The sequence below is a fragment of the Pseudonocardia hydrocarbonoxydans genome, assembly GCF_006539565.1.
In the GTDB taxonomy this organism is placed as follows: domain Bacteria; phylum Actinomycetota; class Actinomycetes; order Mycobacteriales; family Pseudonocardiaceae; genus Pseudonocardia; species Pseudonocardia hydrocarbonoxydans.
Map to the genome: position 1 here is coordinate 55,292 of NZ_BJNG01000039.1, position 45,694 is coordinate 100,985.

A 45,694-nucleotide genomic window follows, 5' to 3' on the forward strand; every position below is an offset into this window, starting at 1 on the left:
GGTGGAGTAGGTGCGCAGGGGCATGTCGAGGTAGTCGCCGAGCTCGGTGAACGCCGCGATGTCGTCGACGCGGGCGTCCATCTCCTTGCGCGTCATGCCCAGGAACAGGCCGCGGATCAGGATGTTCTCCAGCCCGGAGATCTCCGGGTCCATGCCGACGGCGAGGTCGAACACCGGCGCCACCTTGCCGATGATCCTCGCCCGGCCGCGGGTGGGCTCGTAGATGCCCGACATGAGCCGCAGCAGCGTCGACTTGCCCGCGCCGTTGTGCCCGACCAGCGCCACGCGGTCGCCCTTGCGCAGCGACAGCGAGATGTCCCGCAGGGCCTCGATGATCGGGACCTTGCTGTCGGTGCCGATCCGCCCGCCGGCCTTGCCGAGCACGGCCTTCTTCAGCGAGCGCGTCTTGGCGTCGAAGATCGGGAAGTCGACCGAGGCGCCCTGGATGTCGATGCTGACCACGAAGTGCTCCTCAGACCCAGTACGCGACGCGGGAGCGGTAGTTGCGCAGGCAGACCAGCGCCGCGCCGATCCCCACCACGGTGATCGCGCCCGCGATGTACCAGTGCCGCCAGGCGATCTCCTGGCCCAGCATCGGCTGGCGCAGGATCTCCACGAAGTGCATGACGGGGTTGAGCTCGGCGATCCGTGCGCGCTCGGCGACCGCGGGGTTGCGCAGCAGCGTCTCGTACTGCCACACGATCGGCGTCATGAAGAACAGCAGCTGCGACAGGCTCGCGATGATCGGGGGGATGTCGCGGAAGCGGGTGGCGATGATGCCGGTGAGCACCGAGATCCACGCGCCGTTGAGCACGAGCAGCGCGAACGCCGGGATCGCGAGCAGCAACGACCAGCCCAGCGGCTGCGGGAAGATCAGGATCAGGACGGCCCACACCACGAGGTTGTGGACGAAGAACAGCGACTGGCGCCAGACGAGCCGGTAGATGTGCAGGCTCAGCGGGGCCGGCAGGAACCGGATCAGCCCCTCGTTGGCGATGAAGACCTCGCTGCCCTCGAGGATGCAGCCGTTGATGAAGTACCAGATCAACAGGCCGGTGGCGACGTAGGGCAGGAACGTCGCGATGTCCTCGCCGAACAGCGCGCCGTAGAGGATGCCCATGGCGGTGGCGACCACGGCCATCGTCACGCTGATCCAGAGCGGGCCGAGCACCGAGCGGCGGTAGCGCTGCTTGATGTCCTGCCAGCCCAGGTAGCCCCACAGCGGGCGCTGCTTCCAGCCCTGGCGCAGGTCGCCGAACGCCCGCGACCAGCTGCGCGGGCCGGGCTCGTCCGGGAGCGGGGGCGGCATGGCGCCCTCCGTCCGGTCGTCGCCGGCAGTCACCGTCTGTGCCACGGATCGAGACTACCGGCGCGCCCGTGTGCCGCCCCGGTGCGGGGCGGGCCCGGCTACAGGTACTGGCCCGTCCCGCGCCCCAGGCCGCCCTCACCGGGCTGACCGGGGACGGCGCCGGGGGGCAGGCCGCGGCGCATCTGCTCCAGCTGCGCGCGGGCGGCCATCTGCTGGGCGAACAGCGCGGTCTGGATGCCGTGGAACAGCCCCTCCAGCCAGCCGACGAGCTGGGCCTGGGCGATCCGCAGCTCCGCGTCGGAGGGGGTGGCCTCCTCGGTGAAGGGCAGCGAGAGCCGGCTCAGCTCCTCGCGCAGCTCGGGTGCGAGGCCGTCCTCCAGCTCCTTGATCGAGTTCTCGTGGATCTCACGGAGCCGGGCGCGCGACGCGTCGTCCAGCGGCGCCGCGCGGACCTCCTCCAGCAGCTGCTTGATCATCGTGCCGATCCGCATGACCTTGGCGGGCTGCTCGACCATCCCGCCGATGCCGCCGCCCTCGCCGTCGGACTGCGGCATCTGGGCCATGCCGACGGGCTGCCCGTCCGGCCCGATGACCATCACCTGCTGCTCGGCTCCGTTCTCGGGCTGGGTCATGTGTCCACGCTCCGTGCTCGCTGGGTGACTGATCGATTAGGTGCCCCCGCTACCGTATCCGGATGGGGTTCGACGTCGCTCGGGTGCGGGGGCTGATCCCCGCCCTCGGCGACGGTTGGGTGCGCCTGGACGCCACGGCCGGGATGCAGCCGCCGGAGGGTGTCGTGTCCGCGGTGACGGGGGCGTTCCGCCGCTCGCGGTCCGCGGCCGGCGCGCCGTTCCCGGCCTCCAGGCTCTCCGCGGACATCGACGCCGACGCCCGTGCGGCCGTCGCCGACCTGGTCGGAGCCGACCCCCGCGGCGTGGTGCTCGGCCCCGGCGGCCCGGCAGAGCTGCTGCGCCGGCTCGCCGACGCCGTCGGCGACACCTGGGCACCCGGCGACGAGATCGTGGTCTCCCGCCTCGACGACGCCCCGAACGTCGCGCCGTGGCTGTGGGCGGCCGGGCGGCGCGAGGTCGGGGTGCGCTGGGCGGAGATCGACATCGAGACGTGCGAGCTGCCCACCTGGCAGTTCGACGAACTGCTCTCCGACGCGACGCGGGTCGTCGCCGTCACCGCGGCGTCGGGTCAGGTGGGCACCCGCGTCGACGTCGCCGCGATCGCCGAGCGCACCCGCGAGACCGGCGCGCTGCTCGTCGTCGACGCCTGCGCGGCCGCGGCCTACGGGCCGGTGCGGCTCGACGCGCTGGGCGCCGACGTGGTCGTCCTCGACGCCGCGGCCTGGGGCGGGCCGCACGTCGGCGCGCTGGCCTTCTGCACCCCGGCCCTGCTCGACCGGCTCACCGCCTGCTCGCTCGACCCCGCCGCCCGGGGTCCGCACCGCCTGGAGCTCGGCCCGCAGTCCTACCCGCAGCTCGCGGGGCTCGTCGCGTCGGTCGACCACCTCGCCGCGCTCGACGACACCGCCACCGGCCCCCGCGGCGATCGGCTGCTCACCTCGCTCGACGCCCTGGCCCGCCACCAGGAACGCCTGCTCGACGACCTGCTGTTCGACCTCGTCGGGGCCGGCGCCGACGTGCTCGGCTCGGTGGGGGACCGGATCCCCGCCCTGTCGTTCACCCACGCGCTGCCCGCCACCGACGTGGCCGAGCACCTCGCCCGCCACGGCGTCTGCGTCCTGCCCGACACCGGGGAGCGCGGCGTGCTCGCCCACCTGGGCACCGCGGAGATCGGCGGGGTCGTCCGGGTTGGGCTTGGCCACTACACCACCCGCTCGGAGACCCGCGCCCTCACCGAGGCCCTGAACACCCTGCCCGCCCTCCGCTGACCCGCGAGTCCCCCGTTTCCCGCGCGCGAGTCCCCGTTCCCCCGCGCGCGAGTCCCCGATTCTCCGCCCGCGAGTCCCGCTCCCGCGTCAGGGCGTCGTCAGCAGGATCTTCCCGACGACCCCGCCCGCCTCCAGCGTGCGGTGCGCCTCGGCCGCGTCCGTCATCGGCATGCTGCCGTGCACGATCGGCCGCACCCGCCCGTCGGCGATCATCGGCCAGACGTTGGCGGCCACCGCGGCGACGACGGCGCCCTTGCCGTGCGGCCCGTCGACCGGTCGCCCGCGCAGCCCCATCGCGGTGACCGAGCCGCGCTTGCGCAGCAGCGCGCCGATGTCGAGCTCGGCCTTCGTCCCGCCCTGCAGCCCGATGATCACCAGCCGGCCGTCGGGGGCGAGGGCGTCGAGGTTGCCGGCGAGGCCCTTCGCGCCCATGTTGTCCAGGATGACGTCGGCGCCGTGGTCGTCGGTGGCCTTCTTCAGCTCGGCGGCGATGTCGTCGTGGTAGTCGATGACGATGTCGGCGCCCAGCTCGCGGCAGCGCTCCAGCCGGTCGGGGGCACCCGCGGTGGCGGCCACCCGGGCTCCCAGCGCCGCGGCCACCTGGATGGCGTGCGTGCCGATGCCGCTGCTGCCGCCCTGCACGAGGAACGTCTCGCCGGAGGCCAGGCGCCCGGCCATCACGATGTTCGACCACACCGTGCACGCCACCTCCGGCAGCCCGGCCGCCGTCACCAGGTCGACGCCCGGCGGGACCGGCAGCAGCTGGGCCGCCGGCACCGCGACCTTCTCCGCGTACCCGCCGCCGGCGAGCAGCGCGCACACCTCGTCGCCGACCTCCCACCCGTCGACACCCTCGCCGAGCTCCGCGATCCGCCCCGAGCACTCCAGCCCGATGATCTCCGAGGCCCCGGGCGGCGGCGGGTAGTTGCCCTGGCGCTGCATGAGGTCGGCGCGGTTGACCGCGCTCGCGACGACGTCGAGGACGACCTCCCCGGGCCCGGCGACGGGGTCGGGCACCTCCGTCCACTGCATCGACTCGGGCCCACCCGGCTCGCTGACGGTGATCGCATACATGGCGCCGACGCTATGCCCTCGCGCCGCGCCGGTCGATCGGGGACCGTGGCTCGTCGTGGACCACTGGCCGTTGCGCGACCTCGTCCTGCACACCCCGCGCCTGGAACTGCGCCCCGACGACGACGCGGGCCTCGCCGAGCTGGTCGAGGTCGCCTACTCCGGGGTTCACCCGCCCGGGGAGATGCCGTTCCTGGTGCCGTGGACCGAGGCCGACCCGCGCTACCTGGGTCGCGGGATGCTGCAGTACTTCTGGTCGCAGCGCGCCGCGCTGGCCCCGGAGCGCTGGACGGTCAACTTCCTGGTGCGCCGGGAGGGCGCGGTGATCGGCACCCAGAGCGTCGAGGGCGTCGACTTCGCGGTCACCCGCGAGGTGCGCACCGGCTCGTGGCTCGGCACGGCCCACCAGGGCGACGGGCTGGGCACCGAGATGCGGGCCGCGGTGCTGCTGTTCGCCTTCGAGCACCTCGGTGCGGTCCGGGCGCGCTCGGACGCCTTCGCCGACAACCACGCCTCGCACCGGGTGTCGGCGAAGCTGGGCTACCGGCGTGACGGCACGCGGACGGTCGTGCGCCGCGGGGTCGCCGCGGAGGACGTCCGGCTGGTCCTGGACGCGGACGGGTTCCGGCGGCCGTCCTGGGAGCTGCGGGCGGCGGGCGTCGAGGGGTGCGTGGGGCTGCTCGGCGCCGCGTGAACCTCAGCCGAGGTCGACGCCCCGGGCGAAGGTGTCGCACCGCGACGGGTCACCGGTCTCGTACCCGGTGGTGTACCAGAGCTCGCGCTGCGCGGAGCTGCCGTGGCTGAACTGGCTCTCGTCGACCTGCCCGCCGCCGAGCTGGGTCTGGATGAAGTCGTCACCGATGCGGGCGGCGGTGTCCAGCGCGGCGGCGACGTCCTCCCGGGTGACGTCGACGATCAGCGGCTCGCCCGACGACGTCGGCACCGTCGTGGCGTGGTTGGCCCACACCCCGGCGTAGCAGTCGGCCTGCAGCTCCAGGCGCACCGAACCCGAAGTCGGTCCGACGTCACCGGACCGCACGCGGGAGGTGGTGCCCAGCAGGGCCTGGATGTGGTGGCCGTACTCGTGCGCCATCACGTAGGCCCGGGCGAACGTGCCGCCCTGCGCGCCGAAGGTCGTCTCCAGCTCCTGGAAGAAGGAGAGGTCGATGTAGACCTCGTTGTCGCCGGGGCAGTAGAACGGCCCGACGGCGGAGCTGGCGCTGCCGCAGGCGGTGTTGACGCCGCCGGAGAAGAAGTTGGTGCGCGGGGGCTGGTAGGTCTGGCCGGAGCGGGCGAAGGCGTCGGTCCAGTAGCCGTCGAGGGAGTTGACGACCGCGACGACCTCGCAGTCGAGCTGGGTGTTGGCGTCGGCGCCGGTGCGGCAGCTCTGCGCGACCTGCGAGGTGTCGGCGGTCTGGCCGGACGACAGGCCGGACAGCCCGCCGGGCAGCTCGAAGCCGCCGCCACCGCCGGTGTCGAAGCTGCCCCCGCCGAGCTGGGAGATCAGGAAGTAGAGGATCAGGCCGAGGATGCCGAGCCCGCCGCCGCCGGCCGCGACCCGCCCACCGAGCGCACCCCCGCCGCCGCCACGGCCGCCGCCGCGCAGGTCGTCGATGTTCGAGGTGTCGAGATTCGCGTTCTCGTTGAACCGCATCGGCTGTCTCCTCCGGTGATCGGCCGAATCCCACCACACCCGCCCGGGCGGGCGACACCGGACGCTCGCCGCCCCTTGATCGGTGACCCGGTGGTGGGCAGGCGGGGTCAGCGGGCGCGGCTCCGCAGGACCGGGACGCCGTCGCCGGTCAGCTCGTCGCAGAACGCCGAGCGCCCGGCCATCGCCATCGTCAGCGCGAGGGTGGTGCCGCGCACCTCGGGGCCGGTGCCCGCGGCGAACGGGCCGTCGGTGGCCTCGAGGCGCAACCCGCGGGCGAGGGTCCGGCTCGGCACCGTGAAGTCGGCCCCGACGTAGAACCGCGCGACGCGCGTGACGGCGTCATCGGGGTAGTCGTGGCGGATGCCGAGCGGGCGCCGGATGTCCTCGGCGTGCACGATCACCTCACCCAGCCAGGCGGCCTTCGGCCCGAACGTCGAGGTGCGGCTGTCGACGATCCGCTCGAAGCGGGCCAGTGTCTCCGCGGGGGAGGAGCCCAGCTGCTCGGCCAGGCGGTCGGCCACGTGCCGGTCGAAGTCGAACCGGCTGCGCAGCACGCTCCACATCCAGGGCAGCGGGCCGAGCGTGGCCGAGGACGTCAGGTGCGCCAGCACCTCGCGGACGCTGAGCCCCGCGCACAGAGACGGCGTGGTCCACCGCTCGTCGGGCAGGTCGGCGAGGTCGGCGGCCAGCGCGGCGCGTTCGGCGTGGGCGGCGGGCCAGATGTCGGTGGTGGCGGTGGCCATGGTTCCTCCCGGGTCGGTTGCCACAGTGACCCGCGCCGCGCCGCCGGATCATCGCCGGAGGTTAGGCTGCCACCAGGGAAGCGTGGCAGAGCGGCCGAATGCACTCGCCTTGAAAGCGAGAGACGGGCAACCGTCCGGGGGTTCAAATCCCTCCGCTTCCGCCAGGTCAGAGCCATGATCACGAATCCCCGTCGATCGTGACGGGTGCCGTGACATCGGCCGGTGACAGCACACAGCCCGGAGCCGCAGCGACCCCGGAGCGCGGCGACTCCGGCCGGGTGTCACGTCCGGATCAGCACGAGGATCAGCAGACCCACGAGGACGATCAGGTTCACCACCACGCCGACGAGGATCGGGCGCAACAGGTCGAGCCGCGGGTCCCTCTGGGCGGGAGGCGTGGCCTCGGGAATCCTCCCGTAGGGATGGCTCCGCGGTAGCTCGCCGTAGCTCGGCGGCTCCGACGCACCTCCCCCGGCGTACGGCACTTGCGGGTATCCCTGCTGGTGGTTCAGCCCGTGGCGGATCCACTCGGTCTGGGCGGCGGCGTCGGGGGGACCGTCGTCCCCACCGTCATCGCCGCCTCGTGCGGTCGTCATACAGCTACACCTCCCGGATGAGCAGGGCTGCGACCAACAGCAGGATGTCGATCATCAGGACGCCGACCGTGATGCGGTAGGTCGTCATGCGCCGGGTCAACAGGCGGTCGTTGGACGCCATCGCGACGATCATGGCCTCGGTGGCCCGCCGGAGTGTGTCGTCCGCGTCGTGGCTCGCGTGCCGGAGCAGAGCCGCAGGATGCGGTCCGAAGCTCCATCGCGTCACCGGCCACAGGACGATCGACACGCCGATCCCGATCGAGGTGATGAGGCCGAACATCGTCCAGCCGGCCCACAGCGGGAAGGTGGCTCCGCGGGCGGGGTCGGTGTTGAGCAGGCCGACGCCGGCAGCGAACGAGGTGCCCACCGCGGCGGCGGCGAGAAGTCCGGTCGCACGGTTGCGGACGTTGGCCAGTGTCGCGTCCTGTTCCCGCAGCGCCGCGCGGGCCTCGTCGTAGGCCAGGCGGGTGATCTCCTCAGCCATCGACACCTCCGATCGCCTCGGCGCCGCGGACGACCTCGTCCTCGGCCGGGACCCGACGCGGCGTCCGCCGGCGGCCTACCGCTTGCTCAGGTGCATGAGGAACCAGTCGCGCTGGGCCGGTGCCGAGACCCGGAAGGCGTCGCCGACGTAGGCCTCGAAGTGTCCGACCGGCAGCACCAGCAGCCGCTTGGGCTCGTTCGCCCGGCCGTAGGCGGCGAGGCTGAGGTCGGAGACGGTGAGGTGGTCGCCCGCGGCCACGACCATCATCAGCGGGGTCGGGCTGATGCGCGGCAGGTAGTCGCCGGGCTCGTACTCGGTGAACATCTCGACCGACCGCAGCGTCACCTCGTTGCGCCAGGTCGTGGCCCGCTCCAGGATTGGGCCGAGGAAGAAGTCGTGGGTGTCGGCCGTCGGCAGGGCGCACGGCTCGGCCGGGTCGTCGGTGTAGCAGACGGGGATCATCGCGGGTGGCTGCCCGGCGTAGCGGGCGGCGCGGTCGGCGTCGAACGCCGCGCGCAGGCCGGCCAGGTGGTCGGCGCGCACCAGCCGCCGGGAGTTGTCGTACCCGCTGATCAGGGGCACCTGGGAGACGACGCAGCCCACGCGCCGGTCCTGCGCGGCGACGACCAGCACGTGCCCGCCGCTGTAGCTCGACCCCCACACCCCCACCCGCGACGCGTCGATCCCGGGCCGGGCCGACACCCACGTGATCGCCGTGCGGTAGTCGCGGACCTGCTGCCAGGGGTCGATCTCGCCGCGCGGCTCGCCGTCGCTCGCGCCGAGGTTGCGGTTGTCGTAGGCGAGCACGGCGAACCCGGCCGCGGAGAAGAACTCGGCGAAGTCGTCGAGGTACATCTCCTTCGTCGCCGAGAACCCGTGCGCCATGACGATCACCGGGAACGGCCCGCCGCTCTCGTCCGGTCGGTAGAGCCATCCGCGCAACGCGACCCCGTCCTCGGTCGCGAACTCCACGTCCTCGCGCATGTCGCACCTCCTCGTGTCGGGGGGAACGCTGCCGCGGGACCGGACGCGCCGTCTTGACCGTCGCTGCACGGCACCCGGCCACGCGTGCACGGTGTGGACAGCCGCCGGGGCGCGGCCGGATACTCGGGGGTCCCGACGGCGGGGGAGCGCAGCGGTGACCGGAACCTGGACGCTGGAGCAGTGGCCCGTGGCCGAGCGCCCGGACGCGTGGCGGCACCTGGTCTCCCGCACGCACCTGCCGTGGCGCCTCGACGCCGAGCGCGACGCCGACCCGGCGGCCGTCGCCTCGATCACCGCCCGGCCGCTCGACGGGCTCACGCTCGTCGACTGCTCCGCGGGCCGCTGCTCGGGCCGTCGCGGGCGCAGCGAGATCGGGAGCACCGACGGGGAGTACCTGGCCGTCCTCACCGTCCTCGACGGCTGCGAGCACATCGCGCAGGGCGAGCGCCGGATCGTGCTGCGCCGCGGCGAGGCGCTGGCCTGGAGCAGCTCGCAGCCGCTGCGGTTCGCGATCCCGCAGCGCCTGCGCAAGCGCACGCTGCTCGTCCCGCGGGCGCGGCTGGCCGGCGGGCGTCCGGTCGACGTCGAGCGTGCCACCGTCCTGTCCGGGCCGGCGGGTCGCCTGCTCGTCGACCATCTGGCGGCCGTCGCGGCGGTGGGTGAGCTGCCCGGCCCGGCGGCGGCCGCGGCGGCGACCGCGGCGCTGGAACTGCTCGCGGCGGCCCTGCCCGGTGACGCGCCGGAGGTCGACGCGGAGCCGCGGTGGGAACGCGTGCGCGACCACATCGAGGAGCACCTGGCCGACCCCCTGCTGCGCCCGCACACCATCGCCGCGGCGCACGCCATCTCCGTCCGCGCGCTGTACCTGTTGTTCGAGCGGCGCGGCGAGACCGTCAGCGGCTACGTCCGGGACCGGCGGCTGGCGCGGGCCCGTGCCGACCTGGCCCGGCTCGGCCCCGCGACGACCGTGGCCCGCACCGCCCACCGGTGGGGCTTCGCCGACCAGGCCGGGTTCAGCCGCGCGTTCCGCCGTCGCTACGGCTGCCCGCCCAACGCCGTCCGCCTGGGCCGGGCCTGACGCCTTTGCCGTTCCGGCAACGACGCTTGCGCGGACGGCCGGGGCGGGGCACCGTCGGCTACATGACGGACATGTTCACCCAGGAGGCCTGGGAGGAGCGCTACGGCGCCCGCGAGGAGCGCCACGGGCAGCACGGGCACCACGGGATCTGGAGCGGGCAGCCCAACGCGCAGCTCGTGGCCGAGGCCGCCGACCTGCCCGCGGGCCGGGCGCTGGACGCGGGCTGCGGCGAGGGCGCCGACGCGGTGTGGCTGGCCGGGCGCGGCTGGGACGTCACGGCCGTCGACTTCTCCCGCACGGCGCTCGCCCGGGCACAGGCCCGCAGCGCCGACGTGCGCTGGCGCCACGAGGACCTCACCACCTGGACGCCCGACGCGGGCGCCTACGACCTGGTCTCCGCCCAGTTCGTGCACCTGCCGGGGCTGCTGGAGCTCTACGGGCGGCTGGCGACGGGGGTCGCGCCCGGCGGGTCGCTGCTCGTCGTCGGCCACGACCCCACCGACGAGGCCGGGCCGCACCGCCCGCAGGTCCCCGGCATGTTCTTCACCGCCGACGAGGTGGCCGGCTCGCTGGACCCCCGGGAGTGGGAGGTGCTCGTGGCCGGTACGCGTGAGCGGGCCGGGCTCACGCACGAGGGCACGGAGCTGACGGTGCGCGACATCGTGGTGCACGCGCGGCGCCGCCCCTGAGACGGCAGTGGAGCGTCAGAGCGGCGGGCGGCGTCGCCCCACCTGCGTCGCCTGCTCGTAGGCGTGCCCGACCTGCAGCACGAGCAGGTCACCGCGCGGCGGGCCGACGACCTGCAGCCCGACCGGCAGCCCGTCCGGGGTGAAACCGGCCGGCACCGACAGCGCGGGCAGCCCGGCCGCGGAGACCAGGTACGCCGAGGCCATCCAGTCCAGGTAGTGCGGGTGCGGCACGCCGTCGATCTCGGTGGGGTGCTCCAGCGCGGCGTCGAACGGGGGGACCTGCGAAACCGGGGCGAGCAGGACGTCGTAGCGGGTGAAGAACTCCCGGACCCGGTGGAACAGGGCCGCGCGGGCGAGCTCGGCGCGGGCCAGGTCGTCGCCGGTGAGGCGGCGGCCGTCGTCGATGTTGGCGGCCAGCGCGGCCTTCACCCGGTCGCGCTGGGGGCCCATCGTCGCCGCGAACTGCCAGGCGCGCAGGGTGCGGAAGACGTCGTCGGCGCCGGTGAGGTCGGGGCAGGCCGGTTCCACGATCGCCCCGAGGCCGGCGAAGACCGCCGCGGCGGGCTCCAGTGCAGCGCTCACCGCGGGGTCGACGGTGACCGCGCCGCCGAGCGTCGGGGCCCAGGCGACGCGCAGGCCGGTGAGGTCGCGGTCGAGCGGGGCGGCGAACGTCGACCCGGGGTCGTCCAGGGCGACCGGGGAGCGCGGGTCCGGCCCGGCGAGCACCGAGAGCAGCAGCGCGGCGTCGGCGACGGTGCGGGCCATCGGCCCCTGCACCGCCATCGTCGCCCACGGCAGCGCCGACGGGTGCGTCGGCACGCGACCCGGCGACGGGCGCAGGCCCACGACGTTGCAGAACGAGGCCGGGTTGCGCAGCGAGCCGCCCATGTCGGAGCCGTCGGCCAGCGCGTGCATGCCCGAGGCCAGCGCGGCGGCCGCACCGCCGCTGCTGCCCCCCGCGCTGCGGTCGAGGGCGTAGGGGTTGGCGGTGGTGCCGAACACCGGGTTGAACGTGTGCGAGCCCGCCGCGAACTCCGGCACGTTGGTCTTGCCGATCGTGATCGCCCCGGCCCGGCGCATCCGCTCGACCACCAGCTCGTCGGCGTCGGGGACGTGGTCGGCGAGCAGCGGTGAGCCGAACGTCGTGCGGATCCCGGCCGTCAGGTGGGTGTCCTTGTGCGCGATCGGCAGGCCGTGCAGCGGGCCCACCGGCTCCCCGGCGGCCAGCCGCGCGTCGGCGTCGGCGGCCTGGGCCAGCGCCTGCTCCGGGACGCGCGTGACGACGGCGTTGACGCGGCCGTCGACCTCGTCGATCCGCTCCAGGTGGGCGGCGACGAGCTCCCGCGCGGAGATCTCCCGGGCCCGCAGCGCCCGCGCCATCTCCCGCGCGGTGTCGTGGACGGGCACTCAGTCGAAGTGCGGGTGGGGATCGCGGCCCGCCGTGCGCAGGAAGCGGTCGCGCCACGACACGTGCGGGGGCATGGGCAGCAGCGGCTCGCCGAACACGCGCTGCTCGCGCCACCACTCGGCGTCGGGGTCGGTGATCTCCCACAGCGGCCGGGCCAGCTCCTCGGGCAGCGGGCAGGCCGTGGAGCCGAGGTGGAAGGCGACGTCGTGGGCGAGGAAGCAGCGCGTGATCGTGGCGAGCAGCAGGTCGTCGGCGCTGATGCGACCGGCCCGCGCGGCCTCCATCGCCTCGTCGGCCAGCCGGGCGATCACCGGGTGCGGATCGGTGCCCAGCTCCACCTCGGGGAGCCCGGCGAGGCGGGCCTCGTCGCGGACGTGGCGGGCGACGGACTCCCGGATCGTGGCCGGCTCGTCCCCGACCCGCATCGGCGGCAGGACGATCCTCCCGTCACCGTGCCGGATGCGGCCCAGGACCTCCACGAGCATCCGCTCGGCCATCACGAACAGGTCCGTCACCAGGGAGAGGTCCGGACTGCGGGTCGTCGTCGGGGGCACGCCGGACATCATCGCCTTCCGATCACTCGCGTGGCAACGTCGGCGTGCCCGTTGCGCCGGCACCAGCTCAGGACGTACCGGGCGTGCTCGCCGCACCAGCGGTAGACCACCGACACGGGAACCGCAGGCTCGGGGTGCTCGCCGCGCCGCCAGATCAGCTCACCGAGGTACTCGCGGCCGACCTTCGCCGCGGTGTCGTAGCGGACGTTGGCGGCCTCGGCGAGCGTCGCGTGGCTGACGGCCCGGCCGGACGCGATGGCGCCCGCCATCCGGGCCGCGGTCCGTCCGCGGCCGCGGGAGAACCAGTCGTGCAGGTGCGGGACGGCGGGCAGGTCGACGGGTGGCCGCGCGACGGGCGAGCCGCCCGTGCCGGCCCCGCCCGCCACCTCCCGGACGATGTCGAACAGCGCCTGCGGCCCGGCCGACTTCCGGTGGATGCCGCGGACCTCCTCGTGCGCGAGCACCTCCTCCAGGTGGTCGTGCTCGGCGCCGTGACCCTGCATCGCCATGACTACCGGCGCGGGGCGGTCGGCGTCACGCAGGATCCCGAGGACGTCGAGACCGTCGAAGACGAACTCCTCGGCGGAGCTCCACAGGAGATCGGAGACGACGATGTCGTGGCGCAGCCGCCCGCGGACCGCCCCGGTGACCTGCTCCCGGTCCCGGGCGACGGTGACCGTGCCCGCCGGGAACCGGGCCGCCAGCGCGGGCTCGATGATCGGTGCGAGCGGGGACGCGACGAGGATGCGCAGCGGCTCGTCCACGATGCAAGATCTTGCACGCGGCGCGGCGGACGGCGCAAGAAGGCCGCCGGAACGGACTCGGTCCGGCCAGTTCCCCCCTTCCCGGACGTCGCCGCGCGAGCAGGATGGCGGGTGGGCCCGTGCCCGGGCCCGCCCGCAGCTGTCCGCGAGACCGGAGGGGGTGGCGGCACGGGGGCCGTCGCGAGCCGGCCCCCGTCAGCCCCGCAGCTCCGCGACGACCTTCGCGATGCGGCGCGCGCGGGTCTCCGCCGCCTTCGCACCCTCGACGGCGAGCACGTGCCGGCGCCGGTTGCTGTAGCTCAGCGCGTCGAAGGCGCGGCGGGTGTCGTCGTCGAGGGCGGCGGCCAGGTCGTCGGGCACCGTGACGGTGCGCGGCTCGGTGTCCGGCTCGAGCTCGACGTCCACCTCGTCCCCGGCCGCGACACCCGCCGCCGTGCGGTGTTCGGCGGCCAGCGGGACGAACGACCGGCCGCCCATCGGCGCGATCGTGCTGCGGTAGCGGTGGCCCGCCACGGTGACGTGCACGGCAGGCCGCTTGCCGGCGCCGAGCGCGGCGACGACCTCGTCGGGGACGGGGATGCCGGTGGCCGTCCGGCCGCTGAGCTCGACGGTGGCTCGAAACCTCATGACCGTCAGTGTGCCAATCCGCTTGCCCCCGGTTCTACGCTTCGCCCATGCCCGGTTGACGCTCCCTGCCGCCCCGCGCCCGTCCGCTCGCCCGCCGCATGTTCGGCTGGGCGCTGCTGGCCGACGCCGTCGCGCTGTACCCGCTGTACGCGCTGCTGTTCGCCGACACCGGCCTGTCCGACGCCGAGATCTCGCTGCTGTTCGCGATCTGGTCGGTCGTCGGGATCGTCGCCGAGGTGCCCACCGGCGCGCTCGCCGACCGGTTCTCCCGGCGCACCTGCCTGGTCGCGTCCGGGGTGCTGCAGGCGGCGGGGTTCGCCCTGTGGACGGCCGCCCCCGGCTTCGGCGTGTTCGCCGCGGGATTCGTGCTGTGGGGGCTCGGCGGGGTGCTCGCCTCCGGCGCGCAGGAGGCGCTGCTCTACGACGGGCTCGTCGCGGCGGGCGCGCAGCGCCACTACGCCGCCGTCAACGGGCGGATCTCCGCGGCCGAGCTCGCCGCGCAGCTCCCGGCCGCCGGGCTCGCGACGCTGCTGTTCCCGCTCGGCGGGTACGTGCTGGTCGGCTGGGTGAGCGTGGCGACCTGCCTGGCCGCCGCGTTCGTGGCGTCGACGATCCCGGAGGCGCCGCGCGCCCCCGGTGACGACGACGAGTCCGGATATCTCGACACACTGCGCGACGGGTTGCGGATCGCCGCGTCGCGTCCCGGGGTGCCCGGCGTCGTCGCCGCTGCGGCGCTGGTGACCAGCGTCGACGGCGTCGAGGAGTACTTCCCGCTGCTCGTCGCGTCGTGGGGGGTGCCGGTGGCGCTGGTGCCGGTGGCCGACCTGCCGATCGTGCTCGGGGGCATGGCCGGGGCCGCGCTGGCCGGGCGGGCGGCCGGACTGCGGGCCGGGTGGCTCGCGGCGCTGCTGGCGGTGTCGATGGTGCTGTTCGCGGGGGCCGGGATCGTCGCGCATCCGGCCGGGATCGTCGGGGTGGTGCTGTTCTACGGCGGCTACCGCGCGGTGCTCGCCGTCACCGACGCCCGGCTGCAGGACCGCATCGACTCCGCGTCGCGCGCGACCGTCACGTCGGTGGCGGGGATGGGGGCCGACGTCGCGACGATCGGCCTGTACGCCCTGTGGGCCCTCGGCGGGGTCACCGCGGTCGCCGTCACCGGCCTGCTCCTGGCGGCCCTCCTGCCCGCCCTCCTGCGCGCCCCCCGCCCCTGACCCCCCGCGAGTCCCTCCCTTTCCGTCCGCGAGTCCCCCGTTCTCCGTTGCCAAGTTCCGGTGTCCCGGACGTCGGATCCCGGGACTCGCGGACGTGAATCGGGGGACTCGCGGACGTGGAACGGGGGACTCGCGGGGTGGGTCAGGCGGGCAGGCCGCGGACCAGCCGACGCGCCCGTTCGATGTTCGGCGGCGCCGGCACGTCAGGCAGGACGCCGGTGGCCGTGCGCAGGGCGCGCAGGGCGAGGGTCGCCCCGATGTCGGTGGTGGGCAGGCCGGGCAGGCCGTAGCAGCGGCGCGCCCAGCGGGGGAGCGTGGCGACGGCGAGGGTCGCGATCGTCGGGACCGCGATCTTCACCGCCGTCGGCGCCTGCCCCTTGGGGGCGAACAGGTTCATGGTGGCGCGGCGGGCCTCGTCGGTCATCCGCATGTCGGGGCGGCGGAGCGCGTAGTAGGCGTGCATCTCTTCGCGTGACGACGGGGCGTCGATCAGGCCGATCACCCGCGCCGCCCGGACGCTCTCGGCCAGGTACCGGTCGGCGTCGATCGTGTCGACGAGCCCGGCCCGCAGCGCGACGTGCGCGTAGGACTCGACCTCCGTGGCGTGCACCCACAGCAGGTTCGCCGGCTCGTCGAGTCGGAAGGTCTCTCCGGTGTCGGGGTCGTACCCGCGCAGGCTCGCGTGCAGCCTGCGCACCCGCGCGGCGACCCGCTCGACGTCGGCGGTCGAGCCGAACGTGCGCGTCCCGACGAACTCGACGGTCCGCTGGAACCGCGCCCAGGCCTTCGCCGGGTCGAACAGCGCGGAGTTCTGGTACGTCCCGCGCATCACCCGCGGCTCCAGCGACTGCAGCAGCAGCGCCCGGAACCCGGCCACCCACATCACCGGCTCGATGTGCACGCGCCACGTCACCGACCCGGGCCCGAACAGGCCCAGGTCCTCCTCCACCGCCACCGTCACCGGTCCAGGACAACACGTGCCACCGGCCCCCGCGACCCGGCGGAGGTCGGTGGGCCTACGGCGCCGCGGGCGGTGCCTCCGCGGCCCGCTTCAGCGAACGGAGCCTGCGGTCCCAGGCGGCGGAGCGGGCCGCCAGCCAGTCGGCGGTCGCGTCGAGGGGGTCGGGGCGCACGACGTAGCGCACCTCCCGGCCGGAGCGGGCGCCCGTCACCAACCCGGCCGCCTCCAGCACCTGCAGGTGCTTGACGACCGCCTGCCGCGACACCGGCAGCCCCGCCGCGAGCACGGTGGCGCTGGCCTGCCCGGCGACGGCGAGGGCGTCGAGCAGCGACCGGCGGGTGGGGTCGGCGAGCGCGGTGAGGACGTCGCCGACCTGATCGTCGATCACGCCGGGACGCGCTGCGCCCGCTGCTTCGCCGCCCGCAGCTCCTGCTCCCAGCCCTCGATGCTGCCCGCGGTGTCGCAGGGCACGGTCAGCGCGTCGTACCCGCTCTCGACGACGCGCAGCAGCGTGCCGCCGTCCTGCTCGGTCAGCGTGAACTCCACGAGCGTCGAGGTGCCCTCCACCGGTTCCGTCCCCGGGAACGCCGAGCGGAACGACGCGTAACGGGGCGGGTCCTGGGCGAGGGGCAGGACGGGGAAGGTCATCCCGTGCGTGGGGAGCTCGACCAGCGTCAGCTCGCCCTCGCGGGTCACGATGCGCTCGGGGCCGTCCTCGATCCACCACCCCGGCTCGCTGACCAGTGCGAACACCCGCTCGATGGGGGCGTCGACGTGGATCTCACGCTCGATCCGGTCGCTCACGACGATCTCCTCTCGGTTGACCTGCTACCCGAGGGTTGCACGTTCTGCACCCAGAAGCAACCTCAGGGTTGCAGATCGGTGAGGAACGTCGTCGCCGCGGCGGCCAGGAACCCCGGGTCCCGCACCCCGCACAGCTCGCGCGCGGAGTGCATCGACAGCACCGGGATCCCGACGTCGACGGTCCGGATTCCCAGTCGCGTCGCCAGCAGCGGGCCGACGGTCGTGCCGCAGGGCACCGTGTTCTTCCCGACGAACACCTGCGTCGGCACACCCGCGTCCCGGCAGGCGCGCCGCCACGCCGCGGCGCCGGGCGCGTCGGTCGCGTAGCGCTGGTTCGCGTTGACCTTCAGCGCCGGGCCCTGGTTGGGCACGCTGCGGTGCCCGGGGTCGTGGTGGCCCAGGTAGTTGGGGTGGGCGGCGTGCGTGACGTCGACCGAGAGACAGCGGGAGGTCGCGAACGCCGCGCCCCGCGCGTCGAAGCCCCCGGCCAGGCGCGTCAGCACCGTCTCCAGCAGGGGTCCCGACGCCCCGGTCGCCGAGCCGCTGCCGATCTCCTCGTGGTCGAAGCCGACGAACACCGGGACGACACCCGGCGTGCCCGCGGCGGCGAGCAGCGCGCCGATCCCGGCGTGCACCGAGGCGAGGTTGTCCAGCCGGGGAGCCGCGAGCAGCTCCTCCTCCTCGCCCAGGCGCGCGGGCGGCACGACGTCGTGGACGACGAGGTCGTGCGCCGCGATCTCGTCGGCGTCGACGCCCACCTCCCCGGCCAGGAACTCCAGCAGGTCGCCCTCGGCGGGGGCACCGAGGCCCCACACGGGGAGCAGGTGGTGCTGGGCGTCGAGGTGCAGGCCCTCGGAGTTGACGCCGCGGTCGAGGTGGATCGCGAGCTGCGGGACGCGCAGCAGCGGACGGTGGACGTCGACCAGCACCGTCGACCCGTCGTAGAGCGCGAGGCGCCCTGCGAGGCCGAGGTCGCGGTCGAGCCAGGAGTTCCACAGCGCGCCGCCGTAGACCTCGACGGCGACCTGCCGCCACCCGCCCGCGCCGACGTCCGGGTTCGGCTTGACCTTCAGCGTCGGTGAGTCGGTGTGGGCGGCGAAGATCCGCATCGAAAGGCCCGGTCCGGCGTCGGAGGGCACCGACCAGGCCAGCACCGTGCCGTCGCGCACGAGGTAGCGCCCGCCCGGGCCGTCGACCCACGGCCCGGCCTCGGGCTGCTCGACGAAACCCGCCGCGCTCAGCCGCCGGACCACCTCCGCCACCGCGTGGTACGGCGTCGGTGACGCGACGATGAAGTCGGCGAGATCCTGCGCGAGGTCGTCCACCCGGTGCATCCTGCCGGGGTGTGGGACGTGGTGGTGGTCGGGGGCGGGTCGGCCGGGTGCGCGCTGGCCGGACGGCTGGGCGCGCGGGCGCTGCTGCTGGAGGCCGGGCCCACCGCGTCGCTGCCGGAGCTGCGCGACGCCACCTCGCTCGCCGCCACGGCCCCCGGGCACCCGCGGAACTGGGCGCACGAGGTGCTGCTGCGGCCCGGGCAGCCGGCCGTCGTCCCGCGGGGGCTCGGGCTGGGCGGGTCGAGCGCGATCAACGGGGCGAACTGGGTCCGCGCCACCCGTGCCGAGGACTGGGGCCCCGGCTGGACCTGGGACGACCTGCTGCCGTGCTACGAGCGCTCCGAGCGCGACGCGTGGCACGGGACGACCGGGCCGGTGCCGGTGCGGCGTCCGGACGGGGAGCTGCTGCACCCCGCTGCGGAACGGTTCCTGGACGCGGCGCGGCGGCTGGGGTTCGCGGAGGAGCCGGACAAGAACGCCGGGTCGGCCCCCGGGGTCGGGCTCGTGCCGGGCAACAGCGTCGACGGGGTGCGGATCGACGCGGCGACGGCCTACCGGCCCCGGACCGTCCGCGGGGACGCCCCCGTCGAGCGGGTCCTGTTCGACGGCGACCGGGCGCGCGGGGTGGAACTGGCCGGCGGCGAGGTCGTCGAGGCGGGGGAGGTGGTGATCGCGGCCGGCGCGATCGGGACGCCGCGGCTGCTGATGCGTTCCGGGATCGGCCCGGGGCTGCGCGTCGACCTCCCCGTCGGCCGGGGGTTCTCCGACCACCCCGCCGTCTTCCTCCCCTTCGCCGACACCGACCCGCCCGCGCACCCGCACGCCCCCGGCAGCCCGGTCGCACTCAACTGGGACGCCGGCGCCGACCCCGCGGGCGACGTCGAGGTGCTCGCGTTCGTCCGCCCCTTCGTCGCGGGCGGGCCGCTGCACCTGATGTGCGCGCTGCAGCACCCCGACAGCCGCGGCGAGCTCACCCCGGACCGCATCGAGTACCGCTACCTGCGCACCGAGCACGACCGCCGCCGCCTGCGCCACGCGATCCGCACCGCGGCGGACCTGCTGCGCGCGGGCGTCGGCACGCGGGTGGGGCCCGACGGCGGGGTACTGGGCAACGACCGCACCCTCGACGCCTGGATCGCCGACCACCTCACGACCTCGGTGCACATGTGCGGCACCGCCGCGATCGGGCGGGTCGTCGACACGGAGCTGCGCGTGCTCGGCGTCGACGGGCTCCGCGTCGCCGACACCTCGGTGCTGCCCACCGTGCCGCGACGGGGGACGTCGGCCACGGCCGTCGCGATCGGGGAGCGGGCGGCGGAGCTGGTCGACCGGCCCCCCGGCACCTGAGGGACTCGGCCACGGGAAACGGGGGACTCGCGGGGAAGTCCGCGAGTCCCCCGTTCTCCGTGCCCGAGTCCCTCAGGAGTCCAGGAACCGGCGGAGCGGGGCGAACAGGTCGTCGCGGGCCCGGAGCTCGTCCGGGGTCAGCCACGCCAGCTCCGAGGCCTTGTCCGGCTCCGCCACCCGCGCCCGCCCACCCGTCACCGCGCAGGCGACGAACAACGTCACGTAGTGCCGCCCGATCTCGGGCATCGGGTCGTCGGTGAACCCCAGCCGCGCGGACGCGACGACCGCCAACCCGGTCTCCTCCGCGACCTCGCGCACCGCCGTCCGCTCGGGCGACTCCCCGAACTCCTGGTGCCCGCCCGGCAGACCCCAGGTGCCCGCCCCGTGCGCCCCGCGGCGGCGCAGCACCAGCCAGCGCCCCCCGTCGTCGACGACCGCGGCCACGCCCACCCGAACCTGCGCCATGCCCCCATCCTCGCGCGCACCTAGGGTCGGCGAGGTGAACCCGTTCCTCGTGCCCAGCCCGCTGCCGTTCGGCTATCCCGATCTCGACGCGGTCCGCGAGGAGCACTTCCTGCCCGCGTTCACCGCGGGGATGGCCGAGCAACGGGCCGAGGTCGACGCGATCACGGCCGATCCCGCGCCGCCGACGTTCGCCAACACCGTCGAGGCGCTGGAGCGCTCCGGGGCGACGCTGCGTCGGGTGTCTGCGGTGTTCTTCACGCTCGTCGGGTCGCACAGCACGCCGGGGATCCGGGCGATCGACGCCGAGGTGGCGCCGCTGCTGGCCGCGCACGCCGACGCCCTCACCCTCGACCCGGCCCTGTTCGCGCGGCTGGAGGCCGTCCCCGCCGACGGCCTCGACGGCGAGTCGCGACGCCTGCTGGAGCGCCTGCGCCGCGACGCCGAGCGGGCCGGCGCCCGCCTGGGTGACGCCGAGCAGCGACGGCTGCGCGAGATCAACGCGGAGCTCTCCGCGCTGTCGACGGAGTTCGGGTCGCGGCTGCTCGCGGGCGCCAACGCGGCCGCGGTGCGGGTGGAGGACCCGGCACGCCTCGACGGGCTGCCCGACGACGCGGTCACCGCGTCCGGCGGGCGGCTCGCCCTCGTCCTGCCCACCGCGCAGCCCGCGCTGGCCTCGCTCACCGACCGGGAGCTGCGCCGCGAGCTGCACACGGCGTCGACCACGCGGGGTGCCCTCGGCGACGAGCACGACACCCGCGACATCGTGCTGCGGACCGTCGCCCTGCGGGCCGAGCGGGCCGCGCTGCTCGGCCACCCGCACCACGCGAGCTGGGTGGTGGAGGAGGGCACCGCGGGTTCCGTCGAGGCCATCGACGCGATGCTGGCGAAGCTGGTGCCGGTGGCCGTCGCGAACGCCCGCGCGGAGGCCGCGGAGCTGGCCGAGCACGCCGGGCACCCGATCGAGCCGTGGGACCGCGCGTTCCACGCCGAGCGGCTGCGCAAGCAGCGCTACGCCGTCGACGCCGCCGCGCTGCGTCCCTACCTGGAGCTGGAGCGCGTGCTGCACGACGGGGTGTTCTTCGCTGCGCACCGCCTCTACGGCCTGACCTTCACCGAGCGCCACGACCTCCCGCTGTACCACCCCGACGTGCGGGTCTTCGACGTCGCCGACGAGGACGGCCCGGTCGGGCTGTTCGTCGCCGATCTGTACGCCCGCGAGTCCAAGCGCGGTGGTGCGTGGATGAACTCCTTCGTCACGCAGTCGCGGCTGCTCGGCACCCGGCCCGTCGTGCTCAACACGCTCAACATCACCCGCGGCGAGCCGACCCTGCTGACGATCGACGAGGTCCGCACGCTGTTCCACGAGTTCGGGCACGCGCTGCACGGGCTGCTCTCCGACGTGGAGTACCCGACGTTCTCCGGCACCGCCGTGCCGCGCGACTTCGTGGAGTACCCCTCGCAGGTCAACGAGATGTGGCTGGAGGACCCGGAAGTGCTCACCCGGTACGCGCGCCATCACGTCACGGGCGAGCCGCTGCCCGTCGAGATGGTGGAGCGGCTGCGGGAGGCGCGCCGGTTCGGCGAGGGCACCGCCACCACCGAGTACCTCGCCGCCACCCTGCTCGACCTGGCCTGGCACCGCCTGGGACCGGACTCGCCGGTCGACGACGTGCTCGCCTTCGAGGCCGACGCCCTGCGCGAGGCCGGTGTCGACGTGCCGAGCGCACCCCCGCGCTACCGCTCCACCTACTTCAACCACGTCTTCGGCGGTGGCTACAGCGCGGGCTACTACTCCTACATCCGGAGCGAGGTGCTCGACGCCGACACCGTCGAGTGGTTCGCCGAGAACGGCGGCCTGACCCGGCCCAACGGCGACACCTTCCGGCGCGAGCTGCTCTCGCGGGGCGGGTCCGTCGACCCGATGGAGGCCTACCGGGCCTTCCGCGGGCGCGACCCCGAGCTCGCGCCGCTGCTGGTGCGCCGGGGGCTGACGGAGTAGGACCGATGAGTCGGGGACCTGCCCGTCGTCCTTTCCGGGAGCAGCCCCCCGGACCGAGGAGAACAGATGACCGAGCAGGCCGAGCGCTACCGCCGGATCGCCGACGGGTTCACGGCGCGGGTCGTCGCCGTCCCACCCGCGGCGTGGGGCTCCCCGGCGCCGTGCGAGGGATGGGTCGCCCGCGACGTGGTGCGCCACCTCGTGGAGTGGATCCCGGCGTTCTTCGTACCGCTGTGGGGCCTGCCCCCGGCGCGGATCCCCTCCGTCGACGACGACGCGGCCGCCGCCTGGGCCGCGCTCGACGGGCTGCTGCGCGCGGCGCTGGCCGACCCCGCCGTCGCCGGTGCCGAGCGGGACACCCCGATGGGTCGCAGCACCTTCGCCGCCACGCTCGACACGATCGGCACCACCGACGTCTTCCTGCACACCTGGGACCTCGCCCGCGCCACCGGCGGCGACGAGCGCCTCGAGGCCGACGAGGTGCACCGGCTCTACGAGGGGATGCTCCCGCTCGACGAGGTGCTGCGGACCAGCGGCCACTACGGCCCGCGCGTGGAGGTGCCCGACGACGCCGACGAGCAGACGAAGCTGCTCGCCTTCATCGGCCGGACGCCGTGACCCGCCGCCGGTGCAGCAGCGTCATCGCGGCACCGGCGACCAGGCCCCAGAACGCCGACCCGAGCCCGAGGAACGCGACGCCCGCCGCCGTCACCACGAAGGTGACGGCCGCCGCCTCCCGGCCGTCCACCTCGGCGACGGCCGCGGCCAGCGACGCCGCCAGCGCCCCGAGCAGCGCCAGCCCGGCGACGGCCTCGACCAGCACCGGCGGTGACGCGAGGACCACCGCCGTCGCCGTCCCGGCGCCGAGCCCGAGCGTCGCCAGGCCCACCCCGGCGACGACGGAGGCGACCCACCGCCGCTCCGGAGCCCCCGCCTCCGGCCCGGCGGCCAGCGCCGCGCTGATCGCGGCGAGGTTGACGGCGTGCCCGCCGAAGGGTGCGCCCGCGACCGTCGCCAGCCCCGTGGCGGCCAGCACCGGCCGCAGCGGCGGCCGGTAGCCGAACTGCGCGAGCACGGCCATCCCGGGCACGTTCTGCGAGGCCATCGTGACGAGGAACAGCGGCAGCCCGATCCCGACGAGCGCCGGCCCGTCGAACACCGGAGGGGTCCAGACGAGCGCCGGTGCCGCGCCGGTGACGGTGGGCCCGGTCGCCACGATCAGCCCGACGGCCACGGCGAGCGCCGCCGGCACCGCCCAGGCCCGCGCGAACCGCCCGACCAGCACCCACACCGCCACCACCGGCGCCGCCAGCAGCGGCACCTCGGCCACCGCCCGCACCGGCGCCAGGCACAGCGGGAGCAGCACCCCGGCGAGCATCGCCCCGGCCACGTGGCCCGGGATCGCGGCCACCAGCCGGGCGAGCGCGGGCACCAGCCCGGCGACGACGACCAGCACGCCGCACAGCAGGAACGCACCGACCGCCGCGCCGAACCCGCCCGCCGGAGCCCCCGAGGTGACGAGCAGGGCCGCGCCGGGCGTCGACCAGGCGATACCGATCGGCATCCGGTACCGCAGCCCGAGCACCACGGCGACGATCCCGGACGCGACGCACACCGCGAGCAGCCCGGACGCCGCCTGCGCCTCGTCGGCACCCGCCGCCCGCAGCCCCGCCAGCACCACGGTGAAGGCACTCGCGAACCCGACCAGCGCCGTGACGATCCCCGCGAGCACCGGCTGCACCCGCTACCTCCCCCCGCCCGCCGCGTTGCAGTGGGGTGGCTTCACTCCAGCCTGGTTGCAGGAGAGCCACCCCACTGCGACCGAGGGCCGCCGCGGCGTTCCGTTTACGGAACGGTGCGACGATAGCCCGATGCCGGACGCCGCGGAAGGCCGCCCCGCCCTCGCCGAGAGCACCGGCATCGGCGCGCGGGTCACGGCCCTGCGCAGCGCGCGCGGACTGTCGCTCTCGGAGCTCGCCCGGCGGGCGGGGATCGGGAAGGCGACGCTCTCCGGCCTGGAGGCCGGCACCCGCAATCCCACCCTGGAGACGCTCTACGCGGTGACGAGCGCCCTCGGCCTGCCCCTGACGGCGCTGGTCGCGGCCCCCGGCCCGATCCGCGGGTCGGCCGCGGAGATGGCCCTGCTCCGGGTCTTCGACGACGGCCCGGTCACCTACGAGCTCTACCGGATGCACCTGCCCGCGGGCGCGACGCAGACCTCCCCGGCGCACCACGCGGGTGTCACCGAGCACGTCACCGTGTTCGCCGGAGTCCTGCGATCCGGCCCGCTCGACCGTCCGCTGCGCGCCGGCCCCGGCGAGCATGTGGAGTGGCCCGCCGACGTGCCGCACGGCTACGAGGCGGAGGGCCCCGCCGACGTCGAGGCCGCCCTCCTCATCCGCTACCCCCACCCCCCGTCCCCCTGACCCCGCGAGTCCCCCGAATTCCGTCCGCGAGTCCCCCGAATCCCGTCCGCCGAGTCCCCGGAATTCCGTCCGCGAGTCCCCGATATCGCGCCCGCGAGTCCCCGGATCCACGGGCCCGAGGCGCGGGATCGGTGCCCGCGAGCCCCCGGGACCGGCCTGCTGGTCCGCGTCGGACAGCCGGGACTCGCGGACGGAAAACGGGGGACTCGCGGACGGACAACGGGGGACTCGCGCGCGGGAAACGGGGGACTCGCGGGGTCAGGTGCAGTGGCCTCCGGCGGCGCCACCCCGGGCCGGGACGTCGAGGGTGGGGTTGCGGTCGAAGAAGCCCACCGGCTTGAGCGTGAACCCGGTGTGGTCGACGGGCATCACCGGCCAGTCCTCCGGGCGGGGGAAGTGGGTGGTGCCGAAGGTGTGCCACACGACGATGTCCTCGCCGTCCACCGGCCGGTCGGCCTGCACCCAGGCCGGCAGGCCGGCGCCCCCGGGGTTCTGGTTGACGAAGTCCCCGGCCGGGTAGCGCTGGGCCGGGTCGTACTGCGTGACCCACAGGTGCTTCGTGGCGAACGTGGCGCGGGAGTGGATCGACGACGACTCGTCGGCCAGCAGCGCGGCACGCCCCTCCGGGATCAGCGCGTACCCGACGTCCTGGCCGAGCGCGTTCTGCACCTCGGGGTTGACGATGTGCCAGGTCCGCACGGCGGACTGGTCGGCGAGGCGCTGGGCGTCGGACTCCCGCGTCAGCCGCGTGCGCGACTTGCGGAAGGCGTTGCCGTAGGGGTTGTCCGGGCCCATCGGCACGCGCTGCGCCTGCACCTCGTCGACGGCGTTGCGCACCCCGTCGACGGTCATGTCCAGGCGCGCGGAGAACAGGTGCTGGTGGAACGGCGCCTGCAGCCCGGGCGCCACCTCCGTCGCGTACTCCGACGGTGCCGCCGCGGTGAACACGATGCCGGTGGCCTTGACCTCGAGCTGGATGGTGCCGTCGAGGTGGAGGTACCAGTAGAAGCCGTAGTCGTAGTTGCCGATCGGGGTGAAGAAGGAGAACACCATCCGCCGCTGGCGGCGGGTCTCCGCGCTGCCGGTGAACAGGTCGGAGTGCTTCCACAGCACCCCGGTGTCCTCCTCGTGCATGCAGATCGCGTTGGTGATCGTCTTCGGGCGGCCGAGGTCGTCGGCGATGACGGCGTCGAGGTAGTGGATCTCGCCCAGGCAGTCGCAGCCCAGCTGCAGCGAGTCGGCGTAGCGGGCGAACATGTACTCGCCGCAGTCGAAGTAGTTCTGCCAGAACCGCACCGGCGCCGGGTCGGCGTAGGGCACCACCATCTCGGCCACCGACGCCCGGTAGACGACCGGCCGCCCGTCGAAGCTGATCTGGTGCAGCGTCAGGCCCTCGCGCTCGTTGAACCCGATCCGCAGGTCCCACTTCTCCCAGCGCACGCGGTTGCCCTCGACGGAGAACGACGGGCCGTCGGGCTGGGTGATCTCGATCGGCTTGAGCGAGGTACGCGGCTCCCCGGCGAACGCGGGGTCGTCGAAGTTGCCCGACGTCGCCGGCACCGGCACGTCGCCGGTGTCGATCACGCGGTCGACCGAGCGCGCCGTCAGGTCGACGTAGGCCACGAGCCCGTCGATCGGGTGGGCCCACGGGTGGTCCTTCTCGTGGTCCTGCCGGAACCCGAACGCCCGGACGATCCGGCGCCCGGCCTCGCCCTCGATGTCGTACACACCGGCCGACAGCGGCACCGCGCGCACCGACTCCGGCGCGATCCCGCGGGCGGACAGGGCGGCGAGCCACTCGGGTGTGCCGTTGAGGATGTCCTCGATCATCTCGAACTCGGAGTCGATGATCGGCGGCTGCCCGTCGACCGGGGGGTCGAGCTCGCGCGAGGAGACGACCTCGCCGCTGGTCGCGGACACGACCGTGTCGACCGAGCGGCCGGTCGCGAGGTCGAGCAGGACCGCGCGGAACCGCCGGTCGGACGCCGTGCCGTCGAGCACCGCGGACTTCGGCGGCTCCTCGGGGGCGAAGAAGGCGAAGCGGACGGTCTCGCCCAGCAGCCCGGCCCCCTCGAGCGCGGAGCGGACGGCGTCGACCTCGGCGGCGGTCGTCATCTCCAGCGGATGGGTCGTGCGGGTCTCGGCGAGGGTCATGGTCAGTGCCTCCCATGGGTGGACGAGGTGGGGGTGACGGGTGCGACGGTCGGGACGGGCCGGGCCGACCACGCGGCGCCGGCGACGAAGAACACGACCAGCACCGCGCCGATCGCGACGGCGAGTCCGGTGGACCCCCCGATCAGAGTGGCGAAGTTGGAGATCGTCAGCCAGAGGCAGATGCACAGGCCGGCCAGACCGAGCCCCGGCGCGACGAGGGTCTGCCACGGCCTGCGGTCGACCCCGCTGCGCCGGAAGAACACGATGACGGCCAGGCAGGTCATGGCCATCAGCGCGAGCACGCCGAGCGTGGCGGTGCCGGCCATCCAGGCGAACACCTGCGTCACCGGGTCCATCCCGGCGAGCGCGAACACGGCGACGAACACCAGCGCGGTGACCGACTGGGTGACCGACGCGACGTGCGGCGACCCGTGCTCGGTGTGGCTGCGGCCGCAGGCCTCGGGCAGCGCGCCGGTGCCGCCGAGGGCGAACAGGTACCGGGCCAGCACGTTGTGGAAGGACAGGATCGCGGCGAACAGGCTGGTCACGAGCAGCACCTGGGCGATGTTCCCGCCGGTGGTGCCGAGCGTGTTCGTGATCGTCGTCAGCAGCATGTTCCCCGGGTCGGCCGTGGCCTGCGCGACGGCCTCGGCGTCGCCCCACGCGGAGACCACCGCCCAGGCCGACAGCGTGTAGAACGCGCCGATCAGGACCAGCGCGAGGTAGGTGGCGCGGGGGATCGTGCGCTCCGGGTCGCGCGCCTCGTCGCGGAACACCGCGGTGGCCTCGAACCCGATGAAGCTGGCGATTGCGAACATGATGGCGACGCCGAGCGAGCCCGAGACGACCTGCGCCGGCACGAACAGCGCCGTCGACGGCGTCGACCCGGTGGTGGCGACGACCGCGTCGAACACGAGCACGATCGCCACCTCGGACACCAGCAGCACGCCGAGCACCCGGCTGGACAGCTCGATGCGCCGGTACCCCAGCACGCCGGTGACGGCGAGCGCGACCAGCGAGTACAGCCACCACGGCAGCGCCGGGCCGCCGTAGTTCTGCACCAGGCCGTCGAGGATCGCGCCGATGTAGCCGTACACCGCGAGCTGTACGGCGGTGTAGGTCGCCAGCGCCAGGAACGCCGCACCCCAGCCGGGCGCCCGGCCCAGGCCGCGCTCGACGTAGGAGTAGAACGCCCCGGCGTCGGGGACGTGCCGGCTCATCGCGCAGAAGCCGACGGCGAACAGCAGGAGCACCACCGAGCACAGGGCGAAGGTGGCGGGGAAGGCGGCGCCGTTGCCGATCGCGATGCCCAGGGGCACCGTGCCGGCGATGACGGTCAGCGGCGCGGCGGCCGCGACGACCATGAAGACGATGGAACCGACTCCGAGCGAGCCGGTCAGGGTGTGCGTACGGTCGGTCATGCGGACCTCCGGGGACGGGATGCGCAGCACCGTCGCCCGCTCCCGGGCCGCGGACAACGCACCGGCCCCGGTCCGGCGAATCCCGCCGCGCCCGTTCTCGTGGCACGAGAACGGGCCGGCGGGTTTTCTCGTTCGGGACGTCGCCACGGGAAGCGTGCGGGCGCTACCGTCCTACGCTGCGCCGACCAGCGGCGGAAGGACCACTCCCGTGCCCCACCTGCGCCACCGCTCCCCGGTGCACGGCCTCGACCGCCGCAACCTCGGGCCCGCCGAGGTGCTGGCGCAGTCGGTGGCCGGCGCCGCGCCCGCGGCCGCGATGGCGACGGTCCCGGCGATCGTCGCGGCCACCGCGGGCCCCGGGACGCTGTGGTCCTTCGCCGTGGCGACGGTGGTGGCACTGCTGATCGGCAGCTGCATCGGCCAGTTCACCCGCCGGATGGCCGCCGCCGGGTCGCTCTACAGCCTGACGGCGCAGGGGCTCGGCCCGGCCGGGGCGTTCGGCTCGGGGGTGGCCCTGCTCGTCGGCTACGGCGTGCTCGCGATGGCCGCGCTGACCGGCTCGGCCATCTACCTCGACGCGCTCGTCGCCCGCCTCGGCGGCACCGGCGGCTCGCGTCCGGTGCTGGTCGCGGCCGTCTGCGTGCTCGCGGTGCTGGCCACCGCCGGGGTGCTGGTGCGGGTGCGGCTCTCGGCGCGGGTCGTGCTGCTGGTCGAGGCGGTGTCGATCACCGTGATGACGGTGGTGTTCCTCGCCCTGCTCGGCGCCGACGCCCCCGCCGGCCCGCCCCCGCCCGACCCCGGCCCCGGCGGGATCGCCGCGGGCGTGCTCCCCGCACTGGGTGCGTTCATCGGATTCGAGGCCGCCACCGCGATGGGGGTCGAGGCGCGCCGCCCGTTCCGGACGGTGCCGCGCGTCGTCACCTGGACGGCGGGCGCCGCCGGGGCGCTCTTCCTGTTCGCGGCGTACACGCAGGTCAGTGGCTTCTCCGCCGGGGGCCTGGCGGCCACCCCCGAGCCGGTGCTGACGCTGGTCACGGCGCGCGGCGAGCCGTGGATCGCGGTGCTGCTCGACGTCGGCATCGCGATGTCGTTCGCCGCGTGCACCCTGGCGACGCTCGGCGCACTGGTCCGCGTCCTGTTCTCGATGGCCCGCGACGGGATCGTGCCCGCCCGGCTCGGGGCCACCCATCCTCGCCTGCGCACCCCGCACGCGGCGATCGCGGTGGCCCTGCCCGTCGTCGCCGCGGTGCCGGCCGCGCTGCTCGCGGCCGGGGTGCCGCCGTCGCGGGTGCTGGCCGAGCTGCTCACCGTCGCCACGGCCGGCTACCTCGTCGCCTACCTGCTGATCTGTCTGGCCGCGCCGCTGTTCCTGCGGCGGATCGGCGAGCTGACGACGCCGCCGGTCGCCGTCACGGCGGTGGCGGCCCCGGTGCTGCTCGCCGTCCTCGCCGCGTTCGTGGTGTCGGAGTGGGGCGGCGCGATCCCCCTGGTCATCGGGCTGCTGGTGCTCGCGGGCGGGGTGTGGTGGGGCTGGCTGCGCCTACGTCGCCCGCGCGAGCTGGCCGGGATCGGTGCCTACGACGAGACGGTCGCCGACGACGTGCTGGCCCGGCCGTGACCGATCCCGCCCCGCTCTCCGGACGCCAGCCGCGCGCGGTGCGCAGCGCGCTGGCGGTGCTGGAGGAGGTCGTGGCGTCGGGGCCGGGGGTCACCGCCAAGGAGATCTCGGCCGCGCTGAAGCTGCCCCAGGCGACGACCTACCGGCTGCTGAACCTGCTGGTCGGCGAGGAGTACCTGGTGCGGCTGCCGGACCTGCGCGGCTTCGCGCTGGGCCGCCGGGCCGCCCGGCTCGCCCTGCCCGTGGTGCCGCGGCCGCCCGCGGCCGCGCGGGCGGTCGTCGAGCACCTGCGGGCCATGGTGCGCTGGGGGGTGCACCTGGCGTCGCTGCGCGGCGGCACGCTCACGCTCGTCGACCCCGACCCGGACCACCCGCCGTCCGAGGCGGCCGTGCTCGCCCGCTACCCGCACGCGTCGGCGCTGGGGCGGCTGCTGCTCGCCGACCAGGCCGACTGGCGCGCTGTGGCCCGCGACCTGCGCCCGCTCACCGCGCACACCGTCACCGGGGCGGCCGAACTCGGTGCGCGGCTCGCCGACGTCGCGGCGTCCGGGCTGGCCCGGCAGTGCGGCGAGCTGCGGGCCGACCGGGGTTGCCTGGCGGTGCCGGTGCGGGACCCGGCCACCGGTGCGCTCGTCGCCGGTCTCGCGCTGTGCGGGCCCGCGACGCGGGTGGCCGAGCCCAACGACGAGCTCGTCCGGCTGCTGCGCGAGCACGCGGAGCGGCTCGTCCCGCTGCTGGCCTGAAACCGGGTGGCCCGCCCGGACTAGGCTCGTGCGGTGATCTCCTGATCTCCCCGCACCCACCCCGCCCACCCCACCGGAGGTCGCCATGTCCGAGACGCCCAGCACGCCCAGCACGCCCGACACCCCCGAGCCGGACGGGACCGGACCCGACACGCCGGAGGCCCCGCTCAACCGCGCCGACCGGCGCAAGAAGGCACGCAAGCCGGTCCTGCCCGGTCACGTCGGGCCGCAGTCCGACCCGGTGCGCAGCGGCCGCGGACCGCGCCCGCACAGCAAGCGCGCCATCTGAACGCACCCGTCCCGCCCGGTGGGGAGCGCCGGGCGGGACGGGGATCCGCGGGAGGATCGTGGGCGGTCAGTAGTAGCCGGAGCTGTCGGGAGCGCCGTCGATCAGCGGGACGTCGGCGGGGGCCGGGTCCGCGGCCTCCTCGGGCGCGGCCTCCTCGGGGGCCGGTGCGGCCTCGGCAGGAGCGGAGTCGACCGGGGCGGAGCCGACCGGGGCGGAGTCGACGGGGGCGGAGTCGACCGGGGCGGGCACCGTCGGCCCGGTGGGGGCCGGTCGCGGGACCACCCCCTCGGTCACCGCGGTGAGCGAGGCCGGGGCCTCGGCGCCCGTGCCGCCGAGCCAGCCCGCGGCCGCGGCCCCGACCACCACCATCGCGACCGCCACCAGCGCCACCGACACGAGCATGCGCACCGGCCGGCGCGGCGCGGGCGGGTCGGGGGACAGGAACTGCAGCACGGTCGTCGGGGTGTCGTCGGCCTCGGGGTCGAACAGCACGTCCTCCTCGACGGCCGGTTCCCAGCGCGGCACGGCCCGGCGCGTCCCGTCCCGGGGCAGTGGGACCGGCCCGGGGAGGTCGATGGGCCCGGTGCGCTCGACGGCCGACTCGTCGTCGACGGGCCGGACCGCACGGGGGCGGGTGACCGCGGTCCGGGCCGTGGCCCGGGCGGTGCGCGGGGGAGCGGTGAGGACGGCGTGACGGCCGGTGGACTCCACCGGGGCGTCGCGCTCGGCGCTGATGCGGGCGATGAGCTCGGCAGTGGACTCCGAGCGACCGACCTCAGCGGAGGGTTTCCGTCGCATGGCGGGAGACAGTAGGAAGCGGGCACCGGGTGACCGGCGAACCTGAGAGGGCGGGTTGCGCACACGCGCCCACAGGTCGTTCCGGAGCGCCGGATCGCGCTCGATCCCCGTCCGTGCAGCGGGTGGTACTCCGTTCGGCTCAGCCGGATTCTCAGCTCCGTGTCACCGTGCCACGACCGCCGGGTGATGTCGCTCCGTTAGCGGATTGTTACTCCGGACGGTGATACGGCAGAGTGACCGGCGATGCTCCCTGCTGCTCCCCCAGGGGGTGCGTCCACGTACGTGCCGGTCATTCCCCAGCCACGCGTGCCCGTGCCCCAGGTCGATCATGTCATGCTGGCGCTGCCCCCGACCGCGGCGTCGGCCTCAGTGCTGCGCTCGTTGCGGTCCGACGGCGTCAGCGTCAGCCCCGTCGGCAACGGGATCGGCGTGCTCGACGCCATCCGCGCCCGCGACCCCGCGCTGATCGTCCTCGACGTCGAGTTGCCCGGGCACGACCAGGCGTCGGTGCTCGCCGCCGTCCAGAACGAGGCCCCGGATACCCCGGTCATCGCCGTCACCCCGCGCGAGCGCCGCGCGGGCCTGCTGCACCAGCTGCGCGGCGACCGCGACGACTACGTACTGCGCCCCTTCGCGGTCGACGAGCTGGCGGCCCGCATCCGGTTGCGCCTGCGGCTGGGTCCCGCGCTCGACCACGCCGTGCTGCGGCACGGCGAGCTCGTCGTCGACACCGAGTTCGGCGACGTCACCGTCGACGGCCAGGCGGTCTCGCTCTCGCCCACCGAGTTCGCGCTGCTCATGGCGATGCTCGCCGAGCCGGGCCAGGTCGTCTCGCCCGACCGGCTGGCCCGCGAGGTGTGGTCGGAGCCCGCGTCGGCCAACCTCGTCCAGGTCTACATCTCCTACCTGCGGCGCAAGATCGGGCCGGAGCGGATCCGGACGGTGCGCGGCGCGGGTTACGTCCTGGAGTCCTGAACGCCCTCGGATCGTCACGCTGCTGAACGGGTGACGACGGTCGGATAACGCTTCGGGTGGTGTCGCGCCGGGGCAGCGGCGTGAGAGGCCGGTCCGTGGTACCCAGGTCGGCACGTGGGCTGGAACCGGTGTCCGGCCCGCCTGACATCGGGAGAATGCCATGGGCATCGAAAGCATCATCGGCGCCATCGTGATCGGCGCCATCCTCGGATTCGTCGGTCGCCTGGTGGCGCCCGGCAAGCAGAACATCCCGATCTGGCTGACGATCCTCACCGGTATCGTCGCCGCGTTCATCGGCACGTTCATCGCGCGCCTGTTCGGCGTCCAGGACACCCCCGGCATCGACTGGATCGAGCTGATCGTCCAGGTCATCGTGGCGGCCGTGGCCGTCACCGCCGTCGCCGGGATCTACGGGCGGCGCGGCGTCCGCAGCTGACGTCGCACCGACGGACGGCCCGGCCCCCTCGGGAGCCGGGCCGTTCGCGCGTCCGTCGTCAGCTGATCAGGCGGATGGTGAGGGGATAGCGGAAATCCTGGCCCTGCGACGCCTTGATCGCGGCCATCACGACGCAGATGACGTAGAAGACGCCGTAGGCGGCCAGGACCACGAATCCGATCAGGACGAAGACCAGGATCCATCCGATCGCGATGATGACGAGCGCATTCAGCTGGAAGTTGAGCGACTCGACGGCCTGCCGGCGCACGAACGGCGACTGCCCGCCGCGCACCAGCAGCACGATGAGCGGGGCGATGAGGCCGAGCGCGACGTAGGCCGCGACGAAGCTGCCGAGGTGGGCGGCGACGGCCCAGTTCCGGTCCTCGGACGGGACGAGCTCGCCCGAGCCGGAACCCTGCTGCCACGACGATCCGGGCGGTGGGTAGGAGCTCATGGCGCCCATTGAACCGCAGACCAGCTCACCGGGGGAACGTCGTCGCGGCCTCGAGGAACGCATCGTTCTCCGCCGGTGTCGACACCGTGACCCGCGCGCCGTCGGGGTGGAACGGGCGCACCACGATCTTGTGGTCCAGGCAGTGCGCGGCGAAGTCGGCGGTGCGCTCGCCCAGGGCCACCCACACGAAGTTGGCCTGGGTCGGGGGCACCGTGAACCCGGCGGCGAGCAGGGCGTCGCGCACCCGCACCCGCTCCGTCACGACCTCGGCGCAGGCGGCCAGCAGCTCGCCCGCGTGGTCGAGCGCGGCGATCGCGCCCGCCTGGGCCACCGAGCTGACGCTGAACGGCGCGCACACCTTGCGCAGCGCCGTGGCCACCTCGGGCGAGGCGACCGCGTAGCCCACCCGCAGCGCCGCCAGCCGGTAGGCCTTGGAGAAGGTGCGCAGGACGACCAGGTTCGGGTGGGCGTCGACCAGCGCGAGCCCGTCGGCGGCGTCGGGGTCGGTGACGTACTCGCGGTAGGCCTCGTCGAACGCGACGACCACGTCCGGGCCGACCGCGCGCAGGAAGCGTTCCAGCTCCGCGCGGGTGACGACGGTGCCCGTCGGGTTGTTCGGGCTGCACACCATCACCAGGCGCGTGCGCGGGCCGACGGCGGCGGCCATGGCGTCCAGGTCGTGGCGGAAGTCGTCGGTGAGCGGGACGGTGCGGGCCGTCGCACCGCCGATCTGGGTGACGATCGGGTACGCCTCGAACGAGCGCCAGGCGAACACGACCTCGTCATCGGGGTGCAGGCAGGTGGCCTGCACGAGCTGCTGGCAGATGCTCACCGAGCCGCATCCGGTGGCGATCCGTGCCGCGTCGACGCCGAGGGTCTGCGCGAGGCGCGCGGTGAGCCCGGTGACCGCGAGGTCGGGGTAGCGGTTGCCGCCCGCGGCGGCCTCGGCGACCGCCGCCAGCACCGCGGCGGGCGGTGGGAGCGCCACCTCGTTGCTCGCCAGCTTGATCGCCCCCGGGACCACGCGCCCGGGGACGTAGGCGGGGAGGCCGGCGAGGTCGGCGCGGATCGTCGTCACACCGGTCACCATAAGCCGCCCGGTCCGGTCGGATCGGGGCCGTCGTGCCAGGCTGTGACCATGACCGACATCCGCACGGAGACCGTGCCCCTGGTCGACGGCAGCGCGTTGCGGCTCACCGTCGCCGAGCCGGTCAGCTCGGTCCGCGGGGGGATCGTCGTGCTGCACGAGGCGCGTGGCGTCACCGACACCGTCCGAGGCCTGGTCAGCGGCCTGGCCGAGGACGGATGGCTCACCGTGGCCCCCCATCTGTACCACCGCGACGGCGCCGACGAGGTCGACGGCGACGACGGCCAGGTGCAGCAACACGTCGACCGCCTCGAGGGCGAGCAGGTCATGGCCGACACCGACACCGCGTTCGGCTGGCTCGCCGACCACGACATCGACTCCGACCGGATGGGCGTCATCGGCTTCGACCTCGGCGGCTCGGTCGCGCTGCTGGTCGCCGCGCAGCGCACGCTCGGCGCGGCCGTCACGGTGGCCGGGGAGGGCATCTCCGAGACGCCGTCGAGCGGGCTGCCCGCGCTCGTCGACGCGGCCCCCGGGCTCACCTGCCCGTGGCTGGGCATCTACGGCGAGAACACCGCCGGCGAGCGCGACCCGGAGATCGAGCAGCTGCGCGACGCCGCCGCGAAGTCCGAGCAGGCCACCGACCTGGTCGTCTACCCGCACACCGGCTACCGGTTCGACGCCGATCCCGACGCCGCCGCCGACGCCTGGCAGCGCACCCTGAACTGGTTCGACAGCCACCTGCGCTGACGCGCCGGGTGCGGGGTCGCCCTCACCCACACCCGGGGGTCGTGATGTGTGCGCCGGCCCCTGGTGCGGGAGTGCCGCGGATTGCATGCTGGCGCCATGTCCGAGACCCCCGCCGTCCTGTGGGCCCCCGAACCCGACCGCTCCGGCCCGCTCACCGCGTTCACCGCGTGGGTGGCCGAGCACCGCGGCGTCGACGCTGCCGACTACGCCGCGCTGCACGCCTGGTCGGTGCGGGACCTCGACGGCTTCTGGTCCGCCGTCGCGGAGTTCCTCGGCGTGCGGTTCCGCGCCGAGCCGACGGCGGTGCTCGGCTCCCGGGACATGCCCGGCGCGCAGTGGTTCCCCGGCGCCACGTTGAACTACGCGGAGCACGCGCTGACCCCCGGACCCGGGCGCGCGGACGACGACGTCGCGGTGCTGTTCGCCCGCGAGGACGGCCTGGAGCGCACCGTCACCCACGCCGAGCTGCGCGACGTCGTCGGCCGCGCCCGGGCCGGGCTGGTGCGGGCGGGTGTCGGGGTGGGGGACCGGGTCGTCGCGCTCGCGCCGAACTCCGTCGAGACCCTGGTCGCGTTCCTCGCCGCCGCGAGCCTCGGCGCGATCTGGTCGTCGTGCTCCCCGGACTTCGGTGCCCGCGCCGTCCACGACCGCTTCGCCCAGATCGAGCCGGTCGTGCTCGTCGCCGTCGACGGCTACGTCTACGGCGGGAAGCGCTACGACATCCGCAGGACGGTCACGACGCTGCAGGAGCAGCTGACGACCGTGCGCGAGACGGTGCTGATCCCCTACCTGGGGGAGACCCTCGACGGCACCACGCCGTGGGCCGAGTTCACCGCCGAGGCGGCGCCGCTGGAGTTCGAGCCGGTGCCGTTCGACCACCCGCTGTGGGTGCTCTACTCCTCGGGCACCACCGGGCTGCCCAAGGGCATCGTGCACGGCCACGGCGGGATCGTGCTGGAGCACGTCAAGGCCCTCGGGCTGCAGATGGAGCTCGGCCCGGGCCAGCGGTTCTTCTGGTTCACCACCACCGGCTGGATGATGTGGAACTTCCTCATCGGCGGCCTGCTCGTCGGATCCACCGTGGTGCTCTACGACGGCAACCCCGGCCACCCCGACCTCGGCGCGCTCTGGAAGCTGGCCGAGCGGCACGGCGTCACCTGGTTCGGGGTGTCGGCGCCCTACATCCAGGCCTCGCTCAAGGCCGGGCTGCGCCCGCGCGACCAGTTCGACCTCTCCGCGCTGCGCGCCATCGGCTCGACCGGTGCACCGCTGTCGGAGGACGGCTTCCGCTGGGTCGGCGACGCCGTCGGCGAGCACGTCCAGATCTGCTCGGTCTCCGGCGGCACCGACGTGTGCGCGGCGTTCGTCGGCGCGGCCCCGAACGTGCCCGTGTGGATGGGTGAGATCTCCTGCGCCGCGCTGGGCGCGGCCGTCGTGGCCTACGACGAGAAGGGCCAGGAGATCGTCGACGAGCTGGGGGAGCTGGTGCTCACCCAGCCCACCCCGTCGATGCCGGTGATGTTCTGGAACGACCCCGACGGCTCCCGGCTGCGCGAGGCCTACTTCGACGAGTTCCCCGGCGTGTGGCGCCACGGCGACTGGGTCCGGCACACCCCCCGCGGCTCCTACGTGATCTACGGCCGCAGCGACTCCACCCTCAACCGCGGCGGCGTCCGGATGGGCACCGCCGACTTCTACGCCGTCGTCGAGGGGTTCGACGCCGTCGCCGACGCGCTCGTCATCGACACCACCGAGCTCGGCGCCCGCGACGAGGGCGCCCTGCTCTGCTTCCTCGTGCTGACGCCCGGCAGCGCGCTGGAGGACGTGGAACCGTTGCTGCGCAAGGCGTTGCGCTCGGAACTCTCGCCCCGGCACGTGCCCGACCGGTTCGTCGAGGTCGACGCGATCCCGCGCACGCTCAACGGGAAGAAGTGCGAGGTGCCCGTCAAGAAGATCCTCGCCGGCGTGGCTCCGGACAAGGCCGTGAGCCGGGGGGCGCTGCAGAACCCCGACGCGCTGACCCCCTTCCTGGAGCTCGCACCCGGGGGGTCGTGAGCCGGCTGGACGGGGTCTTGTAGTCTCGTGCAGGTACGGCTTCGGGAGGCTTCGCCTAGTCTGGTCTATGGCGCCGCACTGCTAATGCGGTTTGGGGTAACCCCCCATCCCGGGTTCAAATCCCGGAGCCTCCGCTCCGATGTGGCCTGTTAGGCTGCTGAGGTTCACAACTGAAGATCACGCGCCCGTAGCTCAACGGATAGAGCATCTGACTACGGATCAGAAGGTTAGGGGTTCGAATCCCTTCGGGCGCACCACGAAAGCGCAGGTCAGGCCCTTGTTTCACTTCGGTGAGGCGGGGGCCTGTTGCCGTTCCTGGCCCGTTGTCTCACCGTTGTCTCACGCCTACTAGTTGATCTTGTCCAGGTCGATGAGGTCGGCGTGCTGCTCGACCGCGGGCTGTCCGGACTCCGGCAGTGCTGCGATCCGCCGGTTCAGGTCGGCGAGTCGCTGGTCGTTTTCTTCCTCGGTGCGCTCAGCCCGCGTCGTCACCGAGTCGAGCACCGCGGCGAGGTCCTCCTCGCGCTGTCGGGCGCGGCGTTCGGTCTGGTCGCGGAACGCCTGAGCGTGGTCGTACTCCATCGTCAACTCCTAGTTGATCTTGTACAGCTGCCCCAGGGCGGCGGTGCCCTGACGCATGTCCTCGGTGTGGTCGGCGTGCACGTACTGCCGCAGCGTGAACGAAGCGTCGTAGTGCCCCGCCCAGCGCGACACGACGGAGATCGGCACACCGGCCTTCTCCATCAGCGACAGGGCGGTGTGGCGGCCCTCGTGCAGCACCAGCCGCTTGACGCCGGCCCGCTTCGACACCCGGCCGAACTCGTCGGAGTACCACTCCGGGTGCACCGGCGCGCCCAGCTCGTCGACGACGACATGCCCACTCGCGTCGTGCGCCTCACCGGCCGCCAGGCGCTCCCGCGCCTGCGACGTCCTCAACGCCCGGAGCGCGCCGAGCAGCTCGTCGTCGAGCGGGAGCGTCCGCACACCGTTGCGCGTCTTCGGTTCCTGCTCGATCACCTTGCCCTCGACGAGCACCCGCGACCGGCGCACCGACAGCGTGCCCGCGTCGAGGTCGACGTCGTCCCACCGCAGCCCGAGCACCTCGCCGCGCCGCAGCCCATACAGCGACAGCCGCCACGCGGCGTGCAGACGGTCGCCCGCGGCCTCACCGAGGAAGCGCTGCACCTCCACAGCAGACCAGGTCTCCCGCTCGGCGGGCACGTACCGCGGCGGCGTGACGAGTTTCGCCACGTTCCGCACGACCAGGCCCTCGGCCTGCGCCATCTCCAGCGCCGCCGTCAGCCGGCCGAGCATGAGGCCGATCGACCGCGCGCCGAGCCCGGTACCGGCCTTCCCGCCGCGCTTGCGCCCGCTCGTCGCCATCCACGTCACGAGCGCCTCGACGTCGGCCTTGGTGAGGTCCTGCAACTTGCGGGCGCCCAGCCGGGTCCGGGCCGGCGCGAGCGCGTCGGCGTAGGAGCGTTTCGTCGACGGCCGCACGTTGCGTGTGGCGCCTTCGAGGTACTGGTCGAGGTACTCGGCGACCGACAGCTTGCGGGGCCGCACGAACGTGCCCTGAGCGGTCTCGGAGATCATCCGTGACCGCTCGGCGCGCGCCTCGCGCTGTGTGTCGAACGTCCGCGTGAGCTGCGTCCGCCGGCCGGTCTCCGGGTCGCGGCCGACGTCGACGACGAACCGGTATCTCACCCGGCCGTCCTTCAACTCGATCTTGCGTATCTGGTCACTCACTCTCGTCGCCCTTCCTCGTTCCCTCGTCACCCGGCATCTCCGGGTACAGCTCGCGCGCCCGCCGAATCCAACGGTTGGCCGTCGATCGCGGCAGGTCCCAGGCGGTCATGACCCACTGCCGCGGGTTGCCCCAGATCGCGTGCTGGGTCGCGTACGCCTCGGCGACGAGCCGTAGCTCGTCTGGGGTTGCTCGTCGTCCAGGGCGATGCTCCATCTCGACCTGCGGCTCGGCGACCTTTGTACCGGCGCGATGGACGACGTGGCCGAGGTCAACACCTGCAAGGTCGCGGGGTGTGATTGGTCGTGGAGCCGGGGTGCCGACCATCTCGAACTTGTGCACCTCGATCCGACCACCGGAGAACGCGCAGTCGATCGCTACCTCGAACGGCTGTCCGGCCTGCCGGAACGTCACCCGGAACGCCGCCGGCAGTCGCGTTTCCGCCCATGGCGCAACGGGCACGTCGGCCGCCGCTCCCCGGACGATCCCGACCAGTTCCCACCGTTCGCCACCTGTTGCCACGGCCGGAACTGTAGACCAGTCCGGAACCGTCGTCCACCAAGGGCTAGTTGCAGCACCCTTGTGCACCGTGGTACCACTACGGCATGACACCCCGGTAGACGAGGGTGCCGAACGAGAGGGGTTGCGGTGACCGACACGATCTTGACGCTCGACGAGGCGGCCCGTCGCATCGGGCGCAGCGTCGAGACGCTGCGCTACTGGCGGAAGTACGGCGGGGGGCCGCGCACGTTCAAGCTGGGCCGCCGCGTTGTCGTCGCCGAGTCCGACCTCGCCGAGTGGATCGGCCAGCAGCGCACAGCAGGCGCCGCGTGACCGCGCCGACGCTCGACGAGATCCGGACATGGCCCGCGACCGTCGACGTCACCCAAGCGTGCCGACCGTTCGGAATCAGCCGAGCCTTCGGCTACGAGCTGGTCGCCCGCGGCGACTTCCCCGCCCGCGTGATCACCGTCGGCGGCCGGCGACGTGTCGTCACCGCGTCGATCGTCGCCGCGCTCGAAACCCCCTGAACGCGCGAACGGCCGGGCCCACACAGCCAGGCCTCCGCAACAACTTCACACGATCCGAACGGAGCATACCGTGCTCAACCCCCCGCACACCATCGACGACGAGCGCCCCCGGCTCGTCGTGCGCTCGCCCGGCGTCGCCTTCGAGTGGCTGCGCGCCACCGCTGGCACCGGCCGACTCGACGACCTGCGCCACCGCCACGGCCGCAACGTCGTCGTCGCGCCGTCCCGCACCCCGATCAAGGCCGAGCAGCTCGCGGCACTGATCAACTCGCGGTACCAGGTGCTCGACGCCCGGCTGCGCCCCGCCCTGTTCCCCGTGAGCGCCGCCCGCCGCGCCATCGCCACCCCCGGCGAGCTGCCCAACCTCGCCGACTACCACCCGCAGGCGGTCATGCAGTGACCACCCTCCTCGACGTCGTGTTCGCCGACGAGCGCGGGTTCGCCGCGCTCGCATTTGGCCACGACGGCTACTACGACGAGAACGGGAAGTACGACCACCGCACGTGGTCGGAGGCGCGCTACCGATGGCCGGCGCAGCGCGACGAGCTGCTGCGCCAGCTCGCGCAGCTCGCCGGGGCCGGTGAGCGCGTCGACGTGTACTGGTGCCCCGCCCTGCGCACCATCGACGAGCGCAGGAAGCACAGTGCCGTCGACCGCCTGCACTTCCTGTGGGCGGACCTCGACGGCGCCACCACCGACGAGCCCCTGCTCAACAAGCTCGACCCGATCGCCGTCGCGTCCGGCACCGACGGACACCGCCACCTCTACGTGCCGCTCGACCGCCCCGTCACCCCCGCCCAGCACCGCCGCCTCAACCGCGCGCTCGCCGCCCGCATCGGCGGCGACCACAAGTGGTCCAACGAGGCCCTCCTGCGCCTGCCCGGCACGCTCAACCACAAGAGCGACCCGCCGACCCCCGTCGAGCAGCTCCCCGGCGGCGGTCGGGTGTGGAACGTCGACGAGATCGCCGCACTGCTCGACGTTGACCTCACCGCACCCGAGCAGCAGCCCCACACGGCCGCCCACACAGCCCAGGAGGCGGCGCCCGCCGAGCTGCCCTACCTCGTGCGGGCCCGCCTCGACGCGCCCGTCACCGACCGCTCCACGGCGCATCACGCCCTCGTGGGCGCCTGCCGGTCGTCCGGGCTCAGCCTCGGCCAGGCCATCGGCGTCGTCGCCGGCTACGAACCGTCCGTCGAGAAGTACGGCGATCGCCTCCCCTTCGAGGTCGAACGATGCTGGGAGAAGGTCGACCCGCCCCGCCCGGTCGCGACCCCGCTGCGGGTCGTCGGAGACGACGAGCACGCCCCCAGCGCCCCCGTCGCCGCGCCTGCACGTCGCCTGCGCATCGTCCGGGCGTCCGCCGTTGTCCCGAAGGCCGCACGGTGGCTCTGGCAGACCGGCGAGTACGGGCGAATCCCGCTCGGCGAGGTCAGCGTGCTCGCCGGTCGCGGCAACGTCGGCAAGTCGCCGTTCGCGCTCTGGTGCGCGGCCCGGCTCACCCGCGGCGAGCTGCCCGGCGAGCTGTTCGGTAACCCCGTCGACGTCCTGATCTACGCCTCCGAGGACAGCCACGAACACACCACCGTGCCCCGCCTCACCGCCGCCGGCGCCGACCTCGACCGGGTGCACCTGCTCAACGGCACCGAGACCGACGAGGACCCGGAGATGCCGCTCGTGTGGGCGCGCGACATCGACCTCATCCGCGAGGCCATCGAGCAGACCGGCGCCCGCCTGCTCGTCATCGACCCCCTGATCGACGTGCACCGCGGCGGCGCCAACACCGACCGCACCGACGACGTCCGCGCCGGACTGCGACCCCTCGTCGCCCTGGCCCACCGCACCGGAACTGCGATCACCGGCATCGCCCACTTCAACAAGCAGCGCACCGGCGACGTCGCCACCCTCCTGTCCGGCAGCCACGGCCTGCGCGACACCGTGCGCGCCGTCCTGGCCTTCGTCGAGCGCCCCGACGGCGAGCGCGTGCTCGGACAGGACAAGAACAACCTCGGCCGCGCAGGCGACGACGTGCCCCGCCTGACCTACGACATGGCGTCGGTCGACGTCCCCATCGACGGCGCCCCGGTCAGCCAACCCGTGTTCACGATCACCGGCACCACCGACGACACACTGTCCGACGTCCTGCTCGGCGGCGCCGCCGATCGCGCCGACCTGCCCGACGACACCGCCTGGCTGTTCGAACTCGTCGCCGCCGGCCACCCGCTACCGCTCCACGCGAAGAAGTGCGCTGACGAGGCCGAGAGCCGCGGACTGAAGTGGGACACCGTCAGCCGCAAGGCCCGCCGGTCCGGCCTCCTCGTCAGCCGCCAGGAGCGCGGCGCGGTCGCCAACTGGGTCTGGACCCTGACCGATGACGGCGCCCGACGAGCAGGCAAGACACCCACACCAACCGAGGTCGACGGTGCCTGACCCCGTGCACGCGTCCGAATGTCCGAGAGACCGTCCGACCTGCGCAAACACGATCCGAGAGCCGTCCGAGAGTCCGTCCGAGAGAGGTCACTCGGACGCGCAGGTCTCTCGGACGGTCCGCGGGCTCTCGGACGGTCTCTCGGAGAACTCTCGGATCACATATATGCAGCTCAGTGGGTCTCTCGGACAGTCGGAACAGAGCGCACGCGCGCGAGACAAGAGGTCAACTATGAACGATCCCGACCAGCCCGCCCCGCCCGTTCTGTGGGACACCAAGCGCGGACCGGCCGGTCCGCTCCCGCTCGGCGACCGGGAGGAACGATGCGCGGATCAGGCCGCGAACGCCGCGGATGATCTTGGTTACGCACGTGAGATGGCCGTGAGAGGTCCCGGTTTCGCGCAGGTCAGCGGGTCGCCATCTGACATCGGATCAGACGGAATCGACCATCATCGGGCCGCCGCCGAGGTCCTCGCACGGTGGGGCGCCGGCGGTCTACTCGCCGACGTCCAGCACCTCGCGGCCCAGCACGAGCCCGAGCTGCCCGCCGAGGTCGAGGCGCTCGTCGCCCCGCTCGCGATGGCGCTCGCGGCGTACGCGCCCGCCGGGTCCCTGTCCGGTGACCTCGCCTGGCGGACCCAGCCGTGCACGCTGTGCGCTGGCGACAGGCTCGACGAGGTGCGCGGCGATGAGTGAGCCCGCCGTCGCCGCCACTGGCGCACGCGGCTACTCGTGGCCGCCGTTCGAGCCCGGCAACGAGGCCGCTCTGCGACACGGCGCCTACTCCCCGCGCCGGGTCGACCCGCTCGCAGCCGAGCTGGCGGCGGGCGCGCTGGACGACCCCGACCTCGCGCACCTCACCGCGCCCGGCTACCGCCCCGCGGTGTGGGCATGGGCCCGCGCCGAGGCGCAGGTTCAGCTCCTCGCCGAGCACGTCGAGCGGATCGGCCTGGACTTCGGCGACCACGCGGTGTCCGCTGCGCACACCGCCCTCGACCGCGCCGAGCGCCGGGCCGAGCGCAGCCGGCGCGCGCTCGGCCTCGACCCGCTGGCCCGCGCCCGGTTGGGTCGGGACCACGCCGCCGCCCGGGTCGACGTCGTCGAGGTCCTGACCCGCATGGCCGAGCAGCGCGACGCCGCCGCCGTGCCCAGCCCGCCCACCACGGCCCCGCCCGCCGAGACCCGGCCGACGACCCCGGAGGGGCAGCGATGACGGCAGAGACGATCTCAGGGCCAGACGTGTTGGACGTCGAGGGTTTCGCGGCGAACGTGCTGCACCGCCGGCTGTGGCCGCACCAGCTCGACGTCGCCACGAGCCCGGCCCGCTACCGCGTCGTGTGCGCCGGCAGGCAGGTCGGCAAGAGCGTCCTGCTCGCCGTGCTCGCGCTGCACACCGCCGCGACGAGGCGCAACGCCACGGTGCTGCTCGTGTCCGCGGGTGAGGAGGCGGCGAAGAGGCTGCTCGCCGAGTGCGCCGGCCTGGCCCGGGACCGGTTGTCCGGGTCGGTGCTCGACGAGACCCGCTCGACGCTGGCCCTGTCGAACGGGTCGACGATCCGGTCGGTGCCGGCGTCGGAGCGGCAGATCCGCGGCTGGCCGGTGGACCTGTTGATCGTCGACGAGGCGGGGTTCGTAGCGGACGGCATCTGGCGGGCGGCCGAACCGGCGATCATCGCCCGGCCGGGGTCGCGCGTGGTGTTGTGCTCGTCGCCCTGGGGTGGCCCGGAGGCGTTTTTCCCGGCGCTGTGGCAGCGCGGGATGGACCGCCCCGACGAGCACGTCGCGGGGTGGCACTGGCCGTCGAGCGTGTCGCCGCGGGTTGACGCCGCGCTGTTGGAGCAGATCCGGGAGCGGGAGCCGGCGGACTACTTCCGGCGCGAGTTCCTTGCCGAGTGGGGCGACGCGGCGGGGGTGTACTTCTCCGAGGCTGAGCTGATGGGCGCGGTCGCCGACTACGAGCTGACCGATCCGGCGCGGCTGTCGGGCAGGGGCCGGTTCCCCGCGGCGGGTGGGCTCGATTGGGGTGTCGCGGTCGACGCGAACGCGCTGGTGGTGGCGTCGGTGCTGGATCCGGCGGTGGCGGCCGATCTGCGGTGGCGGGTGTGGTTGCCGTGGATGGAGGTGCACTACCGCACGTCGTGGTCGTGGTGGATCGAGCGCGTTGTCGACGTGGCCGAGCAGTTCCGGATGCGGGTAATCGCCAGCGAGCGCAACGGTGTCGGTGCCTACCCGACGGAGGACCTCGCCGAGCAGCTCCGACGGCGTCGCACAGGCACGCACGTGGCGGCTGTGTGGACCGACGTGCGCCGCAAGCAGGCCGGGTTCGCCAAGATCAAGACGCTGTTGCAGTCGGACCGGCTGGTCCTGCCGCGTCACCCGGAGCTGCTCAAGCAGCTACGCGCGTTGGAGTTCGAGCAGCTCGCCGCGGGCGGTGTCCGGATCGCGGTCCCGGAGCGTGCGGGGCATGACGACCTCGCCCTCGCCGCCATGCAGGCCGTGAGCTGTGTCGAGACGCGCCGCCTGCGCGACGCCGAGGAGGCCGGCGCGTTCGGACCTCGGCCCGACCCGGACACGGTGAGGACGGGCGCCGGCGTGGTCGTGCCGCGCCGGCCTGTCCCGATCGACTCGACGGGGTGGCTCACCTACCCGGCGGGGGAGGAGGCCGGCGATGGCTGGTGACCGGGTCGCGCCCGTGGGCGACCGCGCCGTCGAGCGGGCTCACCGCGCGCTACAGCGCCAGCTCGCCCCGCTGCGCGAGGCGTGGGACGAGCAGATCGAGCGTGAGACGGACGCGCTCGCCGAGGAGGCCGTGCGTGTGCTGCTCGGCCTGACCAGACGTGCCGGGCGCGTTCGTGCCCGGATCGACAGAGGAGAGACCCCGTGACCGACCAGACCGACCAGCCCGACGACGTCGACCAGGCCGACCAGGCCGACCCGCCGCAGGACGACCGGGCGGCCGCCCGCGCCACGGTCGCCGCGATGCTCGCCGACCGCCAGGCCCTCGCCGAGGACGGCGTTGCCCTGTCCGACACATCCGACATCGCCGAGGCCATCCGGGCCCGGCGCGACCGTAAGGAGAACCGATGAGTACGACCGACATCACCGCCGAGGAGCGCGCCCGGCTCGACGCGCAGCCCGTCACCGACGCCGACCTCGCCGACGACCCAGCGGTCGCCGCCATCGAGGCGCGCATCGCGGCCGGTGACGCCAAGGTGACCGCCGACCAGCTCGCCGCGGCCCGCACCGACGCCGCCGGCCGGCTCCGGTTCGACCGCCTGCGCGGCCTCCTCGCCGAGCGCG

At 74.2% G+C, this 45,694-nt stretch carries 53 protein-coding genes and 3 tRNA genes (1 of these 56 only partly in view); 29 read left to right on the forward strand and 27 right to left on the reverse strand.

Features of this window, described 5'->3' with window-relative positions; translation table 11 throughout:
- The 3 genes from wzt to PHY01_RS21585 all read right to left on the reverse strand — a co-directional run.
- Positions 1–462 carry the 5' portion of a galactan export ABC transporter ATP-binding subunit Wzt/RfbE gene (wzt, locus tag PHY01_RS21575; RefSeq protein WP_141281244.1) on the reverse strand. 303 nt of this gene lie to the left of the window's left edge, so only the first 462 of its 765 coding nucleotides appear in the window; the start codon lies at positions 460–462; its stop codon lies beyond the left edge, outside the window.
- A 10-nt stretch (positions 463–472) separates the two neighbouring features.
- Positions 473–1,309 (reverse strand): galactan export ABC transporter permease subunit Wzm/RfbD, encoded by an 837-nt coding sequence (gene wzm, locus PHY01_RS21580; RefSeq protein WP_141281246.1) that lies wholly within the window; start codon positions 1,307–1,309, stop codon positions 473–475.
- A 98-nt stretch (positions 1,310–1,407) separates the two neighbouring features.
- On the reverse strand, positions 1,408–1,941 hold the full coding sequence (locus PHY01_RS21585) for a bacterial proteasome activator family protein (RefSeq protein ID WP_141281248.1): 534 nt from the start codon (positions 1,939–1,941) through the stop codon (positions 1,408–1,410).
- A 62-nt stretch (positions 1,942–2,003) separates the two neighbouring features.
- Between PHY01_RS21585 and PHY01_RS21590 the strand changes: the two genes are divergently transcribed.
- Positions 2,004–3,209, forward strand: coding sequence for an aminotransferase class V-fold PLP-dependent enzyme (locus tag PHY01_RS21590; RefSeq protein ID WP_141281250.1), 1,206 nt, complete (start codon positions 2,004–2,006; stop codon positions 3,207–3,209).
- Between the two features lie 87 nt (positions 3,210–3,296).
- Here the strand turns inward: PHY01_RS21590 and PHY01_RS21595 are convergent, their stop codons facing one another.
- Positions 3,297–4,283 (reverse strand): NAD(P)H-quinone oxidoreductase, encoded by a 987-nt coding sequence (locus PHY01_RS21595; protein ID WP_141281252.1) that lies wholly within the window; start codon positions 4,281–4,283, stop codon positions 3,297–3,299.
- Between the two features lie 55 nt (positions 4,284–4,338).
- Here PHY01_RS21595 and PHY01_RS21600 point away from each other — a divergent pair, with 55 nt between their 5' ends.
- Positions 4,339–4,974 carry a GNAT family N-acetyltransferase gene (locus PHY01_RS21600; RefSeq protein ID WP_170183923.1) on the forward strand — a complete coding sequence of 212 codons (636 nt, stop codon included), beginning with the start codon at positions 4,339–4,341 and terminating at the stop codon, positions 4,972–4,974.
- Positions 4,975–4,977: 3 nt separating this feature from the next.
- Here the strand turns inward: PHY01_RS21600 and ypfJ are convergent, their stop codons facing one another.
- Together ypfJ and PHY01_RS21610 are read right to left on the reverse strand one after the other, a co-directional pair.
- The gene (gene ypfJ, locus PHY01_RS21605; RefSeq protein ID WP_141281256.1) at positions 4,978–5,934 is read right to left on the reverse strand and encodes a KPN_02809 family neutral zinc metallopeptidase; all 957 of its coding nucleotides are present in this window, start codon (positions 5,932–5,934) and stop codon (positions 4,978–4,980) included.
- 107 nt (positions 5,935–6,041) lie between these two features.
- A complete protein-coding gene (locus PHY01_RS21610; protein ID WP_141281258.1) occupies positions 6,042–6,677 on the reverse strand; it encodes a maleylpyruvate isomerase family mycothiol-dependent enzyme in 636 nt (211 codons plus the stop codon).
- Positions 6,678–6,753: 76 nt separating this feature from the next.
- On the opposite strand from PHY01_RS21610, the gene PHY01_RS21615 reads away from it, so the two are divergent.
- Positions 6,754–6,841 (forward strand) — tRNA-Ser (locus tag PHY01_RS21615).
- Positions 6,842–6,958: 117 nt separating this feature from the next.
- On the opposite strand, the gene PHY01_RS21620 is transcribed toward PHY01_RS21615, so the two are convergent.
- The 3 genes from PHY01_RS21620 to PHY01_RS21630 form a co-directional block, all read right to left on the reverse strand.
- On the reverse strand, positions 6,959–7,273 hold the full coding sequence (locus PHY01_RS21620) for a hypothetical protein (RefSeq protein WP_141281260.1): 315 nt from the start codon (positions 7,271–7,273) through the stop codon (positions 6,959–6,961).
- A 4-nt stretch (positions 7,274–7,277) separates the two neighbouring features.
- The gene (locus PHY01_RS21625; protein WP_141281262.1) at positions 7,278–7,757 is read right to left on the reverse strand and encodes a hypothetical protein; all 480 of its coding nucleotides are present in this window, start codon (positions 7,755–7,757) and stop codon (positions 7,278–7,280) included.
- Positions 7,758–7,832: 75 nt separating this feature from the next.
- Positions 7,833–8,741, reverse strand: coding sequence for an alpha/beta hydrolase (locus PHY01_RS21630; protein WP_141281264.1), 909 nt, complete (start codon positions 8,739–8,741; stop codon positions 7,833–7,835).
- A 154-nt stretch (positions 8,742–8,895) separates the two neighbouring features.
- Here PHY01_RS21630 and PHY01_RS27225 point away from each other — a divergent pair, with 154 nt between their 5' ends.
- Together PHY01_RS27225 and PHY01_RS21640 are read left to right on the forward strand one after the other, a co-directional pair.
- The gene (locus tag PHY01_RS27225; protein WP_218030276.1) at positions 8,896–9,819 is read left to right on the forward strand and encodes a helix-turn-helix domain-containing protein; all 924 of its coding nucleotides are present in this window, start codon (positions 8,896–8,898) and stop codon (positions 9,817–9,819) included.
- A gap of 62 nt (positions 9,820–9,881) precedes the next feature.
- Positions 9,882–10,508, forward strand: a complete 627-nt coding sequence (locus PHY01_RS21640) for a class I SAM-dependent methyltransferase (RefSeq protein ID WP_141281268.1) — start codon at positions 9,882–9,884, stop codon at positions 10,506–10,508.
- A 15-nt stretch (positions 10,509–10,523) separates the two neighbouring features.
- Here PHY01_RS21640 and PHY01_RS21645 read toward each other — a convergent pair whose 3' ends face one another.
- The 4 genes from PHY01_RS21645 to PHY01_RS21660 all read right to left on the reverse strand — a co-directional run bounded on the left by PHY01_RS21645 (position 10,524) and on the right by PHY01_RS21660 (position 13,861).
- Positions 10,524–11,915, reverse strand: coding sequence for an amidase (locus tag PHY01_RS21645; RefSeq protein WP_281283690.1), 1,392 nt, complete (start codon positions 11,913–11,915; stop codon positions 10,524–10,526).
- Positions 11,916–12,470: a hypothetical protein gene (locus tag PHY01_RS21650; protein ID WP_141281270.1), complete on the reverse strand. Its 555-nt coding sequence runs from the start codon at positions 12,468–12,470 to the stop codon at positions 11,916–11,918.
- An 8-nt stretch (positions 12,471–12,478) separates the two neighbouring features.
- The gene (locus tag PHY01_RS21655; RefSeq protein WP_141281273.1) at positions 12,479–13,234 is read right to left on the reverse strand and encodes a response regulator; all 756 of its coding nucleotides are present in this window, start codon (positions 13,232–13,234) and stop codon (positions 12,479–12,481) included.
- A gap of 195 nt (positions 13,235–13,429) precedes the next feature.
- Positions 13,430–13,861, reverse strand: coding sequence for a YdeI/OmpD-associated family protein (locus PHY01_RS21660; protein ID WP_141281275.1), 432 nt, complete (start codon positions 13,859–13,861; stop codon positions 13,430–13,432).
- A gap of 98 nt (positions 13,862–13,959) precedes the next feature.
- On the opposite strand from PHY01_RS21660, the gene PHY01_RS21665 reads away from it, so the two are divergent.
- The gene (locus PHY01_RS21665; protein WP_141281277.1) at positions 13,960–15,072 is read left to right on the forward strand and encodes an MFS transporter; all 1,113 of its coding nucleotides are present in this window, start codon (positions 13,960–13,962) and stop codon (positions 15,070–15,072) included.
- A 142-nt stretch (positions 15,073–15,214) separates the two neighbouring features.
- On the opposite strand, the gene PHY01_RS21670 is transcribed toward PHY01_RS21665, so the two are convergent.
- The 4 genes from PHY01_RS21670 to PHY01_RS21685 all read right to left on the reverse strand — a co-directional run bounded on the left by PHY01_RS21670 (position 15,215) and on the right by PHY01_RS21685 (position 18,162).
- Positions 15,215–16,033, reverse strand: a complete 819-nt coding sequence (locus PHY01_RS21670) for an oxygenase MpaB family protein (protein WP_246086055.1) — start codon at positions 16,031–16,033, stop codon at positions 15,215–15,217.
- 55 nt (positions 16,034–16,088) lie between these two features.
- Positions 16,089–16,421 (reverse strand): ArsR/SmtB family transcription factor, encoded by a 333-nt coding sequence (locus PHY01_RS21675; protein ID WP_141281279.1) that lies wholly within the window; start codon positions 16,419–16,421, stop codon positions 16,089–16,091.
- Positions 16,418–16,837 (reverse strand): SRPBCC domain-containing protein, encoded by a 420-nt coding sequence (locus PHY01_RS21680; RefSeq protein WP_218030277.1) that lies wholly within the window; start codon positions 16,835–16,837, stop codon positions 16,418–16,420. Before PHY01_RS21680 ends, PHY01_RS21675 begins: the two co-directional genes overlap by 4 nt.
- Before the next feature lie 62 nt (positions 16,838–16,899).
- Positions 16,900–18,162, reverse strand: a complete 1,263-nt coding sequence (locus tag PHY01_RS21685; RefSeq protein ID WP_218030278.1) for a M18 family aminopeptidase — start codon at positions 18,160–18,162, stop codon at positions 16,900–16,902.
- A gap of 18 nt (positions 18,163–18,180) precedes the next feature.
- Between PHY01_RS21685 and PHY01_RS21690 the strand changes: the two genes are divergently transcribed.
- The gene (locus PHY01_RS21690; RefSeq protein ID WP_246086056.1) at positions 18,181–19,518 is read left to right on the forward strand and encodes a GMC family oxidoreductase; all 1,338 of its coding nucleotides are present in this window, start codon (positions 18,181–18,183) and stop codon (positions 19,516–19,518) included.
- A 72-nt stretch (positions 19,519–19,590) separates the two neighbouring features.
- Here the strand turns inward: PHY01_RS21690 and PHY01_RS21695 are convergent, their stop codons facing one another.
- The gene (locus tag PHY01_RS21695; RefSeq protein ID WP_141281285.1) at positions 19,591–19,983 is read right to left on the reverse strand and encodes a nucleotide triphosphate diphosphatase NUDT15; all 393 of its coding nucleotides are present in this window, start codon (positions 19,981–19,983) and stop codon (positions 19,591–19,593) included.
- Here PHY01_RS21695 and PHY01_RS21700 point away from each other — a divergent pair.
- Both PHY01_RS21700 and PHY01_RS21705 read left to right on the forward strand, forming a co-directional pair.
- The gene (locus PHY01_RS21700; protein ID WP_141281287.1) at positions 19,982–21,982 is read left to right on the forward strand and encodes a M3 family metallopeptidase; all 2,001 of its coding nucleotides are present in this window, start codon (positions 19,982–19,984) and stop codon (positions 21,980–21,982) included. The genes PHY01_RS21695 and PHY01_RS21700 overlap by 2 nt on opposite strands.
- Before the next feature lie 66 nt (positions 21,983–22,048).
- Complete coding sequence (locus tag PHY01_RS21705) at positions 22,049–22,600, forward strand: TIGR03086 family metal-binding protein (RefSeq protein WP_141281289.1); 552 nt, start codon at positions 22,049–22,051, stop codon at positions 22,598–22,600.
- On the opposite strand, the gene PHY01_RS21710 is transcribed toward PHY01_RS21705, so the two are convergent.
- Positions 22,581–23,723 (reverse strand): benzoate/H(+) symporter BenE family transporter, encoded by a 1,143-nt coding sequence (locus tag PHY01_RS21710; RefSeq protein ID WP_141281291.1) that lies wholly within the window; start codon positions 23,721–23,723, stop codon positions 22,581–22,583. The genes PHY01_RS21705 and PHY01_RS21710 overlap by 20 nt on opposite strands.
- A 130-nt stretch (positions 23,724–23,853) precedes the next feature.
- Between PHY01_RS21710 and PHY01_RS21715 the strand changes: the two genes are divergently transcribed.
- Complete coding sequence (locus tag PHY01_RS21715) at positions 23,854–24,408, forward strand: XRE family transcriptional regulator (RefSeq protein ID WP_141281293.1); 555 nt, start codon at positions 23,854–23,856, stop codon at positions 24,406–24,408.
- A 258-nt stretch (positions 24,409–24,666) separates the two neighbouring features.
- Here PHY01_RS21715 and PHY01_RS21720 read toward each other — a convergent pair whose 3' ends face one another.
- Together PHY01_RS21720 and PHY01_RS21725 are read right to left on the reverse strand one after the other, a co-directional pair.
- Positions 24,667–26,562, reverse strand: a complete 1,896-nt coding sequence (locus PHY01_RS21720) for a primary-amine oxidase (protein ID WP_141281295.1) — start codon at positions 26,560–26,562, stop codon at positions 24,667–24,669.
- A 2-nt stretch (positions 26,563–26,564) separates the two neighbouring features.
- Positions 26,565–27,983, reverse strand: coding sequence for an APC family permease (locus tag PHY01_RS21725; RefSeq protein WP_141281297.1), 1,419 nt, complete (start codon positions 27,981–27,983; stop codon positions 26,565–26,567).
- Between the two features lie 208 nt (positions 27,984–28,191).
- On the opposite strand from PHY01_RS21725, the gene PHY01_RS21730 reads away from it, so the two are divergent.
- The 3 genes from PHY01_RS21730 to PHY01_RS21740 all read left to right on the forward strand — a co-directional run bounded on the left by PHY01_RS21730 (position 28,192) and on the right by PHY01_RS21740 (position 30,633).
- A complete protein-coding gene (locus PHY01_RS21730) occupies positions 28,192–29,601 on the forward strand; it encodes an APC family permease (protein ID WP_246086057.1) in 1,410 nt (469 codons plus the stop codon).
- Positions 29,598–30,344, forward strand: a complete 747-nt coding sequence (locus PHY01_RS21735; RefSeq protein WP_141281299.1) for an IclR family transcriptional regulator — start codon at positions 29,598–29,600, stop codon at positions 30,342–30,344. Before PHY01_RS21730 ends, PHY01_RS21735 begins: the two co-directional genes overlap by 4 nt.
- An 85-nt stretch (positions 30,345–30,429) precedes the next feature.
- Entirely contained in the window at positions 30,430–30,633 is a 204-nt protein-coding gene (locus PHY01_RS21740; protein WP_141281301.1) for a hypothetical protein, read from the forward strand.
- 66 nt (positions 30,634–30,699) lie between these two features.
- Here PHY01_RS21740 and PHY01_RS21745 read toward each other — a convergent pair whose 3' ends face one another.
- Positions 30,700–31,431 (reverse strand): hypothetical protein, encoded by a 732-nt coding sequence (locus tag PHY01_RS21745; RefSeq protein ID WP_141281303.1) that lies wholly within the window; start codon positions 31,429–31,431, stop codon positions 30,700–30,702.
- Between the two features lie 333 nt (positions 31,432–31,764).
- On the opposite strand from PHY01_RS21745, the gene PHY01_RS21750 reads away from it, so the two are divergent.
- Entirely contained in the window at positions 31,765–32,406 is a 642-nt protein-coding gene (locus tag PHY01_RS21750; RefSeq protein ID WP_246086058.1) for a response regulator transcription factor, read from the forward strand.
- 160 nt (positions 32,407–32,566) lie between these two features.
- Positions 32,567–32,842, forward strand: a complete 276-nt coding sequence (locus PHY01_RS21755; RefSeq protein ID WP_141281307.1) for a GlsB/YeaQ/YmgE family stress response membrane protein — start codon at positions 32,567–32,569, stop codon at positions 32,840–32,842.
- A gap of 58 nt (positions 32,843–32,900) precedes the next feature.
- Here the strand turns inward: PHY01_RS21755 and PHY01_RS21760 are convergent, their stop codons facing one another.
- Both PHY01_RS21760 and hisC read right to left on the reverse strand, forming a co-directional pair.
- Complete coding sequence (locus PHY01_RS21760; protein WP_141281309.1) at positions 32,901–33,296, reverse strand: DUF4870 domain-containing protein; 396 nt, start codon at positions 33,294–33,296, stop codon at positions 32,901–32,903.
- Between the two features lie 25 nt (positions 33,297–33,321).
- Positions 33,322–34,386, reverse strand: a complete 1,065-nt coding sequence (gene hisC, locus PHY01_RS21765; RefSeq protein ID WP_170183924.1) for a histidinol-phosphate transaminase — start codon at positions 34,384–34,386, stop codon at positions 33,322–33,324.
- A 48-nt stretch (positions 34,387–34,434) separates the two neighbouring features.
- On the opposite strand from hisC, the gene PHY01_RS21770 reads away from it, so the two are divergent.
- The 4 genes from PHY01_RS21770 (at position 34,435) to PHY01_RS21785 (ending at position 37,445) form a co-directional block, all read left to right on the forward strand.
- Positions 34,435–35,133 (forward strand): dienelactone hydrolase family protein, encoded by a 699-nt coding sequence (locus PHY01_RS21770; protein WP_141281311.1) that lies wholly within the window; start codon positions 34,435–34,437, stop codon positions 35,131–35,133.
- 96 nt (positions 35,134–35,229) lie between these two features.
- Complete coding sequence (locus tag PHY01_RS21775) at positions 35,230–37,188, forward strand: acetoacetate--CoA ligase (protein WP_141281313.1); 1,959 nt, start codon at positions 35,230–35,232, stop codon at positions 37,186–37,188.
- 44 nt (positions 37,189–37,232) lie between these two features.
- Positions 37,233–37,322, forward strand: a tRNA-Ser gene (locus PHY01_RS21780).
- A 47-nt stretch (positions 37,323–37,369) separates the two neighbouring features.
- Positions 37,370–37,445 (forward strand) — tRNA-Arg (locus PHY01_RS21785).
- A 91-nt stretch (positions 37,446–37,536) separates the two neighbouring features.
- On the opposite strand, the gene PHY01_RS21790 is transcribed toward PHY01_RS21785, so the two are convergent.
- Genes PHY01_RS21790 through PHY01_RS21800 form a run of 3 tightly spaced genes read right to left on the reverse strand, consistent with a single transcriptional unit; the run spans position 37,537 to position 39,457 of the window.
- A complete protein-coding gene (locus PHY01_RS21790; protein ID WP_141281315.1) occupies positions 37,537–37,770 on the reverse strand; it encodes a hypothetical protein in 234 nt (77 codons plus the stop codon).
- A 9-nt stretch (positions 37,771–37,779) separates the two neighbouring features.
- Positions 37,780–38,937 carry a site-specific integrase gene (locus PHY01_RS21795; RefSeq protein ID WP_141281317.1) on the reverse strand — a complete coding sequence of 386 codons (1,158 nt, stop codon included), beginning with the start codon at positions 38,935–38,937 and terminating at the stop codon, positions 37,780–37,782.
- On the reverse strand, positions 38,930–39,457 hold the full coding sequence (locus tag PHY01_RS21800) for a hypothetical protein (RefSeq protein ID WP_141281319.1): 528 nt from the start codon (positions 39,455–39,457) through the stop codon (positions 38,930–38,932). Before PHY01_RS21800 ends, PHY01_RS21795 begins: the two co-directional genes overlap by 8 nt.
- A gap of 126 nt (positions 39,458–39,583) precedes the next feature.
- On the opposite strand from PHY01_RS21800, the gene PHY01_RS21805 reads away from it, so the two are divergent.
- The 10 genes from PHY01_RS21805 to PHY01_RS21850 all read left to right on the forward strand — a co-directional run.
- Complete coding sequence (locus tag PHY01_RS21805) at positions 39,584–39,769, forward strand: helix-turn-helix transcriptional regulator (protein WP_141281321.1); 186 nt, start codon at positions 39,584–39,586, stop codon at positions 39,767–39,769.
- Positions 39,766–39,966, forward strand: a complete 201-nt coding sequence (locus PHY01_RS21810; protein WP_141281323.1) for a MerR family transcriptional regulator — start codon at positions 39,766–39,768, stop codon at positions 39,964–39,966. The genes PHY01_RS21805 and PHY01_RS21810 overlap by 4 nt, the downstream gene beginning before the upstream one ends.
- Positions 39,967–40,036: 70 nt before the next feature.
- On the forward strand, positions 40,037–40,366 hold the full coding sequence (locus tag PHY01_RS21815) for a hypothetical protein (RefSeq protein WP_141281325.1): 330 nt from the start codon (positions 40,037–40,039) through the stop codon (positions 40,364–40,366).
- Positions 40,363–42,396, forward strand: a complete 2,034-nt coding sequence (locus PHY01_RS21820) for an AAA family ATPase (RefSeq protein WP_141281327.1) — start codon at positions 40,363–40,365, stop codon at positions 42,394–42,396. Before PHY01_RS21815 ends, PHY01_RS21820 begins: the two co-directional genes overlap by 4 nt.
- A gap of 229 nt (positions 42,397–42,625) precedes the next feature.
- Positions 42,626–43,090, forward strand: coding sequence for a hypothetical protein (locus tag PHY01_RS21825; RefSeq protein ID WP_141281329.1), 465 nt, complete (start codon positions 42,626–42,628; stop codon positions 43,088–43,090).
- Complete coding sequence (locus PHY01_RS21830) at positions 43,083–43,607, forward strand: hypothetical protein (protein ID WP_141281331.1); 525 nt, start codon at positions 43,083–43,085, stop codon at positions 43,605–43,607. Before PHY01_RS21825 ends, PHY01_RS21830 begins: the two co-directional genes overlap by 8 nt.
- A gap of 26 nt (positions 43,608–43,633) precedes the next feature.
- Positions 43,634–45,073: a terminase large subunit domain-containing protein gene (locus tag PHY01_RS21835; protein WP_218030279.1), complete on the forward strand. Its 1,440-nt coding sequence runs from the start codon at positions 43,634–43,636 to the stop codon at positions 45,071–45,073.
- On the forward strand, positions 45,063–45,278 hold the full coding sequence (locus PHY01_RS21840) for a hypothetical protein (RefSeq protein WP_141281335.1): 216 nt from the start codon (positions 45,063–45,065) through the stop codon (positions 45,276–45,278). Before PHY01_RS21835 ends, PHY01_RS21840 begins: the two co-directional genes overlap by 11 nt.
- Positions 45,275–45,481 (forward strand): hypothetical protein, encoded by a 207-nt coding sequence (locus PHY01_RS21845; protein WP_141281337.1) that lies wholly within the window; start codon positions 45,275–45,277, stop codon positions 45,479–45,481. Before PHY01_RS21840 ends, PHY01_RS21845 begins: the two co-directional genes overlap by 4 nt.
- Positions 45,478–45,694: hypothetical protein (locus tag PHY01_RS21850; RefSeq protein WP_141281339.1), on the forward strand; the 217-nt coding region annotated here is incomplete at its 3' end. The genes PHY01_RS21845 and PHY01_RS21850, both read left to right, overlap by 4 nt.

Bases quoted from the DNA above. Each gene is read 5' to 3' on its own strand.
- wzm (WP_141281246.1), bottom strand. From the start codon at position 1,309: ATGCCGCCCCCGCTCCCGGACGAGCCCGGCCCGCGCAGCTGGTCGCGG.
- PHY01_RS21585 (WP_141281248.1), bottom strand. From the start codon at position 1,941: ATGACCCAGCCCGAGAACGGAGCCGAGCAGCAGGTGATGGTCATCGGG.
- PHY01_RS21590 (WP_141281250.1), top strand. From the start codon at position 2,004: ATGGGGTTCGACGTCGCTCGGGTGCGGGGGCTGATCCCCGCCCTCGGC.
- PHY01_RS21595 (WP_141281252.1), bottom strand. From the start codon at position 4,283: ATGTATGCGATCACCGTCAGCGAGCCGGGTGGGCCCGAGTCGATGCAG.
- ypfJ (WP_141281256.1), bottom strand. From the start codon at position 5,934: ATGCGGTTCAACGAGAACGCGAATCTCGACACCTCGAACATCGACGAC.
- PHY01_RS21610 (WP_141281258.1), bottom strand. From the start codon at position 6,677: ATGGCCACCGCCACCACCGACATCTGGCCCGCCGCCCACGCCGAACGC.
- PHY01_RS21620 (WP_141281260.1), bottom strand. From the start codon at position 7,273: ATGACGACCGCACGAGGCGGCGATGACGGTGGGGACGACGGTCCCCCC.
- PHY01_RS21625 (WP_141281262.1), bottom strand. From the start codon at position 7,757: ATGGCTGAGGAGATCACCCGCCTGGCCTACGACGAGGCCCGCGCGGCG.
- PHY01_RS21630 (WP_141281264.1), bottom strand. From the start codon at position 8,741: ATGCGCGAGGACGTGGAGTTCGCGACCGAGGACGGGGTCGCGTTGCGC.
- PHY01_RS21640 (WP_141281268.1), top strand. From the start codon at position 9,882: ATGACGGACATGTTCACCCAGGAGGCCTGGGAGGAGCGCTACGGCGCC.
- PHY01_RS21660 (WP_141281275.1), bottom strand. From the start codon at position 13,861: ATGAGGTTTCGAGCCACCGTCGAGCTCAGCGGCCGGACGGCCACCGGC.
- PHY01_RS21665 (WP_141281277.1), top strand. From the start codon at position 13,960: ATGTTCGGCTGGGCGCTGCTGGCCGACGCCGTCGCGCTGTACCCGCTG.
- PHY01_RS21700 (WP_141281287.1), top strand. From the start codon at position 19,982: ATGCCCCCATCCTCGCGCGCACCTAGGGTCGGCGAGGTGAACCCGTTC.
- PHY01_RS21695 (WP_141281285.1), bottom strand. From the start codon at position 19,983: ATGGCGCAGGTTCGGGTGGGCGTGGCCGCGGTCGTCGACGACGGGGGG.
- PHY01_RS21705 (WP_141281289.1), top strand. From the start codon at position 22,049: ATGACCGAGCAGGCCGAGCGCTACCGCCGGATCGCCGACGGGTTCACG.
- PHY01_RS21715 (WP_141281293.1), top strand. From the start codon at position 23,854: ATGCCGGACGCCGCGGAAGGCCGCCCCGCCCTCGCCGAGAGCACCGGC.
- PHY01_RS21720 (WP_141281295.1), bottom strand. From the start codon at position 26,562: ATGACCCTCGCCGAGACCCGCACGACCCATCCGCTGGAGATGACGACC.
- PHY01_RS21725 (WP_141281297.1), bottom strand. From the start codon at position 27,983: ATGACCGACCGTACGCACACCCTGACCGGCTCGCTCGGAGTCGGTTCC.
- PHY01_RS21740 (WP_141281301.1), top strand. From the start codon at position 30,430: ATGTCCGAGACGCCCAGCACGCCCAGCACGCCCGACACCCCCGAGCCG.
- PHY01_RS21745 (WP_141281303.1), bottom strand. From the start codon at position 31,431: ATGCGACGGAAACCCTCCGCTGAGGTCGGTCGCTCGGAGTCCACTGCC.
- PHY01_RS21750 (WP_246086058.1), top strand. From the start codon at position 31,765: ATGCTGGCGCTGCCCCCGACCGCGGCGTCGGCCTCAGTGCTGCGCTCG.
- PHY01_RS21755 (WP_141281307.1), top strand. From the start codon at position 32,567: ATGGGCATCGAAAGCATCATCGGCGCCATCGTGATCGGCGCCATCCTC.
- PHY01_RS21760 (WP_141281309.1), bottom strand. From the start codon at position 33,296: ATGAGCTCCTACCCACCGCCCGGATCGTCGTGGCAGCAGGGTTCCGGC.
- hisC (WP_170183924.1), bottom strand. From the start codon at position 34,386: ATGGTGACCGGTGTGACGACGATCCGCGCCGACCTCGCCGGCCTCCCC.
- PHY01_RS21770 (WP_141281311.1), top strand. From the start codon at position 34,435: ATGACCGACATCCGCACGGAGACCGTGCCCCTGGTCGACGGCAGCGCG.
- PHY01_RS21775 (WP_141281313.1), top strand. From the start codon at position 35,230: ATGTCCGAGACCCCCGCCGTCCTGTGGGCCCCCGAACCCGACCGCTCC.
- PHY01_RS21790 (WP_141281315.1), bottom strand. From the start codon at position 37,770: ATGGAGTACGACCACGCTCAGGCGTTCCGCGACCAGACCGAACGCCGC.
- PHY01_RS21825 (WP_141281329.1), top strand. From the start codon at position 42,626: ATGAACGATCCCGACCAGCCCGCCCCGCCCGTTCTGTGGGACACCAAG.
- PHY01_RS21830 (WP_141281331.1), top strand. From the start codon at position 43,083: ATGAGTGAGCCCGCCGTCGCCGCCACTGGCGCACGCGGCTACTCGTGG.
- PHY01_RS21840 (WP_141281335.1), top strand. From the start codon at position 45,063: ATGGCTGGTGACCGGGTCGCGCCCGTGGGCGACCGCGCCGTCGAGCGG.